Origin of the sequence: Orenia metallireducens, from assembly GCF_003001995.1 — a bacterium.
In the GTDB taxonomy this organism is placed as follows: Bacteria; Bacillota; Halanaerobiia; order Halobacteroidales; family Halobacteroidaceae; genus Orenia; species Orenia metallireducens_B.
Map to the genome: position 1 here is coordinate 57,672 of NZ_PVNB01000007.1, position 57,671 is coordinate 115,342.

Annotated in this window: 50 protein-coding genes and 1 pseudogene (2 of these 51 cut by a window edge); all 51 read right to left on the minus strand. The window is 36.9% G+C overall.

The features are described 5' to 3' along the window. Positions 1 to 501 carry the 5' portion of a molybdate ABC transporter permease subunit gene (locus tag BX659_RS06760; protein ID WP_181186425.1) on the minus strand. Its footprint begins 402 nt before the window's first position, so 501 of the gene's 903 nt are visible here — the first part of the coding sequence; its start codon is at positions 499 to 501; the stop codon falls past the left edge of the window. A gap of 468 nt (positions 502 to 969) precedes the next feature. Continuing rightward, on the minus strand, positions 970 to 1,278 hold the full coding sequence (locus BX659_RS06765) for a 2Fe-2S ferredoxin (protein WP_097017245.1): 309 nt from the start codon (positions 1,276 to 1,278) through the stop codon (positions 970 to 972). Between the two features lie 131 nt (positions 1,279 to 1,409). After that, positions 1,410 to 2,696: a nitrogenase cofactor biosynthesis protein NifB gene (nifB, locus tag BX659_RS06770; protein ID WP_097017246.1), complete on the minus strand. Its 1,287-nt coding sequence runs from the start codon at positions 2,694 to 2,696 to the stop codon at positions 1,410 to 1,412. Between the two features lie 121 nt (positions 2,697 to 2,817). After that, positions 2,818 to 3,105, minus strand: coding sequence for a NifB/NifX family molybdenum-iron cluster-binding protein (locus BX659_RS06775; protein ID WP_097017247.1), 288 nt, complete (start codon positions 3,103 to 3,105; stop codon positions 2,818 to 2,820). A gap of 77 nt (positions 3,106 to 3,182) precedes the next feature. Further along, on the minus strand, positions 3,183 to 4,541 hold the full coding sequence (locus BX659_RS06780; RefSeq protein ID WP_097017248.1) for a nitrogenase component 1: 1,359 nt from the start codon (positions 4,539 to 4,541) through the stop codon (positions 3,183 to 3,185). Between the two features lie 2 nt (positions 4,542 to 4,543). Beyond that, positions 4,544 to 5,905 carry a nitrogenase iron-molybdenum cofactor biosynthesis protein NifE gene (gene nifE, locus BX659_RS06785; RefSeq protein ID WP_097017249.1) on the minus strand — a complete coding sequence of 454 codons (1,362 nt, stop codon included), beginning with the start codon at positions 5,903 to 5,905 and terminating at the stop codon, positions 4,544 to 4,546. Between the two features lie 141 nt (positions 5,906 to 6,046). Beyond that, the gene (nifK, locus tag BX659_RS06790) at positions 6,047 to 7,411 is read right to left on the minus strand and encodes a nitrogenase molybdenum-iron protein subunit beta (RefSeq protein WP_097017250.1); all 1,365 of its coding nucleotides are present in this window, start codon (positions 7,409 to 7,411) and stop codon (positions 6,047 to 6,049) included. Beyond that, complete coding sequence (gene nifD / locus BX659_RS06795; protein WP_097017251.1) at positions 7,411 to 9,015, minus strand: nitrogenase molybdenum-iron protein alpha chain; 1,605 nt, start codon at positions 9,013 to 9,015, stop codon at positions 7,411 to 7,413. Before nifD ends, nifK begins: the two co-directional genes overlap by 1 nt. Positions 9,016 to 9,048: 33 nt before the next feature. Further along, a complete protein-coding gene (locus BX659_RS06800; RefSeq protein WP_097017252.1) occupies positions 9,049 to 9,432 on the minus strand; it encodes a P-II family nitrogen regulator in 384 nt (127 codons plus the stop codon). A gap of 14 nt (positions 9,433 to 9,446) precedes the next feature. Further along, positions 9,447 to 9,770, minus strand: a complete 324-nt coding sequence (locus BX659_RS06805; RefSeq protein ID WP_068716927.1) for a P-II family nitrogen regulator — start codon at positions 9,768 to 9,770, stop codon at positions 9,447 to 9,449. 150 nt (positions 9,771 to 9,920) lie between these two features. Then, complete coding sequence (gene nifH / locus BX659_RS06810) at positions 9,921 to 10,748, minus strand: nitrogenase iron protein (RefSeq protein WP_097017253.1); 828 nt, start codon at positions 10,746 to 10,748, stop codon at positions 9,921 to 9,923. A gap of 697 nt (positions 10,749 to 11,445) precedes the next feature. Next, entirely contained in the window at positions 11,446 to 12,351 is a 906-nt protein-coding gene (locus BX659_RS19655) for a methyl-accepting chemotaxis protein (protein ID WP_367302826.1), read from the minus strand. 51 nt (positions 12,352 to 12,402) lie between these two features. Beyond that, positions 12,403 to 13,695, minus strand: a pseudogene (locus BX659_RS19660) (ammonium transporter); the annotation flags it as partial. A gap of 1,272 nt (positions 13,696 to 14,967) precedes the next feature. Next, a complete protein-coding gene (locus BX659_RS06820; RefSeq protein WP_097017255.1) occupies positions 14,968 to 15,234 on the minus strand; it encodes a DUF3343 domain-containing protein in 267 nt (88 codons plus the stop codon). 18 nt (positions 15,235 to 15,252) lie between these two features. Next, on the minus strand, positions 15,253 to 16,296 hold the full coding sequence (gene selD / locus BX659_RS06825; RefSeq protein ID WP_097017256.1) for a selenide, water dikinase SelD: 1,044 nt from the start codon (positions 16,294 to 16,296) through the stop codon (positions 15,253 to 15,255). A gap of 190 nt (positions 16,297 to 16,486) precedes the next feature. Then, the gene (yedF, locus tag BX659_RS06830; RefSeq protein WP_097017257.1) at positions 16,487 to 17,053 is read right to left on the minus strand and encodes a sulfurtransferase-like selenium metabolism protein YedF; all 567 of its coding nucleotides are present in this window, start codon (positions 17,051 to 17,053) and stop codon (positions 16,487 to 16,489) included. Beyond that, positions 17,050 to 18,210: an aminotransferase class V-fold PLP-dependent enzyme gene (locus BX659_RS06835; RefSeq protein ID WP_097017258.1), complete on the minus strand. Its 1,161-nt coding sequence runs from the start codon at positions 18,208 to 18,210 to the stop codon at positions 17,050 to 17,052. The genes yedF and BX659_RS06835 overlap by 4 nt, the downstream gene beginning before the upstream one ends. A 99-nt stretch (positions 18,211 to 18,309) precedes the next feature. After that, the gene (locus tag BX659_RS06840; protein ID WP_097017259.1) at positions 18,310 to 19,254 is read right to left on the minus strand and encodes a TDT family transporter; all 945 of its coding nucleotides are present in this window, start codon (positions 19,252 to 19,254) and stop codon (positions 18,310 to 18,312) included. Between the two features lie 50 nt (positions 19,255 to 19,304). Continuing rightward, a complete protein-coding gene (locus tag BX659_RS06845) occupies positions 19,305 to 19,766 on the minus strand; it encodes a C-GCAxxG-C-C family protein (protein WP_097017260.1) in 462 nt (153 codons plus the stop codon). A gap of 88 nt (positions 19,767 to 19,854) precedes the next feature. Further along, the gene (locus tag BX659_RS06850; RefSeq protein ID WP_097017261.1) at positions 19,855 to 20,400 is read right to left on the minus strand and encodes a CD3072 family TudS-related putative desulfidase; all 546 of its coding nucleotides are present in this window, start codon (positions 20,398 to 20,400) and stop codon (positions 19,855 to 19,857) included. A 27-nt stretch (positions 20,401 to 20,427) separates the two neighbouring features. Then, on the minus strand, positions 20,428 to 20,979 hold the full coding sequence (locus tag BX659_RS06855) for a CD3073 family putative ECF transporter S component (RefSeq protein ID WP_097017262.1): 552 nt from the start codon (positions 20,977 to 20,979) through the stop codon (positions 20,428 to 20,430). A gap of 119 nt (positions 20,980 to 21,098) precedes the next feature. Further along, the gene (locus BX659_RS06860) at positions 21,099 to 22,406 is read right to left on the minus strand and encodes an NCS2 family permease (RefSeq protein ID WP_097017263.1); all 1,308 of its coding nucleotides are present in this window, start codon (positions 22,404 to 22,406) and stop codon (positions 21,099 to 21,101) included. A 117-nt stretch (positions 22,407 to 22,523) separates the two neighbouring features. Beyond that, positions 22,524 to 23,744: a diaminopropionate ammonia-lyase gene (dpaL, locus tag BX659_RS06865; RefSeq protein WP_097017264.1), complete on the minus strand. Its 1,221-nt coding sequence runs from the start codon at positions 23,742 to 23,744 to the stop codon at positions 22,524 to 22,526. Between the two features lie 26 nt (positions 23,745 to 23,770). After that, on the minus strand, positions 23,771 to 25,357 hold the full coding sequence (locus BX659_RS06870; protein WP_097017265.1) for an N-acyl-D-amino-acid deacylase family protein: 1,587 nt from the start codon (positions 25,355 to 25,357) through the stop codon (positions 23,771 to 23,773). Then, on the minus strand, positions 25,341 to 26,546 hold the full coding sequence (locus BX659_RS06875) for a YgeY family selenium metabolism-linked hydrolase (protein WP_106231774.1): 1,206 nt from the start codon (positions 26,544 to 26,546) through the stop codon (positions 25,341 to 25,343). Before BX659_RS06875 ends, BX659_RS06870 begins: the two co-directional genes overlap by 17 nt. Before the next feature lie 235 nt (positions 26,547 to 26,781). Then, entirely contained in the window at positions 26,782 to 27,873 is a 1,092-nt protein-coding gene (locus BX659_RS06880; protein WP_106231775.1) for an XdhC family protein, read from the minus strand. A gap of 1 nt (position 27,874) precedes the next feature. Continuing rightward, entirely contained in the window at positions 27,875 to 28,897 is a 1,023-nt protein-coding gene (locus tag BX659_RS06885) for a molybdopterin-binding protein (protein ID WP_097017268.1), read from the minus strand. Positions 28,898 to 28,912: 15 nt separating this feature from the next. Beyond that, a complete protein-coding gene (gene yqeB / locus BX659_RS06890) occupies positions 28,913 to 29,704 on the minus strand; it encodes a selenium-dependent molybdenum cofactor biosynthesis protein YqeB (RefSeq protein WP_097017269.1) in 792 nt (263 codons plus the stop codon). Beyond that, a complete protein-coding gene (locus BX659_RS06895) occupies positions 29,697 to 30,311 on the minus strand; it encodes a nucleotidyltransferase family protein (protein ID WP_097017270.1) in 615 nt (204 codons plus the stop codon). The genes yqeB and BX659_RS06895 overlap by 8 nt, the downstream gene beginning before the upstream one ends. Next, on the minus strand, positions 30,308 to 31,069 hold the full coding sequence (gene yqeC / locus BX659_RS06900) for a selenium cofactor biosynthesis protein YqeC (RefSeq protein ID WP_097017271.1): 762 nt from the start codon (positions 31,067 to 31,069) through the stop codon (positions 30,308 to 30,310). Before yqeC ends, BX659_RS06895 begins: the two co-directional genes overlap by 4 nt. Positions 31,070 to 31,080: 11 nt before the next feature. After that, positions 31,081 to 32,778, minus strand: coding sequence for an adenine deaminase (ade, locus tag BX659_RS06905; protein WP_097017272.1), 1,698 nt, complete (start codon positions 32,776 to 32,778; stop codon positions 31,081 to 31,083). 439 nt (positions 32,779 to 33,217) lie between these two features. After that, positions 33,218 to 35,476 (minus strand): xanthine dehydrogenase family protein molybdopterin-binding subunit, encoded by a 2,259-nt coding sequence (locus BX659_RS06910; RefSeq protein WP_216358761.1) that lies wholly within the window; start codon positions 35,474 to 35,476, stop codon positions 33,218 to 33,220. After that, on the minus strand, positions 35,466 to 35,948 hold the full coding sequence (locus BX659_RS06915) for a (2Fe-2S)-binding protein (protein WP_097017273.1): 483 nt from the start codon (positions 35,946 to 35,948) through the stop codon (positions 35,466 to 35,468). The genes BX659_RS06910 and BX659_RS06915 overlap by 11 nt, the downstream gene beginning before the upstream one ends. After that, the gene (locus BX659_RS06920) at positions 35,935 to 36,810 is read right to left on the minus strand and encodes an FAD binding domain-containing protein (protein ID WP_172431853.1); all 876 of its coding nucleotides are present in this window, start codon (positions 36,808 to 36,810) and stop codon (positions 35,935 to 35,937) included. Before BX659_RS06920 ends, BX659_RS06915 begins: the two co-directional genes overlap by 14 nt. Positions 36,811 to 36,831: 21 nt before the next feature. Next, positions 36,832 to 38,163, minus strand: coding sequence for a putative aminohydrolase SsnA (gene ssnA, locus BX659_RS06925; protein WP_097017275.1), 1,332 nt, complete (start codon positions 38,161 to 38,163; stop codon positions 36,832 to 36,834). A 453-nt stretch (positions 38,164 to 38,616) separates the two neighbouring features. Beyond that, positions 38,617 to 39,984 carry an 8-oxoguanine deaminase gene (locus BX659_RS06930; protein WP_097017276.1) on the minus strand — a complete coding sequence of 456 codons (1,368 nt, stop codon included), beginning with the start codon at positions 39,982 to 39,984 and terminating at the stop codon, positions 38,617 to 38,619. 4 nt (positions 39,985 to 39,988) lie between these two features. Beyond that, positions 39,989 to 41,071, minus strand: a complete 1,083-nt coding sequence (locus tag BX659_RS06935; protein ID WP_097017277.1) for a 4Fe-4S binding protein — start codon at positions 41,069 to 41,071, stop codon at positions 39,989 to 39,991. Positions 41,072 to 41,127: 56 nt separating this feature from the next. After that, positions 41,128 to 43,878, minus strand: a complete 2,751-nt coding sequence (locus BX659_RS06940; protein ID WP_097017278.1) for a molybdopterin-dependent oxidoreductase — start codon at positions 43,876 to 43,878, stop codon at positions 41,128 to 41,130. 114 nt (positions 43,879 to 43,992) lie between these two features. Then, positions 43,993 to 45,348 (minus strand): uracil-xanthine permease family protein, encoded by a 1,356-nt coding sequence (locus BX659_RS06945; protein WP_253250694.1) that lies wholly within the window; start codon positions 45,346 to 45,348, stop codon positions 43,993 to 43,995. A 332-nt stretch (positions 45,349 to 45,680) separates the two neighbouring features. Further along, complete coding sequence (gene hydA, locus BX659_RS06950) at positions 45,681 to 47,060, minus strand: dihydropyrimidinase (RefSeq protein ID WP_253250695.1); 1,380 nt, start codon at positions 47,058 to 47,060, stop codon at positions 45,681 to 45,683. Between the two features lie 27 nt (positions 47,061 to 47,087). Next, complete coding sequence (locus BX659_RS06955; protein ID WP_097017280.1) at positions 47,088 to 47,639, minus strand: helix-turn-helix domain-containing protein; 552 nt, start codon at positions 47,637 to 47,639, stop codon at positions 47,088 to 47,090. A gap of 512 nt (positions 47,640 to 48,151) precedes the next feature. Then, positions 48,152 to 48,652 carry a MogA/MoaB family molybdenum cofactor biosynthesis protein gene (locus tag BX659_RS06960; RefSeq protein ID WP_097017281.1) on the minus strand — a complete coding sequence of 167 codons (501 nt, stop codon included), beginning with the start codon at positions 48,650 to 48,652 and terminating at the stop codon, positions 48,152 to 48,154. Continuing rightward, on the minus strand, positions 48,642 to 49,082 hold the full coding sequence (locus BX659_RS06965) for an MOSC domain-containing protein (RefSeq protein ID WP_097017282.1): 441 nt from the start codon (positions 49,080 to 49,082) through the stop codon (positions 48,642 to 48,644). The genes BX659_RS06960 and BX659_RS06965 overlap by 11 nt, the downstream gene beginning before the upstream one ends. After that, positions 49,066 to 49,554 carry a cyclic pyranopterin monophosphate synthase MoaC gene (moaC, locus tag BX659_RS06970; RefSeq protein WP_097017283.1) on the minus strand — a complete coding sequence of 163 codons (489 nt, stop codon included), beginning with the start codon at positions 49,552 to 49,554 and terminating at the stop codon, positions 49,066 to 49,068. The genes BX659_RS06965 and moaC overlap by 17 nt, the downstream gene beginning before the upstream one ends. A gap of 6 nt (positions 49,555 to 49,560) precedes the next feature. Then, positions 49,561 to 50,517 (minus strand): GTP 3',8-cyclase MoaA, encoded by a 957-nt coding sequence (moaA, locus tag BX659_RS06975; protein WP_097017284.1) that lies wholly within the window; start codon positions 50,515 to 50,517, stop codon positions 49,561 to 49,563. 339 nt (positions 50,518 to 50,856) lie between these two features. Continuing rightward, complete coding sequence (allB, locus tag BX659_RS06980; RefSeq protein WP_097017285.1) at positions 50,857 to 52,245, minus strand: allantoinase AllB; 1,389 nt, start codon at positions 52,243 to 52,245, stop codon at positions 50,857 to 50,859. Between the two features lie 385 nt (positions 52,246 to 52,630). After that, on the minus strand, positions 52,631 to 53,878 hold the full coding sequence (locus BX659_RS06985) for a M20 family metallo-hydrolase (protein ID WP_097017286.1): 1,248 nt from the start codon (positions 53,876 to 53,878) through the stop codon (positions 52,631 to 52,633). Positions 53,879 to 53,896: 18 nt separating this feature from the next. After that, positions 53,897 to 54,850 (minus strand): 2-hydroxyacid dehydrogenase, encoded by a 954-nt coding sequence (locus BX659_RS06990; protein WP_097017287.1) that lies wholly within the window; start codon positions 54,848 to 54,850, stop codon positions 53,897 to 53,899. 14 nt (positions 54,851 to 54,864) lie between these two features. Beyond that, positions 54,865 to 56,220: a dihydropyrimidinase gene (gene hydA / locus BX659_RS06995; RefSeq protein WP_097017288.1), complete on the minus strand. Its 1,356-nt coding sequence runs from the start codon at positions 56,218 to 56,220 to the stop codon at positions 54,865 to 54,867. 70 nt (positions 56,221 to 56,290) lie between these two features. After that, on the minus strand, positions 56,291 to 57,334 hold the full coding sequence (locus BX659_RS07000; RefSeq protein ID WP_097017289.1) for an ABC transporter substrate-binding protein: 1,044 nt from the start codon (positions 57,332 to 57,334) through the stop codon (positions 56,291 to 56,293). 28 nt (positions 57,335 to 57,362) lie between these two features. Beyond that, on the minus strand, positions 57,363 to 57,671 hold the final stretch of the coding sequence (locus BX659_RS07005; protein ID WP_097017290.1) for an ABC transporter permease. The gene runs 552 nt beyond the window's last position; only the last 309 of its 861 coding nucleotides appear in the window; its start codon lies beyond the right edge, outside the window; it ends in the stop codon at positions 57,363 to 57,365.

The following is a 57,671-nucleotide window of genomic DNA, read 5'->3' on the forward strand; positions in this document are numbered from 1 at the left end:
ATCAAAACCAAAAACCCTAATTACATTTGCAAAGGCACCCCTTCTTCCAAAGGCCATTAACAGAGCTAACCCTGCGACAGTAGGGGGCATCACCAAAGGTAGATTTAAGATCATATTAATTATTCTATAAACCTTCCCTTGTTTTTGGGCCATGACATAAGCAAAGGGAACCCCAATAATAATAGTCATAATAGCAGAACAGAAGATAGAGCTAATGGTTATCTTGATTGCTTTTAAAGTATTTAAATCTTTTACAACAGAAATTACATCTCCTATTGAAGACTTTAAGAATAAAGATAAGATAATCAAGGTAATAAAAACGACATTGAATATCATTATCCCCCAAATTAAAATTTTAGTTAAATCTACCTTCTTACTTCCTGGTAATTTAAATATATCTGCCCTTTCATTACACCCTTGTACTTCTTGATAAATCAAATCATTGGCCATATTACCCCTACTTTCTTTTACTCGACAGCTAGTCAACACTAAAACCTTCACTATTATAAGTAAAAGTTAGAAGGTATTAAGTAAGCTGCCAGGTTTGCTCAATTAACTTCTAAATAAAGCTATCTTTAAAGCTTAGCTTTCACTTTGTAAGCCCTTGATTTTTAGCATCTCTCTTCTCAGCTCCCACTTCATAGTTCTTACCCCCCTTGATATCTTGCAATTATAACGACAACTAATATCAAAAGAATAATTAAGATCTTCTTCATTGTGACATTCCCTTATCCTAAACTCTTATAACCGGCTTAACAGGTATTACTATTCACAATTAAATTTTAAATATAAACCAACTTAAGATAACTATCTAAAATAACAAAATTATCTTATTAAAAATAAATAACTATTTATTTTTAATAAGATAATACTATTATATCTCCTTTAACAATAGCAAGAGAATCTATAGCCATCTATGATTTTGAAAATTCCTCTCCCCTTTAGAGAAGGGAAGATATAATCGATTGATTATATCTCTAACCTCTCTACTACCTTACCATTTTCTAAATGGCTTTCTACTATCTCCTCTACATCATCAGGAGTAACACTACCATACCAGACTCCTTCTGGATAAACGATTACTATTGGGCCTTTATCACAGATCCCCAAACAGCCTGTGTTAGTTACCATTACATCACCTGTTAAGCCATAATCTTCAATCTCCATCATAAAGTTTTGGATAATCTCTATAGAATCCTTATTGACACAGTAACCTCTCTGTTGACCATTAATTCTTGAGCTAGAACAGACAAAAACATGATACTTAGGTTTATTCATATTAATCTCCACCTTTTATATATTTTTATCACCAGTAATCAGTTTAGGTAAAAAACTTTAAAATAGTTCAATCTATTTATTATCAATTACTCCTCAACTATTAACCCTTACCAGTTACTGGTCATGACTACTTAACTAATTTGCTTTAAATTCAACTTTTCTACTGCATGTTCAATCCCATCTTCAATAGCATCATATAACTCTAAGGACTTAATACCTCTTTCTAATAACTTCTTCTTTGGTTCATAACCTATTCTCATCGATAAGACAGCTTCACAATCAGCTAACAAATCAATTATACTACTCATCTTATCATCTTTATCATCACATTCTTTACCAGTACAGTATTTATCTATACTCCTCTTATCGACAAGCACTATCCCTTGCTCTGTATACTTATATACCAAAAAGTCCTCTACATGTCCAAAATGTTGATCGATCAACCTACCAGTCTTTGAAGCCACTGCAAACAATAATTCAGAACCTCCAATGTTATCTGACTTTTTCTCTTCTTGTGGTTCAGAGACTGAACCTCTAAACTCAATCGATATATCCTGGGACAGCTGACCAATAGCATCAGCTCTACACTGCTTACAGTGATACATCTGTTTTAAATTAAGAGAACATTTATCCCTTAACTCATTTAATTCCTTATTACTAACCAAAGGCATATCTTCAAATTCACTACCTTCTGCTGGAATAAGAGGCATTATATTGGTCATAAAGGCACCACATTCCTTTACTTTATCAACAACCTCTGGAATATGCTCATCATTTAACCCTTTAACCATTACTATATTTACTTTACATAAAACCCCTTTACTAGCCAGATAGGTCAACCCTTTTAATTGATTATTTAAAAGCACTTGTGCCCCTTCTTCTCCAACTAATATCTTCCCCTTATAATAGACCCATTTATAAATTGAAGCTCCTATCTTAGGATCGATCGTATTGATAGTAATGGTAACATGTCTAACTCCCAATTGCACTAACTCTTCAGCATATTCAGGTAGCATTAAGCCATTTGTAGAGATACAGATAGTCATCTCAGGATCATTTTCTCTAATCAATTCAATAGCCTTTTTAGTCTCCTCAAAATTGGCCAAAGCATCACCAGGACCTGCAATACCAATTACCTTTAAATTAGGAAGCTTCTCTTTAACCAATAAGTATTTCTTATAAGCTCCCTGCGGAGTTAACACCTCACTGGTTACACCTGGTCTACTCTCATGTAAACAGTCATACTTTCTATTGCAATAATTACAGCTGATATTACATTTTGGCGCAACAGGAATATGCATCCTCGCATATTCATGAGCACATTCGCTATAACAGGGATGTTTCGAAGTCTTTAACATAGTATCTAATGATGTTTCTTCTGGGAAATTCATATCTAAATCAACTGAACAACCACCCATCTTATACCCCCCTTTTTTTACTCCCTACTCTCTTCTCTTATCTATAGGAGTTCTTTTAACCATTATATTTTGTCAGCCATTAAAATTTTTCATCTCTATCAAAATAAATTATGATAGCCACCTATATCTTAGCTATTGCTTTTACAGGGTTTAAAGTACTCTTCTCAGTTATTGCTTTAATACCTAATTTTTTTAAACTCTCTACCATCCCTGTACCAATCTTTCCAGAGATAACAGTATTACAATCTTTGATATCTTCTATAATATGATTTTCATGATTCCCTTCAGTGACTCTACTTTCGATAAAAGAAATCTCTTCTTTATCTTTAGAAAAGATATAGAATATCTTTGCTTTGCCTAAATGAGAAACTATCTCTTCATTATTATTGACACTTACAGCTATTTTCAAGACAATCCCCCCTTTTTATCCCAAAATAGTTTTAAGCATAAATTCTTAAAGATTCAAAATATTTAGTCAGCCCTAATCTATCCAGTAAAGTGCTTATCATACATATCTTCACGATAAGAACTATATTTTCTATCTAATAACGTATTGGTAATCTCATCTAAAAAGTTAACAGAACCATCATATCCTATAGTGACCTTTCTTTGACCTCCCACTCTATCATGGATTGGAAAGCCTACTCTTACTAAAGGTATTCCATCCCTTTCAGTAATAAACTTACCATCAGAATGTCCAATTAGGATATTGACATCCAATTTATTGACATAATCTCTGATAGTATCAAAATCTGTATCATCTATAATCACAGTGTCTTCAACAGCCAAGCCAAAGTCTTTTTTCAACAACTCTTCTAATTTAGACGTCTTAGCTCCTGTAGCCAACAAAGCAGGTACAAGCCCATTCTCTAAGCATAAGGTAGCAATAGAATATACCAGTTCTGGTTGACCAAAGATAGCAGCCCTTCCTTGGGCATTATATTTATGAGAATCAACCATAGCATCTAGCATTCTTCCTCTAGCCTCTGTCAATTTAGGATCTGGCTTAGCTCCAGTAACTTTAGATAAAGCATTAATAAATTTATCGACATTAGCTAAGCCAATAGGTAGAGCAACCCGATATAAAGGTATTCTAAATTCATCTTCTAAAAACTGACCTGCAGAGATCTTTTCATCAAGCAAAGCCCCTAATTCAATCGTCGCCTTAGCTCCGCCCATGCTTTTAATCTCTTCGATCGTAGTCCCACCATCAGGCAGTTTTTGATAATCTTTAGAATAAGGTGCATCTAAAGTCTTAGAAATATCAGGTAATAAATTATAGCTAATTGAAAAAGACTCTAAGATTTCCTTAATCCTTCTAATTTCAGCAGGAGTTAAATTTCCAGCAATGATATTAACTTTATCATTTGACCCTTCTTCAGCAAGTCTTTCTACCATCTTTCTTAAAGATAAATAATATCCTTCATACTCTGTTCCACCATAGCCTGGGGTTGCAACTGGAATAAAGGTTATATCCTTTGCAATCTCCTCTTCTGCTACAAACTCGTTAATCAATCTATCAATATCTTCACCAATTGTCTCTGCCAAGCAAGTGGTTACAACGCCAATAACTTTAGGTTGATACAATTGAATTGTATTTCTTAAACCTTTTTTCAAATTATTCTCTCCACCATAAACAGTCCCCTGTTCAGTTAAAGAAGAAGAAGCAATATCTACTGGCTCATTATAATGGGTAGCCATATGTCGCCTCATATAAGTACTACAACCTTGGGAACCATGCATCATCAAAATTGATTTTTCAATCCCTTTAAAAGCAATCGCCGCTCCCATAGGCATACACATTTTACAGGGATTTACATCTAAATTTATAAAATTACGAGCCATATCTATTCACCTCCACTTTCTTTAGCAATAATCTTCCATACTGGACTATTTAAGGTAGAATCCAGCTCTTTAGCAAAATTTACAGCTCCTACAAAACCAGTTAAAGGATGCTTTCTACCATGATTATGATCACAAAAAGCTACTCCTAGCTTATAAGCTAAAGGTCTCTCTTTTACTCCACCAACCAAGATATCTGCTCCTCTTTCCTTCATAAACTTCTCAAGTTCAGTAGGATTGGCATCATCAAGGATGATAGTCCCTTCATCAGTCAAATCTCTAATCCGAGCATACTCTTCCTTTTTTCCATTTTGAGTTCCTACCATTACAGGATTTATTCCTAAACTATTGAACTGTTTAATCAATGAAATAGCTTTAAATCCACCACCGACATAGATAGCAGCACTATAGCCTTCTAGTCTCTGTCTATAAAACTCCAATTCTTCCTTTACCTTAGCTTGCTCTTCTTTAATCAACTCTTCTACATTATCAATTATCTTCTGTTCACCTAATAGTTGAGCTATCTTTCTTAAAGAAGCAATAGTATCATCTATCCCCACAAAGCTGATCTTAACAAAAGGTATCCCATATCTTTTTTCCATCTTTTTAGCTAACAAAGTCATAGATCCAGCACACTGGACTATATTCAACTCTGCTTGTGGAGCTCTCATTATCTCTTCACAGCTAGAATCTCCAGTAAATTTAGCATTGACCTCAATCCCAACTCTATTTAGATAACCCTGAAGAATCCACAGCTCTCCAGCTAAATTATAGTCACCTAAAATATTAATACCCTTCTTTTTAAGGGGTGTAACATTAGTATCCATCAATTCCAAAATGGCATTACCAGCTGCTTTATAACCAGTAGATTTATTACCAGCAAAACCTGGAGCCTGTACTGGAATCACTCTAATATTATACTTCTGTTCAGCAGCTTTACAGACTGCAGCTAAATCATCACCAATTACACCTACTACACAGGTTGAATAAACAAAGACAACCTTTGGATCATAGGCTTCTACTATTTCATCAATAGCAGCAGTTAACTTCTTCTCTCCTCCAAAGACAATATCTTTCTCTCTTAAATCAGTAGAAAAACTATTTCTAAACACCTCAGCACCACTGGTCAAGCTACCTCTAAGATCCCAAGTATAACTAGCACAGCCAATTGGTCCATGGACCAAATGATAAGCATCAGTAATTGGGTTTAAGACAACTCTAGCTCCAGAGTACACACAAGCTCTTTGACTTACTGCTCCTGCTACACTATTTTGATCACATTTTAGATCTTTTTTCTCCTGTTTTGAATTACGAAGAATAGAATCTTTTCTTTCTTCTAACGTCCCTAATTCCGCACTTCTACTCACTTGACTCACCACCTTATAGTATTGTATAATAATGATGGCATATTTATAGAGAGCAGGTAGTAACTAAACTTAGTGATTTGATTGGTATTATTTATAAGCAGTATAGTGAATGTACCAGATTCACCATACCGCTTATAATAATTACATTACTAATTCCAAATCCTCTTCAGTTGCATCTCTATCTGCTCTATCTAATAAAGCACCACTTATCTTCTCAATTAATCTCATAGCACCTTTGTATCCCACAATCGGTAGATAACTTTGAACACTTCTATCTAAGATTGGGAAACCAAATCTTACTAAAGGAATATCCTCTTCTTTAGCAATATACTTCCCATAAGAATTTCCGATAATTAAATCTACTGACTCATTTTTAATCCATTGATGTAACTCTAATAAGTCACCTGGATTCTTCACTTTAACACCCTCTACTCCAGCATCTTCTAAGATAGCATCAACTTGTTGCTTAAACTCTTTACCTGGAGTACCAGTTACAACATACTTAGGTGTCATACCAAGACTAACTACAAACTCAGTCATAGCAATTACTACATCAGGATCACCGAAGATAGCAACTGTTTTACCATGGAAGTGGAAATGAGTATCTGTCATAATATCAACCAACTGACCTCTCTCCTCTTCTAAAGCATAAGGAACCTCTTGTCCAGTAATCTTAACTAATTGCATAATGAACTCATCAGTTGCTTTAACTCCAATTGGAGTCTTTAAAACGTAAGGTTTAACATCACATTTACGTTCTAATTCAAAAGCACCAGCCTCAGAAGCAAAGCTTCCTAGAGCTATTGTAGCTTTAGAATTTCCAGAATCTTTTATCTCTTCAATAGTAGTTCCACCTTTAGGATACATCTCATACTTTCCTGTCATTGGAGAATCTACTACTCCACTAGTATCTGGTAACATAGTAAATGGAATTCCCATTAATTTTGTAATTCTTTTGATCTCTCTCATATCACCAGGATCTACAAATCCAGGGATAAGATTGATCTTCTCATTACTAGCCTCTTCATCCTTTTGAGCAAGTTGCTTAATCATTGCTTGCACCATATTAGAATAACCAGTGATATGAGAACCAACATAACTTGGAGTACTAGCATGGATAACAGTCTTACCTTCTGGTAAATCCATGGATGCAATCATAGACCCTACATCATCACCAATTGTTTCTGATAAACAAGTTGTATTAATCGCTACCACATCAGGATTATATAATTTCCAAATATTTTTCATTGAAGTATTTAAGTTTGATCTTCCCCCAAATACTGAAGCTCCTTCAGTAAATGAACTGGTAGTTGCTACTACTGGATCTCTAAAATGTCTAGTCAAATGCATTCTATGAAAAGAACAACATCCTTGAGAACCATGACTATGAGGTAAGCATTTATTTATTCCTAAAGCAGCATACATTGCTCCTATCGGTTGACAAGTCTTTACTGGATTAACTACTAATCCACTTCTTTCTGTAATTTTCTTTGGTGTTAACGACATTAGCTTGCACCTCCTAATTCAGCTTCTATTTCTGGATCATTCTTCCATGGAGCTGTGATATAATTCCAAGTTGGAGTATTTATACCAGCAGATATATCTCTAGCAAAGTTGACAGCACCTTTAAATCCTGCATATGGTCCACTGTAATCATAACTGTGTAACTGCTTTGAGAAGATACCCATCTTCTGAGCTACATATTTATCTTTAATACCAGAACCAAAGACAGCTGGTTTTAAAGCATCAAGCAGAACTTCAGTCTCATAATGGTTTAAGTCATCTATCAAAATTTGACCATCTTCCATTGCTGTCACTAAACCTTTATACTCACCTAAAGGCATCTCTTTCTTTAATTGTTCATATCTTTCTTCAGACAAACGTAACTTATAACGCTTTTCATCCTTAGTTACTTTCAATTCAGGAATATTTCTATCATCAGCAGTCATCTCAATATCTGGAATAATCTCTCTTCCTTCATAATCATCACGATGACCAAACTCATATCCTGCTACTACAGTCTCAATACCAATCTCTTTAAATAAGTTTTGGTAATGGTGAGCTCTAGATCCACCTACGAATAAGCATGCAGTATTTCCTTCACACATCTTCTTATACTGAGCTATTACATCTTTAATTTCTCCTAATTCCTCTTCAATTACCTCTTCAGTTCTTTGAATTAACTCTTCATCATCAAAGTACTTAGCCATATTTCTAAGAGTTTCTATTGTTCCTTGTACTCCAATGAAGTTTATCTTCAACCACGGAATACCATACTTTTCTTCCATCATCTCAGCAATATAGTTGATTGAACGGTGACATTGTACTAAGTTCAAATCCGCTGTATGAGCTTCTTTAATCTCCTCTAAAGTACCATCACCAGTCATTATAGAAACAACATCATAGCCAATCTTATCTAAGATTCTAGAGATTTCAAATCCATCTCCACCAATGTTATACTCACCTAATAAGTTAATTGGATATTTAGTCTTAGGTTCTCTATCTTTAGTTCCTACTACATTCTCCATAAAATTATTATTGGCAATATGGTGACCTGCAGACTGACTTACACCTTTATAACCTTCACAACTAAAAGCCAATACGGGAATACCATACTCTGCTTGAGCCTCTTTAGCTACTGCATTAATATCATCACCAATTAATCCCACTGGGCAAGTAGCACTGATACTAATTGCTTCAGGTTCAAAGATCTCTACAGCCTCTTTAATTGCTTGCTTCAACTTCCTCTCTCCACCAAATACGATATCTGGATCTTGCATATCAGTAGAGAATGAATAACTGATAAAGTTCTTTTCACCATCTTTTGCTCTACCTTTATGACGTCTTGTTCCCCAAGTATAATAAGAACATCCTATCGGACCATGGGTAATATGAACTACATCCTTCAACGGTCCCAAAACTACCCCTTTACAACCTGCATAAGCACAACCTCTATTTGTCATAATACCAGGTACAGTTCTGGTATTAGCCATAATATGCTGTTTTTCTTCTCCTGAATCCTTAATCATCATATGCTCTTTCCTGTTCTTCATAGATTTACCAGGATAAGCACTTAATAAATTCTCTAATAAATTTTTATTATCTATCATATTGGTTCACCCCCAAAGTTTAAACTTATAACCTTATATAGCTTCTTCTCCCACTTCTCCTGTTCTTACTCTTGCAGCTCCAGTTACAGGAATAACAAATATCTTTCCATCACCTGCATTACCACTTTTATTAACACTAATAATAGTATTAGCGACCTTTTCTACATCATCATCATTAACTATTAAGGTAATTAACCTTTTTGGAACCAAACGATGCCCTTCAGATACTGCTTCAGCTACCTCTGGAGATTCTATCTCCGCTCCAGATAATAGTGAATTAATCAACTCATAATCAACTTTCTTCTTACCTCTACCATAAACCTTACGGCAGGTCATTGAGTCAAAACCTTCTGCAGAAAGAGCCTTTTTGGTCTTATTAATCATATTCATGCGGACAATAGCCATAACTTCCTTCATCACAAGACCTCCTTTTATAAGCCTTTTTTACCAGTACTAATTGTGTAAGCCTCTTCAACTTCACTTACAAATATCTTTCCATCTCCAAAGTTACCTTCACCAGTTTTAGCAGTTCTAATTATAATCTTAACTAAATCATCTACATCCTCATCATTTACTACCATTAATAACATCTCTTTAGGTAATTCATCATAGTGGATATCTCCTACCTTAACACCTCTTTGCTTACCTCTACCTGCCACATCAATCTTAGTAACAGCTGGAAATCCTGCATCACTTACTTCTGCTAATATCTCATTAACCTTCTCAGGTCTTACAATTGATCTCACCATTTTCATAATCTGTATACCCCCCTTAGTTTAAATACAGTCAGTTAATATCGCCTAATATTTTATCTATATATTCTTTATCTCTAATATTTTATCACTCAACAATCAATATTAACTGACTTTCACTAGTAATCGATTCATATGTTTAAAAGCACTAAATTACAATTCTAAAATACCATGCTCCATCATCAATGACTCTAATTCTTCTTGCTCCATTGGATCAGGAATTACAAATAATTCATTATCATCAATTGCTTTAGCCAAAGATCTATACTCATCTGCTTGCTCACACTCTGGTTCATAAGCAATAACTACTTTTCGATTGATCTCTGCTCTTTGAACAACGTTATCTCTTGGAACAAAATGAATTAATTGACTTCCTAATCTTTTAGCAAAAGCCTCTAATAATTCAAGCTCTCCATCTACCTTACGACTATTACAAATGATTCCTCCAAGTCTTACTCCACCTGATTCAGCATACTTCTTAATACCTTTACAGATATTGTTAGCCGCATACATCGCCATTAACTCTCCACTTGCTACGATATAAATCTCTTGAGCCTTTCCTTCACGAATCGGCATCGCAAATCCACCACAAACAACGTCTCCTAATACGTCATAGAATACATAATCTAAATCATCTGTGTAAGCTCCTAAACCTTCTAACATATTGATCGAAGTAATAATTCCACGCCCTGCACATCCAACTCCAGGCTCTGGTCCACCAGATTCTACACAGCGGATATTACTGAAATCAGTACCTCTTTTCATAATATCATCTAATTCAATATCTTGACCTTCTTCTCTTAAAGTATCAAGTACAGTCTTTTGATCCATTCCTCCTAATAACATTCTTGTCGAGTCAGCTTTTGGGTCACATCCAACAACCATAATTTCTTTACCCATCTCTGCCAATGATGATGTTAAATTCTGAGTAGTTGTTGACTTACCAATACCACCTTTTCCATAAATAGCTACCTGTCTCACAAAAATTCCTCCTCTTCTTATTTTCTTATATTTATTTAAAGACAAGTTAATCTGTCTTCAAATCAAAAGTAAACTAACATAAGTTCCATAAACAATATTACATGTTAAGTATTTTGCTATAATTAACATCAAAGAGCGTTGTTTTTGCGAAATAATGTTAAGTATGTGTTAATTATAGCTTCGTTTATCTCCTGTGTCAAGAATAAAATAGATTTTTTAGAAATATTTACTTATATATGACAAAAACATAACAAATAAATAACACAGATATATTAATCATATGTAAGGTTTGCTATATATATGACACAAATAGATCACCCAAAGCATTAAATTTCTAATATAATAGCAAAAACTCACTTACAGATGTTAAACATACCCCACACCCAACACCAAAACTATTATTTCTTACACCTTTGTGTTAAGTATGTGTTAATTATAGCCTTGTTTTTATCCTATGTCAAGAAAAAAATAGATTTTTTTGGTAAACTTAACACAAATATAACAACTACATAACAAATACATGACACCTATATGTTAGTTGTTCCGATAAAGTTTACATAACGATTTCGCTTAAAACTCTTCGAGAACTCTCCTAGCTCTGAAGTTAACATGATTATAATAATAAAAATAAGGGTCTCTGTTTTTGCAGAGACCCTTATCAAGTGTATAAGCTTATTTATTTTTTATTAAAAACTGTCTAAATAGCAAAGCCATCTACAGAGCTTTTTAAACCTTCCGCTAAAGAAAGTAATTCTTGGGAGGATAATTTAAGTTCTTCAGACATAGTAGCAATATCACTAGCACCACTTTCAACATCCTCACCTACCACGACCAACCCTTGAGCATCATCAGAAGAAGCTTGAATATTAGCAGCAGCATCCACAATACAATTCTCTATATCTCTAAAGACACTTCCTGCATTTTTAATAACACTTTTTCCTACCAAAGCCTTCTCTTCAACATCAGTCACAGCCTCTAAACTCTTTCTAGAAGTAGCTTGAGTTTCATTTATCAAATCTCTAATCTTATCAGTTGCCTGACTAGTATTACGGGATAAGACTCTAATCTCTTCTGCTACAACGGCAAATCCACGCCCCTTTTCACCAGCACGAGCAGCCTCTATAGCCGCGTTTAAAGCCAAGAGATTGGTCTGGGAGGCAATATCATTGATTAGCTTCACAATATCCTCTATTTCATTAGAGTTACCTACTAGCTGATTAATAGCAGCAACCCCCTCCTTTACAGAATCATTTATCTCTTCCATCTTCAAGATAGCATCTCCTAGACTACTGCTGCCGATTTCAGTTTTAGAAGCTGCTTCTTGAGAAAGAGCACTGGCTTGCTGACTACCAGCAGAGATTTGATCGATCCCAACTTTCATACTATCAATATTAGCCACAGTATTCTCTGCTATCAGATTACTCTTCTCAACAGCTGAGGACAACTCCCCACTATAAGAAGTTAATGTATTAATCATTTTAGCCAAGTCACCAATTAATCCCTTAACCTTCCTATTTGTCCGATTAAAGACATTCAAGAGCTTGTCTTCACTATCGTTCAAACCATCCAAGGATAATTGGGTACTGAAATCTCCTTTAGCCATCTTATTTAAACCTAACAGTACCTGCTCAATAACCTTACCACTTAAAGAACCAAAATCAGGATAAGAGCTAGAACCATGCTCTGAGATATCAAGACCTTTTATCTCTTCATCATTAGAAACTCTCAAGCCAATGACTAAATCAATTACTTTAAAGAGAAGATAAGATAAAGAAAAGGTCCATAGAGCTACAGCCACTACACCCCTTAATTGGACAAGAAATAATTCAATCCCCCCTCCATAGAGCAATCCACCTTCTGTTGCAAAGATCCCCACCATCAACGTCCCAAAGATACCACAGACCCCATGTACCGAAACAGCACCAACTGGATCATCTACATGTAAACCTTCTATAATATCCATAGCAAAAACTACAACAACTCCCGCCATAGCCCCTATAGCCACAGCTCCAAAATCATTAACATTAGCTGTCCCTGCTGTAATACCTACCAAACCTGCCAAAGCACCATTTAGGGTCATACCGACATCAGCTTTACCAGATTTAAACCAACTAGTAATTAAAGCTAAACTAGCTCCAGCAGCCGCCGCCAAATTAGTAGTCATCGCTATACTAGCAATATTCAAATCAGTACCAGCAAGAGTACTTCCTGCATTAAAACCAAACCAGCCAAACCATAAGATAAATACCCCCAAAGCAGCCATTAACAAATTATGTCCTGGAATCTTATTAGCAGAACCATCCTCATTATATTTTCCAATCCTTGGACCCAAGACCATCGCCCCTGCCAAAGCAGCCCAACCTCCTACAGAATGGACAACAGTAGATCCAGCAAAATCAATCATATCACCTAACCAGCCACCACCCCAGATCCAATAACCAACCACAGGATAAATAAAACCACTGATTACCAAACTACATATTAAGTATGCATTAAATTTCGTTCTACCTGCTATAGCTCCAGAGACGATAGTCGCTGCAGTTCCAGCAAAAACAACTTGAAATAACCAAAAAGCAGCCAATGGAATATCTAATCCCAAATGACTAAAATCACCATTTAAAAAGAAACCATTAAAAGATACGAATTTATTCCCTACTCCAAACATGATACTAAAACCTAAAACCCAATAAATTAAAGAGCCTACAGAAAAGTCCATTAGATTCTTCATGATAATATTCCCTGCATTCTTAGCCTGAGTAAAGCCAGCTTCCACCATCGCAAAGCCCGCCTGCATAAAGAAGACTAAAAATGCCGACAATAGGGTCCACATCGTATCAATGGCAATCTCTTCTTCACCCCTCACCAGACTCTCTGCCCAAACTGTATTTGATGTTATAAGTAAGATTAACAATAATAAGACAAAAGGAAAAATCACCCTTTTCACCATCACCAACTCCTTCTTGTGTAAAGTTTATGTTATATATGTGTTAATTATAAGGCATAAAAGCTATTATATCAATAGGATTTTTATATTTTTACAAAATTCTTACATTCACTTGAGGAAAATAACTAAAAATACACTTGTACAACTACTAGTCTAAACTGTAATAATTTTTACAACAAAAGGCATACGACCAATTTCAGATATTTTTATTAACATTTTTTACCATAATGAATATGATATACTAACCAAGTCAAGTAAAATAAATCTTGGTTCATCATACCCATTATCTTATCCTAATATCACCTCTAGCGGATATTCAGCTACTTTGATATTAGCTGGAGAAAAAAGAGCTCGAAACTCCGAGCTCTTTTTTCATTGAATAATAGATTACAATAATTAACTTATATATATCTTCTCTTTTAATGAAAATATTGCAACAGTTTAGATTTAAGTTTAAGTAAAAATCAGAACAATATTTTATGGTTTACTCAAGCTTAAACTTAATCTCAGACCAAGTCTCAAATCTTGTCTAATCACAAAAAATGGTTTAGTGAATATTATATACCAAATGAGGAAAAGGAGGTGTACTACAATGGGTAAATGTGGATACGGATATGAATTCATCATCTTCTTAGTTCTTATCTTATTAATATTAGGCGGGAGTTGTTAGAAATATGATACAAAACTAAATAAACCCAACGATATAAACAATTTCATTCAAAAATAGTAGATATTATCATCACAAAAAATGGATAACTGAATATTATATACCAAGAGAAGAGGGGGTGACATTATAATGGGTGACTACTGTGGAGGAAATGAAGCTTTTGTTATCTTCTTAATCCTTATCTTATTGCTCTTAGGTTCTTAATTTTATTAATAAATAAACTCAGGTAAAACCTTCAAGCTAGAAAGGAGGGATAAAAGATGGGTGACTATTGTGGAGATAATGAAGCTTTTGTTCTATTTTTAATCCTTATCCTATTGGTTTTATCCACTATGGGATACTGTTAATCTCAAATTGAAAATTATCTTTAATTAAGAAAGGTGGTGTGTATCATGGGATGCTATGGAGGCGTTGATGGCGGAGACAATGAAGCTTTTGTTCTATTCTTAATCCTTATCTTATTGGTTTTATCTACTATGGGATACTGCTAAAAATATCAAATTTACCCAAAAGAAGAATCCTAAAGTAGGATTCTTCTTTTATTAAAAATATATCTTTAAAATATCTAAATCTACATATTCTCAATACCATATAAGACAAGCTTCAATCTACTTCTTTAACCTTATTATCCTCTTCTCTAATTTATCTTTTATCACTTGATAGTAGCCTGCAATCTCTATCTTATTCTCTCTTAATATCTCTAAAGGATTATCCTTAGTATTAACTCTAATCGCCATTCCACAATCAGCAGTAATTTCAGCTAAGACAGGTACCATCATAATTTTATAGCCTTGCTTTTGTAGAATCCCTTCTGCCGCTAAAGCATGATGGGTAGAATTAAAGACTAACAGATTATATTCATTATTTAAGCCCATTACTATAACCTCTCTTCTTTAATAACTAACCTTTATCTTAGCACCATGACCTCTAACTCTCCCAATCACAGTGGCATCATCAATACCCAAAGCATATAATTCTATCAATAAATCAGCAACCTTATCCCCAGCAACTGAAATTAATAGTCCACCAGAGGTCTGAGGGTCAAATAGTATATCAACTATATTCTGCTTAATCTCCCCTATAAATGTAACTTTGTCCTCTAAATGCTTCTTATTAGAGTAAGCCCCCTCAGGAATCATTCCCATCTCTGCATACTCTAAAGCATCAGCAAAGATAGGCAGTTCACTAGAAAAGATCTCTATTTCAACATCACTACCTTTAGCCATCTCCCATAGATGACCTAACAGACCAAAACCAGTTACATCAGTACAGGCATTAACTCCAATTTTTTGCATTGGAGCCACAGCTTTATTATTTAAAGTCCTCATCGCTTTAACGGCTGGGTGATCTTTAATATTAGTAATTAGACCACCTTTAATCGCAGTAGCTACAACCCCCATACCTAAAGGCTTGGTCAAAATCAAAAAGTCACCTGCTTGAGCCTCTGAATTGGTAAGTAGCTTGCCCTCTTCTATCACACCTGTCACAGATAGGCCATACTTAGGCTCATCATCTTGAATAGTATGCCCACCTGCTATAATTGCTCCTGCTTCTGCCACTTTATCAGCTCCTCCTTGTAAAATCTCAGCTAAAACTTTCTCACCTAAGCAGGTCCGAAAACCAACTACATTCATTGCTAATAATGGTCTTCCTCCCATAGCATAGATATCACTTAAAGCATTGGTCGCAGCAATCTGCCCAAATAAATAAGGGTCATCAACTATTGGTGTAAAGAAATCAACAGATTGAATCAATATCTTATCATCACTAAATTGATAGGCAATAGCATCATCAGATTTGTCCAAACCTACTAATAATCTCTCATCTCCTGATTTAAAATCAACCTGATGCAAAACCCTAGATAGAGCCTGAGGGCTCATTTTGGCTGCACAGCCTGAAGTCTTACTATACTCTGTTAATTTGATTTTGTCTTTCATCTAATTTAATCCTCCTTTATAATCACCTATCGCTAAAATCACATTTAATTATGATACTTTATGGAGATATTGCGACACTTTTTTCATTAGCCAATAGCTACTAGCCTCTAGCTTCTAGCTAGTAAACCTATAAGTTCTTAGCTAACAGCTAGAAGCCAGTAGCTGGTAGCTAAAGTATCGCACTATCTATCTATAATGATACTACCTCACCTGTATTTAAGCTCTCAACTATCTCATACATATTAGTAATACTACCTACCTCTAACTTTTCAGTTAGTCCATAATAGTTCAAACAAGCTCCACAGGATACAACCTCTACCCCTTGCTCTACTAGCTGTTGTAAATGCTCTTGAGCCTGCTGATTTAATGTAGGAATTTTAACCCCTGAGTTGATAAAAATAATCTTAGCTGGCAATGGGTTTATTTCTAATAAGGTACTAACAAAACCCTTCATCAAGGCATAACCAAGTTCTTCTTCACCCTTACCCAAAGTATCAGTACTGATAAAATAGACCTTCCCTCCACTTTCATCCTGCTTCTCAACAACCATATCAGTTTTTTTAATGGTTAACTGATATTCATTGCCATCTTCTAATAAAGTAACTTGGCAATTTAACTTCTTAGCCAACTTCATTACATTATCCTTAGCCACCTGATCATCTAACAACACCAATAATTTATCACTTTTCTCTAAAGCCTTTTTAGTCTCAATAACTGGCTTTGGACAGATCATTCCTCGTACATCAAGCTCTTTCATAAACCAAACTCCTCCTTATTATTAGCTATTTTAGATAAAGCCTCTAAGATAATATCTACCTCTTCTTCTGTATTGAAATAGGAAAAACTGACTCTAACCATCCCTATCTTTTTAGTATGCAAGGCTTGGTGGAGTAAAGGAGCACAGTGCAAGCCTGCTCTAACTGAGATATTGAAGTGACTTTCTAAGATATATCCCAAATCAGCTGCTGCTATTTCTTTTAAGTTAAATCCTACAACGGCTACTCTAGCTTCCATCTCTAAATCACCATAGATTATAATATCATTTATCTTCTTTAAGCCTGCTATCAACCTCTTAGTCAACCTTAGCTCTTCTGCTCTAATCTGAGCAATTCCAGTCTCTAGAACAAAATCAATCCCTGCACCTAAACCAATAATCCCCATAGTATTGAGAGTTCCTGCTTCATAGCGATCTGGTAAGATTGTCGGCTGATAAGTCGATAAGGAGTCACTTCCTGTTCCGCCCTCTATTAGGGTATCTAGTTCAATTCCTTCATTAATATATAAAACTCCTATTCCTGGAGGACCATATAGTGATTTGTGCCCTGCTAAAACCAGTAAATCTATCTTCATCTTCTCAACATCAATCTCAACTACACCTGCTGTCTGAGCTGCATCAACTAGATAAGTAATCCCTCTATTATGAGCTAACCCTCCAATTCTTTTGATATCGACTATACTTCCAATCACATTAGAAGCATGGGTAGTTACTATCAAAGTAGTATTCTCTTGAATTTCTTCTTCTAACTGCTTTAAATTCAATCTACCTTTTTGATCAATTTGAATAATACTTAACTCAATTAACTTACTTTTTTCTAATTTCCTTAAGGGACGCAATACAGAATTATGTTCAAGCTCAGTAGTGATGACATGATCACCTTTCCGTAAAACCCCTTTTATCGCTAAATTCAATGCCTCTGTAGCACCAGAGGTAAAGATAACTCTAGAAGAATTAGCAGCATTAATTAACTTGGCTACCTTAGTTCTAACATTAAATATATCTCTTTCAATTCTAGATATTCCAACACCACCAGACCTACCAGGGTTATAGCCAAAATCCCTCATACAAGAATTGATCTGCTGATAAACCCCTTCTGGCTTAGGCCAAGTTGTGGCAGCATTATTGACATAAATCATATTAATTTACTCCTTTTATTAATTCATTAATAGGCAATTAGTAACAACTGTCCACACCAATCTTATTTTTTAATACTAAAGTAGTTATCTAACATTAATTTAACTCTTTTGAGTAGATAATTCTCTTAGCTTTTTAACAGAAACTATATGTACTAAGTATTTGAATAGAACAAAAGACACTAGAGCAATTGATAATAGTTCTACTCCCCTTGCTGGATAATAGAGCAAAAGACTATTGAAATTCTTCTGTAAAAAAGATGAAGCCATCTTCAAACCAATGGCTGTGATTACAAAAGGAAAAGTAAAAGCAGAAAAACTGGGATAAAAATCTCTTGAAATCATTTTTGGCAGATAGCTTGTAACCAGAGTTATCATAACTAGGGTCAATAGACTAAGTAATCCTACCATCATCAGACTTTTATTAGTAAAAGCACTCATATAACCTGCCAAACAAAGACCTGCTGGAGCTGTAAAGATAGAGATAGTAGGTAAGGCTGCCTTCTTAATCTCCTTAATAACTAAGACTCGATAAGTGATTATTGGGAGCAAAAGCAGATAAGTAGCAAAACCAAACCAGAAGATTATCTGACCAAGTTGCAGCTGATTAAAAGCTGGAGCAGTTACACTAGCTACTACTATCCCTACATAAACAATAAAACAACTAGGAAAGACCTTCTTGATATTAAAATTAAAGATAAAGCTAATAGAGAATAAGATCATCAATAAAATATGTAGAACAATCCCTCCATACCAAAAATATAAGGCCAATTGGTAAGAGAAAGGAAGCAGATAAGTAGCTAAAATTATAATTGCCATAGAGAAGGTTGGGAAAACACTAGCTACAACTGGATTCTCTAATTGAGCTAAGAAGCCTTTCTTATTAGCAAAGAAACTACCAATTAATAACAAAGCCACCAACATAGCTAATATTCCAGCTAAATAACGATACTGATTACCATAACCTTGAATTAAATTACCTAAACCCGCTAAACCAAGCATCAGACCTGCTATCGGTACTGGCACCCTTTTAAAAATTTCTGTCATTTATTTTACCCCCTATTTATTTTAATTCAAATTGAAGGTTTAATCAATTCTTAATCTAAAACTCCATCTTCAATGAACTTACTCATTACCCAAGCAGCTACTTCTCCTGTGATCCCAATACAATGCTCAGCCCGTTTAGGACTAGCAAAATCTTCAAATTTGGCAGTAATCACCCTACAGCAGGTAGAACCATACTCCTCTTTGATATAGTCATGGAGCTCTGCACTTCTAGGAAAAGAGTTAGCTGGCATCTTGGCTCCTGGCTCTGTCCTTCCATACTTTAAACCCAAAGCCATCACTCCACCACTAATCGCCCCACATAGACATTTGGACTTACCGATTCCGACTGGAAATCCTGAAGCCAACTTAACAATCTCTGCTGGCAACTCTTCTCCCAATAATTGATTGATAGTGGTCAATACTGCCTCAGAGCAATAATACTCTCCCCTTCTAAAATATCCTTCCGCTTGTTGACGGGCACTTTCAATTAAATTAGTTTGCTCTTGTTTCATAGTTTAAATTCTCCTCTCATAATTAACATAGTTTTTAAGAAATTTAAGATTATTCTTTAATTGCTCAATTTTAATAATTTAATATAATTTATGAAAGTCCTTTAATTATTTTAAATGTTTGCTTTAAATCTTTCTCATCAACCCCGATAATAGGAATACCTATTTCCTCTTCTTTAAAAATCTCTCTTATCTCTTCGATAAATATCCCTGCTCCATCTATACTCTTTACATTATTAAGGTTAAACTCTAGTTTGGGTGAACTAAATGTTCCTCCCCAATCTCCAGAACAGCTTCTATTTACACCACAACTAGGGCTACCTTCTATACCAAGCAAGCCCACAATTTGATAATCAGCAGCCTGATAATCCTTAATCTGTTCTAAGTAAGGTTTAAATACCTCTCGACAATGCTTTCGAAAATAAGGAGTGTTAAACTGCTCTTTAACATGCCCCCATCTTTTCACACCATAAACTGTTAACTCTGGACAAGGAAGCTGAATAATCCCTAAACCTTGCTCCATTAATAGACTAACAACCTCTGATAAAGCTCCTCTATATTGAGATAGTCCTTCTACCTTAGAATTACAATTTAGTATACAATGGGCTATTAAAACTATCTTTTTATCTCTCTTCATTATTAACTAGCCTCTCCTTTTACTATATTAGAATCTCTTTCGAATCTGATAATCGAATCTCTGCACTAAAAAAGCTACTACAAGGCAGCTAGCAATCTTATCAACTAAATTACTAGTAATCCTAGCAATGAAGGCAGCTTGAAAGATACTCTCTCCTGAATGAAGTAACCAAGCATAAAGTAGGTCAACTCCACCACCAGTTAAACCACTAAAGAGAAAAACTGCAATTGGAGTCCCAACCAAAGGGGCAACTACTGATAAGATTAGTCCAGTTATTAGAGCAGTTAGATAATTAAAGCTATATCTTTTAGCAATTAATCCTACAATTAAAGCAATCACAATATTGACGATAGCAAAGGGAATATTTTTAGGATTGAATAAAACCCCTTGAATTACATTAGTTAAACCTCCTGTCATAACCCCATAAACAGGACCTAAAACCACTGACACAAAAATAGTACCAATAGTATCCAAAAATAAAAGAGGAATCTTAAAACTAGAAACCGCTGTACCAAAAACCATATTAATCACAATTCCTAAAGCTGCTAAAATCAACTTTAATGTTTTTTTATCATCCATATCCTTCACCTTCTAAATTAATTATTTTTAATTTTTGATGAAATTATCAATTCAATCATATCAATAAGGTGGCTAAATAGCCACCTTATTGATTGTTTAAGTACAAAAACCATATGTTTTTATAAGTAGATATACTTAACTATAAATAAGAAACCTAATAAGTAGACAATCCAATGAACATCTTCACCTTCACCATAGAAGAACTTGATAATCGGATAGATAATAAATCCTAAAGAAATACCAGTAGCAATTGAATAGGTAAAGGGCATTGCTACAATAGTTACAAAAGCAGCTAAACTCTCAGCAATATTATCCCATTGAATATAAACAACATTCTTCAACATCAAAGCACCTACAATAATCAAAGCTGGTGCCGTAGCTGCCGCTGGTACAATAGCAATCACCGGAGTAAAGAAGATTGATAATATAAAGCAAAGTGCCACTACTACTCCTGTTAGACCAGTTCTACCACCTTGAGCTACCCCAGAAGCCGATTCGACATAGGTAGTAACCGTTGGAGTTCCCATCATAGAACCAGCAATTGTTCCCACAGAGTCTGCCAATAATGCTTTTTCTACCTTAGGTAAGTTACCATCTTCATCTAAAAAGCCTGCCTGCTGACTTACCCCTACCAGAGTCCCTGCTGTGTCGAATAGATCTACAAATAAGAAGGCAAATACAATCGTCAAAATTCCTTTACCCAAGGCTCCACTAATATCGGCCTTAAATAAGACTGGAGACCAAGTAGCTAAAGTTGGCAACTCAATTATCTTCTCTGGCATCTGAGCTACACCTAAAGGAATTGCCAAGATTGTGGTAATAATAATCCCCCATAAGATACTACCTTTTACTCCTTTAGCCATCAATAGCCCTGTAATAATCAGCCCTACTATAGCTAAAAAAGCACTAGGATTGGTTAGATCCCCTAAAGTAACTAAGGTTGCATCACTATTAACCACAATCCCTGCTCCCTGCATTCCAATAAAGGCAATAAAGAGTCCAATTCCAGCACTTACTGCTGATTTTAAAGTAGCTGGCATGGCATTAATAATTGTCTCTCTGATCTTAGTCAAGGTCAATAATAAGAAGACAACTCCCGAAATAAAGACTGCTCCTAAAGCCTCCTGCCAACTAAGACCCATTCCCAAAACAACAGTATAGGTAAAGTAAGCATTCAGCCCCATCCCTGGTGCTAAAGCAAAAGGATAATTAGCTAAAAAAGCCATACATAAAGTTGCAAAGGCTGCCGACATTGCAGTTGCAATCATTACTGCTTCAAAGGGCATCCCTGTAGCCTTAACAATACTAGGATTAACAAAGATAATATAAGCCATGGTCATAAAGGTTGTAATCCCTGCAAGAACCTCTGTTTTAATATTGGTCTTATGCTCCTTTAATGAAAATAATGATTCTAATAAACTTGACATAGTTATCCACTCCTTAAATTTATATATTTTAAGTTTAAGTAAAAGTCTAAAATTAAGGCAATTAATAAGAAGACTAATGCACACTTAAGCTCAAACTTAAACTTGGTCTAAACATCTTTAAGACAATTCTGGTAGAGGGTACTTTCCTTTCCAGACGATATCTCTATACCCTACTGGATCAGTATCTCCTTCAGTACTGATGATTAAGACTTTAGAGTCTTGATCTAACTTTAAAGCTTCTACTATATCCCCACAAGCTTCATCCTCTAATAAGATCTGCAACAGACCAATACCTACTGCTGCTGACTCTCCTGCGATTATTCTTGGGTCATCTTTTAGTGGATTGGCTACAATTCTCATCCCTAAGGCTGCTATATAATCTGGACAGGATAGATAGGCATCGGCATAATCCCTTAAAATCTCCCAAGCTATTGGATTTGGTTCACCACAGGCCAATCCAGCCATAATAGTATCAAGCTCACCTGTTACATTATGGGCCTGACCATCCTTGGCTAGTGCTGATTGGTAGATACAATCTGCCTTATCAGGTTCAACAATAATAGTATAAGGACACTCTTCACCATAAATAAATACTAAAGCTGCCAAAATAGCGCCTGCAAAGGCACCTACTCCAGCTTGTAGGATAATATGGGTTGGTTTTTCTGCCACTAACTGCTCTACGACCTCACTGATAACAGTAATATATCCTTGCATAATCCATAAAGGGATATCTTCATAGCCTTCCCAGGCTGTATCTTGAACGATTACCCCATTATTCTCCTTGGCATATTCTTGGGCTATTCTCACAGTATCATCATAATTACAATCAGTTATCGTAGCTTCTGCCCCTTCTTTTCTGATATTCTCCAGCCTCATCTTAGCAGACCCTTTAGGCATAAAGATTACCGCCTTCTGATCTAGTTGATCGGCAGCCCAAGCTACACCTCGACCATGATTACCATCGGTTGCTGTCACAAAGGTAATCTCACCAAGCTTATCTTTAATCTCTTTAGATTTCAACTTTTCAAAGCTCAACTCACTAATATCCATCTCTAATTTTTGACTCAAATATTTAATGATGGCATAAGAGCCTCCTAAAACCTTAAAGGCATTTAAGCCAAAGCGATAAGACTCATCCTTAACCCAAATCTTATCTAGCTTAAACTCCTCTGCTAAATTACTCAAGGTATGTAAAGGAGTAACTTCATATTGAGAGAAGCTCTGGTGAAATTCTCTAACCTCCTTAATTACCTCCTTAGAAAAAGAGTCTACACTGACCTTCCTTTTATTATCCTTTGTATCTTGATTATAAGTTACCTTAATATTATTTTTTGACATTATCTATCCCTCATTTCTCCTTGACTTCATTTTAATCTAATTACCTCTCCTGGTCGATTATTGGTCTTCTGACCTTTTTGTAAAATTAGCTCTCCATTGACCATCACCAATTCAATCCCTACAGAGTACTGGATAGGATCGATAAATGTAGCTCTATCTGCAACTGTTGCTGGATTGAAGATAAGCAGATCAGCCTTTTTGCCTACTTCCAAAGTCCCGCGATCATTAAACCCAAAGGCTTCTGCTGCCTTAGCAGTCATCTTATAGATAGCCTCCTCTAAAGTCAATACTCCTTCTTCCCTGACATACTTATCTAAGACCTTAGGAAAAGAACCATAGACCCTAGGATGGGGTCTACCACCCAATAAACCATCGGTGCAGAAGTTCTGCTCAGGTCTTTTCATAAATCTAATAATATCCTCTTCCCGACCATAATAGTCATACATCCCTACTGCATTTTCTTCTTCATATAGCAGATCAAAGAGGGCATGATAAGGATCTTTTCCTTTTAGTTGAGCTATCTCAAGTAAGTTCTTACCGATACATTTTCTGTTCTCTTCTGTCTTGACACTGGTAACGTAGATATTCTCAAAGCCAGCAAAATCAATGAAGTTATCCCAGCCAGGGATCCCTGACTCAACATCTGCAATCATCTGCTCTCTTAATTCTTCATCCTCTAACCTCTCCAATAACTTATCTGTTCCACCATCATGGACCCAAGGTGGTAAGGTTACTCCTAACATAGTGCTGCCTGCTGCATAGGGATATTGGTCAAAGGATACTTTTACTCCTTTAGCTTGGGCTTCTTCCAAGAACTTTTCTACTCGGGGAATCTTATCCCAATTCTTCTTACCACAGACCTTAAAATGAGAGAAATGTATCTTAACTCCACTCTCTTCACCTATCTTAATTACTTCTTGCATGGAATTTAAGATATCATCAGCTTCACTTCGTTGATGAATAACTAATGGTCTATCATACTCTGCTACCACTTTACATAGCTCAATCAGTTCTTTTTGTTCTCCATAGGCACAAGGCATATAGATTAATCCCGTTGATAACCCCGCTGCCCCTGCTTCTAAAGCCCTGTGAGTAATCTCTTTCATTCTCTCCATTTGCTCAGCATCAGGCTGACAATTCTCTAAGCCTATAACCTCCATCCGAATATTCCCATGAGGGACTAAATAGGCTAAATTTGTAGCTATTTCTGTCTCCTCTAATAACTTCAAATAACCATCGGTCGTCTGCCAATCCCAGCTAAGATGATCACTATCGCCATCAAGTCCAGCTAGATTCTTACGCCAAGGACCAACATACTCTAAAGGAAGAGGAGCCATCGAAATACCATCTTGCCCCAAGACCTCAGTAGTGATTCCTTGCCTAATCTTAGGCTCTATATAGGGATTGATTAAGACCTCTAAATCAGAATGGCTATGGGTATCGATAAAGCCTGGTGAAACTACCTTACCCTCTGCATCTATTATCTGATCAAATTCATCCTCATCAAATTGACCAATCCCAACTATTAAATCTCCCTCAATTACTAAATCTCCTTTAAACTTCTTAGTTTTTATTCCATCAATGATAATTCCATTCTTAATCAAGGTCTTCATAATTACTATCCTCTGCTAAAAACTTTTTCAAAATAGCAACATAACCTCTATAAGCCCCTTCTAGCTCTGTTAGTTCCACATACTCATCGACCACATGGGCTAACTTCTCCACTGATGGACCAAAACCTATAGTAGGAATCTGGCGTATCCCTGCACTCTGACTTCCATCAGTACAGAAGGAGTAATGAGAGATCTGACTCTTTAAACCTGAGTCCTGTAAAGCCTGATAAGCCTCTTTAACAAAAGAGTCCTCTTGACTATACTTCCAAGCAGGGAAGAATCTCTTGCTAGCTAATGTATTACCAGTGTAGCAATCAACCTCTGCCTCTACCAACTTGACTTCAGCCTTAAAGGTCTTATCTCTTTTACTTAGATTATCGCTAATCTCTTCTAAAGGAGCCAAGACACTCTCTTCACTCTCACCAACCAATAACCTCCGATCAAAGGTAGCTAGACACTCTTCAGGAACTACCGATCTACCAGGATAGGGTCTAGAATGAATATCAGTCAGCTCCAAGATAGCCTCACCAAGAAAATCATCAACAGGTAGCTCTAGCTGCTCGACCTCTGCTAAGAACTTCATCATTTGCTTAACAGCATTGACCCCTTCTTGAGGGTTAGCAGAATGGGCACTCTTACCATAAGTAGTTACTTGAATCTCAGCCCGCCCCCGCTGACCAATAGCTAAATTCAAATTAGTCGCCTCTCCAATAATCACCAAATCAGGATCGACTTGATCAACTACCTTTCCTTGAGCTACCCCTTCAAAGATCTCCTCATGGACAGTGCCTGCTACAATTATATCTCCTTGTAAATCTTCTTTACAAGGAATAAAGCTAGCTGCAGCAAAAGCCATTGTCATGATTGCTGTTCTCATATCAGAAGTTCCTCGCCCATATAACTTACCATCTTTGATAACACCACCATAAGGATTAATACTCCACAGTTCTTGATTCTCTACACCCACTGTATCCATATGACCTTGTAATAGTATCTTCTCTGTCCCTTGACCCTCAATCACTCCAATAGTATTGCCCCAATCATCTATCCAGACCCGATCAAAGCCCAAATCCTCCATTACCTCCTTTAAGTAAGTAGCAGCCTCCTTTTCTTGACCAGACTCCCCTGGGAAGGAGATAAATCGCTGACACTTTTTAATTAAATTATCTATACTAAGTTTTTGACCCATAATACTTCTCCCCTTTTAGAATAAAATTATTTACAAAGATTACTTCTTGCAAACTAATGTTAATCACATGTAAAACATATGTTAACTTTATATAAATTATAAATAAAAGCAGACTTAAAATCAAGTGAATATTAATTATTTTGATATAAATTAAATATTATTTAATATTATAAGTTAAAAAATAATTTATCGCGTGAACTTTACGTCAGATTATCTAACATCAACTTCTGTTCTCTTAATTTATAATTTCAATAACCACATCCATCACACCACCACAGACCATTCCTTCATCAGCAGCAAGCTCTGCAGTCATATCAACCCTATAAAGCAACACTCTTTCTGCTTGGTTTTTGATTAAATCTACTGCTTTTTGCTTTACCTCTGCTTCACTACAACCACCACCGATAGTTCCAAAAGACCTTCCATCAGCCAAGATTAACATCTTAGCACCTGCCTTTCTAGGAGTAGAACCCTTTGTCTGAGCTATAGTTACTAAAGCCATTCCATAAGAGTTATCTTCTTTACCCAACTCTTCTACAATCCTTTCTATAAGTTCCTGACTAGCAACTTGATCTACTGCTACTTCTACTGCTGTTCGATAAACTTGAATGATTTCAGCAAGAATACTGATCGCTATCTCCCAAGGGGTCTGGGCTCCTATATCTAAGCCAATAGGGGTATAGACCTGCTCAAGGCTCTCTTGAGCAAAACCTCCCTCTACTAAATTGCTAAATATTTTCTTGATTCTACGCTTACTACCAATCATCCCTACATAAGCAGTCTCCTTGGCTAATACAAACTTTAAACATTCCAAATCATGCCTATGTCCTCTAGTAGCAATCACCACAAAGTCCTCTGAATGTAAATTTAAAGCTTCTAAAGCACTTATAAAGTCATTACAGATTACCTCTTTAGCTTGGGGAAAGCGTTCTTGATTAGCAAAATAAGGTCTATCATCGATGACTATCAACTCTAAATTTAAACCTTCGCTGATTTTAGCTAGAGCATGGGCTATATGACCACCACCTAAGATAATCAGCCTTGTCGAAGGTAGATAGGCCTCTAATAAGACCTCGACCTTCTCCTCCCCAACTACAAATTCAACTAATTCAATACTATCTTCAAGCCGATATTTCTTCCCCTGCTCTAGAAGAGCTTTAGTCAAACTCTGCTGATCTATACTGCTATAATAGTCATTCTCTCCAATCAATATCTTTCCACCTTTAATATCAGATAATTTTTGAAAACTACTCTCAACTATAGTCATTAGCAACAGCTTCTTTCTAGCTCTAGGCAGTTCATTTAATTTAGTGAATAATTCTTTCATCTTAGACCCCCTTTCCCACAGGGCAGATAGGATAATTACACTCCTGACAAGAACGGCATAGACCTCCGTGACCTAGAGCAATAATATCCTCTCTACTGACCTCTTCACCAGCCAACACCCTAGGCAAGATTAAATCAAGAATTGTTCTTTTGTTAAACATAGCACAGGCTGGAGTCCCTAAAATAGCTACCTCTCCTAAATAAGCTACCATAAACATCGAGCCCGGTAAGACTGGAGCTCCATAACTTTCTATTCTAGCTCCACTTGCTTTAATACCAGTTGGGGTGACATCATCAGGATCAACCGACATCCCACCACCAGTCAAAATTAGCTCTATACCAGTCTCTACTAATTTTTGAATAGCTTCTGCAATCCTTTGAGGGTCATCAGGAGCATAGATCACCTCTTCAATTGGCAGATTATACTCTGCTGCCTTTGACTTAAAGACCGAAGCGAACTTATCCTCAATCCTTCCATAATAGACCTCATTACCAGTGATAATAACCCCTATTCTCCTCCTGATAAAAGGCTTTATTCTTAACAACTCTTTTTCTCTACTCAACTCTTCAACCTCTTCAATATTTCCCTTAGCCGTCTTAAGAGGAATTATTCGAGTACCTGCTAACTTGCTTTTAGCCTCTACTACTGTATTATTGTGTAAGGTGGCAATAGTCACATCTTCAATATTATTTAATCGATATAATAAATCCACATCTACCTTCAATAATCCACCATACTCAGCCTTTAAGGTAACCTTGCCTTCACTAGCTTGGGTATAGCTTACCCCTTGACCTGCTATCGCTTGAGCAATTCTATTAGCCGCCTCCTCTTCATGGCATTCATCATCACCTAATTCCATAAGATAAATATGATCCTTGCCCATACTTTTAAGCACAGGAATATCTTCCTTTTGAACCAAATGTCCTTTCTTGAATCTAACCCCCTTAAACTCTCCAGGAATAACTTGAGTCATATCATGACCCAAAATCATTCCAACTGCATCCTCTACTTTAACCTTTTCCATATTATATCCCCCTTCTTAACTAAAAGAGAGGATTGCTTCTAAAACTCCCCCTCCTATTGCCAAAGCCTTGTCTGAAATAGTGGTACTATGCTTGATTTCACCTCTAGGATCTATATCTCCCAACTTCGTTCCAATTTTAACCATTATATCACTTCTTAAAACCCCTCTAATCACCCCTGAGATTTCTGCCTTAATTGGCTGTTGATCTATATAGCCAAAGACCCCACCGGCTTCAATCATATCACCTATACTATACCGTGAAGTGAATCTTCCTATTATAGGAGCCTTCAAGACTCGCTCTCTAGAGTAACCAGCAATCATCCCAGGCAGACCAGTATTCTCTTGAGCTCTTCCTGCTCTAATCACTCGACCTAGAAAGTGACCTCGATTGGTCTCAATTACAGCATCTACATCTACCCCCGCCTCAAAGCCTGGTCCTAAAGCAATCACAACCTCTGCATCATCGATAGCAGTTCCTAAATTACGTTTAGCAATAATAGCATCTATTAATACACTAAAGTCCATCTTATCTTTAACCTTAGCTTGAGGATCGATAATTACTGGGATATTTCCTTCTGCTAAAATATCTTTAACCTCTTGCAGCCCCTCTGCTCTATAAGCCTTAATCCCTTCCACCTCACAGTAACCTTGATAAATCGCTTCTGAGAAAGCAACGGTTCTGCGAACAGTTAGAGGTTTCTCAACTTCAGTCATAACTATCTTAAATCCTGACTTATATAACCTATAAGCTACACCAGTAGCTAAATCACCTGCTCCTCTAATTAAAATCAATTTATCTTTAATCATAGTTCATCCCTTCTTTCAATAACCTCTGATAATCCTCTGCTCTATCTATATCAAAATGGATTGCAGGGGAAGCTACTTTTACTATTTCAACTTGACTATCATACTTAGCAATCAATTCTCTACCCCCTTTATCTCCACTAACTCTACTTAATTCATCTAACAAGTCAACATTAAAGATAGTCGGGTTTCCTCTGAACCCTTTATATTCTGGTACCAAGATTAGAGGTTTTTCTTCCAGAAAGACTTTTAATAATTTATTTATAATTACAGTATTAATATAAGGTAAATCTCCTGGTAAGAATAAAATCCCCTCTAAAGTTTCTTCCTCTTTAATAGCTTCAACCCCAGCCTTGACAGAGCTACTCAATCCTGCTCGATAATCACTATTAAAGATTAGATTCAGTTCCTTATCTTGTAGCAATTCTCTTATCTGCTGAGCCTGATGACCTAATACAACTAAAACTTGCTCAACCTCAGAAGCTAAAACCTGATCTACTACCACTTCTATTAGCCTTTTATTAGCAAATTGCTCCCCTAAGTTTAATAGCTGTTTGGGATAGCCCAATCTACTTGATAATCCTGCTGCTAAGACAATTGCAGCTATCATTCAAAGACCTCTACCAAAGGGTTAAATAATTCCAATGAAGTTAACAGCACCTTTTCAAAGCTCTCTTCTCGCAGGATTTTGGCTAAAGAGCAGGCTTGATTATAGACTATCTTATCATCAACTTGATTAATGATAGGAATAACTTGATAGGAATTATTCTTCAACTTCCCATAGCATTCTTCTCTACAGATTATCTCTGCAATAATTTCAGGGGTAACCTGACCAATAGCATCTTGCTCAAAAACTCCCTTGGCAAGCTCAGCCCGATAGACATACTCATCATTGAACTCTTTGCCAATTACCGAAGCACCAACTACCAACAGCACCTTGGTAGTATTAATTGGAATCACCGGTTCATCTTCCCTTGGCAATTTGAAAGGACGCCTTCTAGCACCATCAGCCTCTACTAAAATATGTTTGATCCCCTCAAACTCATCAGCAAGTACCTCTACCCACTCTGAGGGAACCCCAATCAACTTGCCATCATCTACATCATTACCGATCACAATTACTTGATCTTCTTCTCGTTTTAAAGCAGTTCTAAGCTCCTCTAGTAACTGCTCTAACGTAGTAGCCATAATCAAAGCATCGATCTTATCTAATTCTGGTAAATATATTTTGGTAGTTGTAGTAACCAAGATATTCCCCTGCTTATTTAGCTGCTCAGCCAGATAATACATAATACTACTCTTACCACCACCACCTACTAAAGAGATTATCCTGTCAGACTCTAATTCCAGCACTCCCTCTAACCTCATCTTTACCCCTCCTAATCTACCACTAAAGATACCTGTTTAAACTCCTTAACATTTATCAATCCTTGATCGGTCAGCTTCAATTCAGGAATTACAGCCAAGGCCATAAAGGACAATGACATAAAGGGATCAGTTGCTTTTACCCCTAAGTGCCTAGCTTTCTCTTTCATCTCTTGTAACCTATATGCTACCTCCACTAAAGGCTGGTCTGACATCAAGCCAGCAATTGGCAAAGCCAACTCCATTAAAACCTTATTATCCTTAACAATCACAATCCCACCTTGTAGCTCTTCTAAACGCTTGACTGCCAATAGCATCTCTTCACTCTCTAATCCTGCTACTATAATATTATGGGAATCATGGGCAATAGAAGTGGCAATTGCACCTTCTTTTAGACCGAAATTATTCAAAAGACCTAAACCAAGATTACCTGTACCACGATGGCGTTCTACCACTGCTAACTTGACCAAATCATGATTGATTAACTCTTGACTATCACCACTTTTTAAAGCCACCACAGCTTCTTTGGTAATAATCTGCTCTTGCTCTAGCTTCATCACTCTAAACCTTCTGCCTTTGGGTAACATAAAATCTCTCTCACTCAACTCTCCTAGATTGACAGACTTAAAGATTTGATCTTGATAGCTAATAGAATCTATCTCAAACAGAGCTTCCCCTCCTTTAGCTACCAGCTTTCCATCTTTAAAGACCATCTCAATCTCCCAACTATCAAAGTTATCAATAACTACTAGATCACCTTGATAACCTGGTGCAATTGCCCCTAGTTTAGCCATGCCTAAGGCTTCTGCAGAATTAATCGTCCCTAAACGAAGGGCTTCAATCGGATCTAATCCTGCCTGAGTAGCCTTTTTCATCAAGAAGTTAATATGCCCCTCTGTTATCAAGTCATCGGGATGTCGATCATCGGTAGCAAATAAGAATCTTCTAGAATTTCTAGCATTGACTCCAGCGATTAAGCTCAATAAGTCTTTAGTCATAGAGCCTTCTCGAATCATCACATACATTCCAGCTCTTATCTTCTCTAAAGCCTCTTTAGCTGTGGTACATTCATGATCTGCTTTAATCCCTGCTAAAAGATAAGCGTTTAGCTCTTTACCACTGAGATTTGGAGCATGACCATCCTTAAATCTATCCTCCATCAGCTCAACCTTATTCCAAATATCCTCTTCACCCTTGATGACTCCTGAATAATTCATCACTTCCCCAAGACCAAAGACCTCTTGATACTTTAATAGGGGAGCTAATTTATCTACACCTAGTTTAGCACCTGAGCTTTCAAAACTGGTAGCAGGTACTGCCGAAGGTAACATTAAATTAAAGTTCCAAGGAAGATTTTGAGCCTCCTTTAAAATGTACTCTATCCCAGCCCTTCCTGAGACATTGGCAATCTCATGGGGATCAGCAAAGACAGTAGTAGTTCCCAAAGCAATTACCTGTTTGGCAAACTCTTGCACCCCAACCATACTGCTTTCAAGATGAAAATGTCCATCTACAAAACCAGGAGCCAAGATCCTTCCTGCTAAATCTATCTCCTCTTGAGCTTGATAATCACCATAACCGATAATTACTCCATCACTAACAGCTAAACTCTCTTCCACCAATTCACCATTGAAGACATCTACTATCTTGCCATTCTTAAAGAGTAAATCGACTGGTTTATCTCCTCTAGCTTGCTTTAATAGATGTTTCATAATTCTTCTTCCTCCTTTCTTTTTTCTTCATTAAATTCAATAAATATATTATCATAATTTTCACTTTATAAAAGTAAATAAAATTTCTTAGGTTCTGCCTAAGGGCGGGTTACCTTTTTTCTTGATAAAAAAGTAACCAAACCTACGAGTTTTAAAGAATAAAAACTCTTCGTGATAAATCCAATCAAGAAAAAAATTTAACTCACTACGCAATTAATATCTATTGAGATTCAGAAATACAATACTTCTAATTCAAAGAATAGACTTAACTTATTATTCTTTTAAAATACTTGCTTCGTTCAAACAAGAATTTTTTTCGGCTTAAAAATCTTTAAAACCTTTTAACTTGGACCTATATTAACTGTACATTGTACACTGTGAGTTTTAAAAAATATAACATTATCATTCTATAAACTCAAATCCAACAACTCATCACTCATCACTCTTTACTCTTCACTGCTTTTAAGATTTTCTCTGGTGTTGCTGGCAGCTCTTTTATTCTGACTCCAATGGCATCTTCTATGGCGTTGATAATTGCTGGTGCAGTAGGAATCATGGCTGGTTCTCCAATCCCTTTGGCTCCATAAGGTCCTACAGCATCTTTGCTCTCTACGATAATCGTCTCAATCTCAGGCATATCTAAAGAAGTCGGGACTAAATAGTTGCTTAGATTAGGATTTTTGGTAATACCCTTTTCTATAATCTGATCTTCCATCAGAGCCATCCCTAGACCCATAGCTGTTCCCCCTTCACTCTGACCCTCTATATTCTGAGGATGAATTGCTTTACCGATATCAACAGCAGCAACAATTCTCTCTACCTCTACCTGACCAGTCTCAGTATCGACTACTACCTCAGCAATCTGGGTATTGAAGGTGTAGGCTAGATAGTTTTTTGCAGAAAAACCTGTCTCTTTATCAGGGACATCAGTTTTTGGAAAATAGCTTCCTTCAGCTATTAGAGGTTGCCCCTTAGCTTTAGCCAGCCTAGCTAACTTCCCAAAAGTTAAACCTCTATCTTCACCTTTAACTATAATCTTCCCATCCTTGATCTCTAATGAAGGATAATGGGCTCCTAACTCTAAGAAGGCATGGTGATGGATTTGAGCTAGCATATTCTCAGCAGCATTCTTGGTAGCATTACCTGTAAATAAAGTCTGGCGAGTAGCTGAGGTAGAACCAGCATTCTTCATCGTAGCAGTATTTCCTTGCAGGAAGTTCATTCCTTCAATCGGATAGTTCAACACCTCTGAAATAATCTGTGCTACTAGAGTTAAGACACCTTGCCCTACATCAGCAGCAGCAGTCTTAATCGTCAAAGTCCCATCATCTTCTACCTTAATTTGACAGGTTGAGTGATCTGGATAACCCTCTCCATAACCATTACCAAACATAATAGATGCTATTCCTACCCCCCGCTTTTTATTACCTCGCTCTACCTTAATCTGCTGATAATTTGAAGCCTCTACAGCCTGTTCTATCGTCTCCTTTAAGCCTACACTAGAGGTCAACTCTTGACCATTAGGGGTAATTGACCCCCTCTGATAGCCATTTTTCAACCTAAACTCTACTGGGTCCATTCCAATCTCTTTGGCTAAAATATCAATTTGAGATTCATAGGCAAAGGCTGCTTGAGTTGCTCCAAAACCTCTCATTGCCCCTGAGTAAGTATTATTGGTGTAAACTGTATAGCTCTTTCCTGCTATATTGTCGATATTATAGGGACCTGTAGAATGATATAATGCCTGATGGACAACTGCTGGACCACTGGAAGCATAAGCCCCTGTATCACCAATCACCTCTACTTCCCACGCAGTAATCTTTCCAGCATAGGTTACTCCACTTTTGATCCTAATAATCATGGGATGGCGTTTGGATTGAGCTATCATCGATTCTGCTCTAGTATAGACCTGCTTTACCTTCTTCCCAGTCAGCTTAGCCATCAAGGCTAGATGAATCTGAACAGAGACATCCTCCCTCTTACCAAAGGCACCACCAATTATAGGCTGCACTATATTAATCTTACTTGGCGATACACCTAAGGCGTGGGCTACATCAATTTGGGTATCATGGAGCCATTGGGTTGCTGCCCAGATAGTATATACTTCTGTTTCTGGGTCATACTCAGCCACTCCTGCCTCAGTCTGTAATGGCAGCTGCTCAATCCTTTGGGTTCTAAATTCATTAGTGAGAATCAAATCAGCCTCAGCAAATCCTTGTTTAATATCACCTTTTTTTAGATTATGGGAGCAGAGAATATTTCCACCTTGATGAATTAATGGAGCATCGTCTTCCATTGCCCTTAAAGGCTCCTCAATTACTTCTAATTCTTCATAAGCAACCTCAATCAACCGTTCTGCCCGTCTAGCTACCTCTTCACTTGTAGCTGCAATCAAGGCTATCGCATCTCCCATACTTCTGGTCTTCTCTCTAGCTAAAATCTCTTGATCCTTGATTATCAAGCCAAAATTATTCAATTCAGCTAACTCTTTAGCTGTTACTATCAGCTCTACTCCTGCTAACTCTTCTGCTTTAGAGATATCAACCTCTTTAATTAGTGCATGGGGATGGGGAGCTCTAAAGGCTTTGATATATAACATATCATCCAAATAATAATCAGGGGCAAAGATAGCCTTGCCAAGAACCTTATCAATCACATCGACTTTGGCTACCTTCTTACCAACTGCTCTAGTTCCCATGATTATCACCTCTTTGAGCAACATCCTGTACAGCCTTGATTATCTTGGTATATCCTGTGCAACGGCAGATATTCCCTGAAAGCCCCCGTTTAATCTCTTCTTCACTGGGCTGTGGATTATGATCCAATAGATTCTTAGCCGATAAGATCATTCCAGGGGTACAGAAACCACATTGCACCGCTCCATTATCAATAAAAGACTGCTGTAAGGGATGAAGCTTATCTTCATTTCCCAAGGCTTCGATAGTAGTAATCTCACTACCATCTACTTGAGCAGCAAGTACCAAACAGGAGTTAGCTGTCTCTCCATCGATAATCACAGTACAAGCACCACACTCACCTTCACCACAGCCTTCTTTGGTTCCAATCAGCCCTAACTTATCTCTTAGTAAATCAACCAATCTTAAGTTGGCTGCCACTTGTAATTTATACTCTTCTCCATTTACCTTTACCTTGATATCAACTAAGCCCATCTAGATCCACCTCCAGCCTATTTAAAGCAGCTTTGATCCCTCTAACAATCAACTCTTGAGCCACCTCGTAGCGGTACTCTCCAGTAGAACGAATATCATCAATGGGACTGATATCATTCTCTACTTTCTTAGCACTTTCTATTATCAGCTCTAAGTTAACCTTCTCTCCTCTTAAAAAATTCTCAACACTTCTTGCTCTAAGTACCTTAGGTCCTACTGACCCTAAATAAATCTTTATATCAACAATCTCAGAGTCCTCTTGATTAACCTTTAATAATAAAGCCAAATTAACCACTGAGATCGATAATGCTCTTCTTTTACCAAGCTTCTGGAAGACAACTACCTCATCATCTTGAGGAACAGAGAAGAAGATATCTGTAAGTACTTCCTGCTCCTTTAATAGTGTCTGACCTGGTCCTAACAGAAAATCATCTAATCCTACTACCCTCTTACCATCAACTCCACTCAACTCAACTTTAGCATCTACAACCGTTAAAACCGGTACCAAATCGGCTGCTGGTGAAGCATTGGCAATATTTCCACCGATAGTTCCTCGGTGTCGAATCTGGGGTGAACCAACCTCTTTTGCCGCCTCTTGTAAAGCAGGAAGAACCTTCTCTAAAATCGGTGAATCTTCTATCTCTTGATGAGTCGTCAAAGCACCAATATGAATCTGATCTCCTTCTTGCTTAATTCCAACAAACTCTTTAACCTTAGAAAGGTCAACTACCTTTTCCAACAAATCTAACTTATTATAATACCTAACCAATAGATCGGTACCACCAGCCAAAAAAGTTGGCTGATCCATTTCTGCTAATAATTTAAAAAGTTCGGTACTACTTTTAGGACTATAATATTCCATCCTTATCATCTCCTTCTCAACTCAAAGCCTTGACCATAACCTTTGAGCTCTACTCCTACCTTCTTCATAAACCTTCTGCAAATCAACACCTACTATCTCTCTATCCTGCATCACTACTTGACCATTGACCATTGTCAACTCTACCATTCCACCAGAGATGCCAAACAACAGATGATAATAATAATTTTCTTCTGTTATCGGGGTAGTTGGCTGATAATCGACTATAATCAAATCAGCATAACTTCCTTCTTCCAAGCTCCCCACTGGATGCTTAAGATATTTAGCTGCAATCTGACGATTATTTTCAAAAACCATCTGAGGCACCTCTACTCCTGCGATTGATGGATTCTGCAATTGATGCTTATGGAGTAAGTTAGCAACCTTAATCGATTCAAAATTATCGGTAGTATAGCCATCAGTTCCTAAACCTACCGTTAATCCTTTCGTTAACATCTCAACTATCGGTGTATAACCCACAGCATTTGACATGTTAGACTCTGGATTATGGATTAGGTTAACATTACTTTTAGCCAAGATTTCAACTTCCTTTGGACTTAAATGAACTCCATGAGCAGCCAGCATCTTCTCATTACAGAGACCATACTCTGCTAAGCGCTCAACTACTCTTAGACCATACTTTTCTATCGAATCCTCTTGGTCTGCCAATCCCTCGGCGAGATGAATATGAACCCCTGTATCCAACTCTTTAGTCAGTCGACTGACCTTTTCCAATGTTTCATTGCCCAAGGTAAAGGAAGCATGTAAGCCAAAGGATGCTGTCAACAGCTCATTATCCTGCTGTTGGCAGAATCTGATAAAGCGTTCATTCTCTAAAATTCCTGCTTCTCTAACCTCTCTACCATCACGATCTGAAACCTCATAAGCCAAATTAGCTCTAATCCCAACTTCATTAACAGCCTTAGCAATCATATCTAATGAGCCTGCAATAGCATTGGGACTGGCATGATGGTCAAAGATTGTAGTGGTCCCATTTTTAATAGCTTCAATGCTAGCCAATAAAGCACTATAATAGACATCCTCCAAATCCAAAGCCTTATCTAGCTTCCACCATAGCTTCTCCAAGATTTCAATAAAGTTCTGCGGAGGATCCCCTTCCAAAGCCATCCCTCGAGCAAAGGAACTGTATAGATGCATATGAGTATTGATCATTCCTGGTAAGACAATCTTGCCCTGAGCATCAATAACTTCTATAATCTCTAAGCCATACTTTTCTTTAAGTTCTTGAGATTTGCCAATATCTTTAATTAGATTCCCGGCTATAACTACTCCACCATCAATAATTATCTGATCTTGGTTTAAGGTAATGATTAGACCGTTCTCAATTAGTTTCAAAAGACCACCTCCCGTTTTTTAATGTGCGGTATACAGTTGAAAGTGTATATAATTAAAGGTCAAAATCTTTTTTGACGCAGACTAAAATCTGACTAAGGTCTGACTTAAAGCCTTATTAATTAACGAATTAAAGATTAAATGATGAAATTAAAGGTTTAAAATTTCTTGATTTAAATTCGTGTCCATTCGAGAGATTCGTTGCAAAAAATATCTCTATAAGTTTTGATTTAAAACTCAAGATTAATGATAAAAATAAAAAATGATTTAGCAACGAATTAACGCGAATCCCACGAATTAGAGATTAAAAGACTAAATTAAAGATTTAAAAGCTCTTGACCTAAATTTGTGTTAATTCACCCAAGAGTACTTCCTCATTCGACAAAAAAGTCTCCCTCAGAGCGCGTGACTAAAAATATTTATAAGCTCCTTTAATAATTTTATAACTATCAACTGTCAACTCTCTACTCCTACTAGCTTCTTGGCTACTTGATTTGCTTTATCCACTAACTTATTCTCATCTATATTCAACAGTTTACCATCTTTAACTACTATCTGACCATTGACCATAGTCAGATCAACTCGGTGGTCATTGCCACAGGTCACTAAAGCTGTCACTGGATCGAAGCAACCTGCAAATTCTAATCTATTCTTATTAACCATAAACAGATCAGCCGATTTACCTACTGCCAAGGAGCCAATATCATCTCTTCCTAAGACTTTAGCACTACCTCGGGTGGATAGTTCCAAGACCTGTCGGCAGGAGATAGCGTCAATCCCACTTGTTATCCGATGCAATAAGAAGGCAGCCTTCAACTCACCAATCATATCAGAAGAGTCATTACTAGCACTCCCATCGACAGCCAAACCTACTTTGATTCCTTGCTCCATCATCTCTGGTATCCTTGCTACTCCTGAGGCTAATTTCTGGTTAGAGACTGGACAATGGGCTACCCCTGTACCAGTACTCTTTAATACCTCCAGCTCCTGATCAGAGAAGTGAACCCCATGGGCAAACCAGATATCCTCACCAAGCCAGCCGACACTCTCCATCAGCCCTAGTGGACGCATCCCAAATTTACTTAGACAGAACTCATTCTCATCTTCAGTCTCTGCTAGATGGGTATGGCATTGTACTCCGTATTCTCTAGCCAATTTAGCAGTCTCTTTCATTAAATTTGGTGTTACTGAGAAGGGTGAGCAAGGTGCTAATACAATTTGGCACATCGATTGAGGTTTAGGATCATGATACTCTTCAATCAATCTCTGGCTATCCTTTAAAATCTCTTCATCATTCTGCACTACTGAATCTGGTGGTAACCCACCATCCTTCTCACTTAAGGACATACTACCTCGGCAAGGATGAAATCTAGCTCCAATCTTGTGAGCAGCTCTGATTTGTTCATCTATTAGCTTCCCACTTGCATTCTTAGGAAAGACATAATGGTGATCAACACTAGTAGTACAACCTGTCTTTAATAGCTCTCCTAAAGCAATTAAAGTACCAGTATAAACAGCATCAGCAGTTAAATTTCTCCATAAAGGGTAGAGATTCTTCAACCATGAAAACAGCTCTACATTCTGTACCTTCAAGATAGCACGGGTTAAGGTCTGATAAAAATGATGATGGGTATTGATCAATCCGGGAAAGACCCACATTCCTGCTCCATCTATCACTTCATCTATATCTTCACTTACATCTAGATTACTCCCAATGGCTTTAATCACTTTGTCCTCAATTAGGATGGAGCAATTCTTCAACTCCCTTCTCTGCTCATCCATTGTAATTACTGTCTCAGCATTCTTAATTAACTTTTTAGCCATTCCTTCACCTCCTAGACCACTTCAAAACCTCTGTTGGACAACTGGTCACACAGAAACCACAACCAAAACATTTATCTGAATCTATCTCTAACTTATCATCAAAAGCCAACGCATCATAAGGGCAGACCTTAACACAGATATTACACTGACAACAATCATCACTAACATAAGGTACTTCTTTTTTCAAATTCTTCTCTTCCTTTATCTCTGTTAGAGCTAAGCCTTTAATCTCAGCCAAAGAACCATATCCTTTTTCTTCAAGAAAGTCTGCCATCTCTTGGGCAACCCTCCCATAGATATCTGCTCCTTTGACCATAGCAGCTGTACAGATTTGGACTGCTGAAGCACCTGCCATCATCATCTTAATAGCATCTTCTCCTGTAGAAACTCCGCCTACTCCAATAATTGGGATATCTACTGCTTGAGCAGCTTCAAAGACACATCGTAAGGCTAAAGGAAAGATAGCTCGACCAGATAACCAGCCATAACCATAGTTATTACCTAATAAGGCTTTACCGCTATTAATATCTATATCTAAACATGGTCCAAAGGAATTAATCAGAACGATCCCATCTGCACCAGCCTCTTCAGCAGCTTGTGCAAATTTGGGTATATCAACCTGTGGGCTTAACTTGACCAATACTGGTAAATCTGCAGAGCTTTTAGCTGCTTTGATCGCCTCAACTACTGGTGTAGTATCACCACCCAAATAATGAGTAGATAGCTCTAAACAATCGGCAAATTCTGCTACTTGGGGAGCTAACGTCTTGATCTCCTCAGCAGAATAGCCTAAGCCTATAATTACAGGTAAGCCCAACTCTTTAATCTGAGGATACTCCTCTGTTAACCAAATCTCTGGTTCCAGCTCTGACCAGAGTTCAGAGTTCAACATCCCTCCTTCTATCTTAGCAATGCAGGGACGAGAGACCTCTGCACCTTTAACAGAAATTGTCTTAGTTACAATTGCTCCTGCCCCTCCCTTTACAGCTAAGCTAGCTGCTTTGGCATCTTTAACTGGTGGTCCTGCTGCAGGCATCACTGGGTTCTTCAAATCCATATTTAATAGCTCAATTCCTATATCAGCCATAATTCTTCCTCCTTCTTAACTAAGCTTAAGCTCAAGTCTAAACTATACTCTTCAATTTACTTAGACTCGGACTCAGACTTTAATAATTCAATGTCAATTGGTATTTTAGTCAATCTCTTCCCTGTTAAGCGATACAATGCATTGACAACCGCTGGTGCCACTGGAGCAACGGGCAATTCAGACATTCCTTTAGCACCATAGGGCCCATCAGGATGATTCTCCTCTATTAAGATACTCTTTACCTCTGACATATCTGTTGTTTTAGGTAACTTTAGCTTGAGGAGATTATCTTGGACTAATCTGCCATCTTGAAGATAGAAATCTTCGCTAAGAGCATAACCTAAGCCCATAGCTACTCCTCCTTCTATCTGCCCCTCGACACTCTTGAGATTGATTGTCTTTCCTAAATCATGGGCTGCAATTACCTTCAAGACCTTGACATCATTATTAGCTTGGTCCCATTCTACCAAAGCACCATGGGCAGCATAGCAATAAGCAAAGTGTAGCTTATCCCAGCCTGCAGTTGGTGTAGCCGGGATAGCATCCTTAGCAAGTGGTGCAGTTCTAGGAGGGATATACTTATAAGAGTCAAATAATTGAATATCTTTATTAGCAATTTCAGCCAAAGTGATTACTAAGTCTCGAGTATCCTTATCCTTAACCTCTCCATCTTCTATGTATAAGCCATCTATAGAGACTCCACTAACTTCTGCTACCGCTTTTAAGATTTTATCTTTTAATCCTTCTGCAGCACCTTTGACAGCATTTCCTGATAGAAAGACCATCCTCGAACCAGTAGTTACACCAATATCAGGGGTCAGTTCTGTATCACCTGCCAAGACCTTGACCTCTCGATAATCAATCCCCAAAGCTGTAGCAGCTATCTGTGCCATTGCTGTATCAGAGCCCTGTCCAGAATCGATACACCCTACATATAAGGTAAAGCTTCCATCTGAATTCAACTCTATTCTAGCCTCAGTCTCTTCTTCTAGTCCAGTACCCAAACCTACATTCTTATAAGCTGCAGCTATTCCCCAAGCTCTTTTCTTATTATCAGTATTTACAATTTCTTCCTTAGCTATTGCTTCTTGTAACTTAATTAAGCAATCTTTAAAGCCGATCCCACCTGCTACAACCTCACCAGTTAAGGTATCTCTCCCATCTTCTAAAGCATTCTTCAACCTAAGCTCAATGGGATCCATTCCTAGTTTCTCAGCTAAACGATCCATCTGTATCTCAGCAGCAAAGCAGACCTGTGGAGCTCCAAAGCCTCTAAAAGCTCCCCCTGGCAGGTTATTGGTATAAACAGCTTTGACATCAACCTTGGCATTAGCAACTTGATATGGTCCTAAAGCAAAAGAGGTTGCCCTTCCTGCTACTGGCTGACCAGCCGAAGCATAAGCCCCAGTATCGGTATAAATCTCAACCTCAGCCCCTACCAATTTCCCATCCTTTGTTGCCCCCGTCTTATAATGGAGATAAGCAGCATGGCGTTTAGTTGAAATCCGAATCGATTCCTCTCTAGTCAAGACCATCTTCACTGGTCTCTTTAAAAGCAGAGCAGCTAGAGCTGTATGTACTTGAACAGTAGGCTCTTCTCGCCCACCAAAGGCACCTCCAGTACAAGTGGTAATTACCCTTACCTTATCTTCAGACAGATTCAAGCTGGCTGCAATTATATTCCGATACTCATAGGAACCCTGACTAGGAGTCCAGACTATTATCCTACCATCTATATACTCTGCCAAACATCCTTCAGGCTCCAAGTAAGCATGCTCTGTAAAAGGGGTCTGATAAGTATCTTCAATTATCACATCAGCTTCGGCAAAGGGATCTTCATAATTACCCTTACGTAGCTTAATATCAGTTAGAATATTACCATCTTCATGAATATCAACAGCATCATCTACTAAAGCTTCTGCTGGACTATAGTAAGTAGGCAGCTGCTTATATTTAACCTCTATTTCCTCTACCCCTTTAGCTGCAGCCTCTTGACTCTCTGCTATCACCAAAGCTATGGGATCACCGATATAACGGACCTTATCATAGGCCAATACTGGTTGGTGATTGATAATTAAACCAAAATCCTTTTCACCTGGAATATCCTCAGCCGTTAATACCTCTACAACTCCAGGGATTTTCTCTGCCTTACTAGTATCGATCTCTATTATCTCAGCATGGGGTTCACTACTCAAATGTAGTTTTCCATATAACATCCCTTCTCGAAAGAGATCATCTACATAAAGCGGTTTACCAGTTACCTTCTCTAAGGCATCGTTTCGAATCTCCTTAGCAGCTAATAACTCTTTACTCTTAGCTATAGTAAATTCTCTATTTTCCCTTAAATAACTAGCTGCCAATTGAATAGCTTCAATAATCTTTTGGTATCCTGTACAGCGACAGATATTGGCCTTTAAAGCCTTCTTGACCTCTTGAGTAGAAGGTTGCTTATTCTTATCTAATAAAGCTTTGGCTGACATAATCATTCCTGGAGTACAGAAACCACATTGGATAGCACCCGTCTCCATAAAAGCAAGCTGTAAAGGGTGTAAACTACCACCTTTACTTAAATTTTCAATGGTTTCTATCTTACTTTCATTTAATCTTGATAATTTCCAGACACATGATTTTTGGGCTCTACCATTAATGATTACAGTACAAGTACCGCAATGCCCCTGATTACAGCCATTTTTTGCTCCTAATAATCCTAATTTCTCTCTTAAAAAAGTTAGCAGAGTTAAAGAGCCTTCCTCATTTCTAACCTTTACCTTTTCTCCATTAATTACTAAACTTATACCTTCAGCCATAGCTCTTCCTCCTTATACATAGTTGACAGTCAAAAGAGTAAATCTTATATCTTAAAGAATTTAATGATCTTGAACTTAACTGTCAACTGTACACTGTCATTATACATTGATATATTATACTGCTACTTCCTCATCTATATTATCTACATTTTCTACCACTTCATCTTCTGGCAAGATTAAGTGTAAAGCAATTGAAATAATTGCACCTACAGTAATTCCTGAAGATAAGATAGCAGACAACCATTGTGGTAATTGAGCTACTATACTAGGCTTCATAGTTACCCCTAAACCAAAGGCCAAAGAAAGTGCTAAAATAAATAACTTTCTATCAGTTAATCCACCTTTAGTAACTATCTTGATTCCCGAAGTAGCTATCATTCCAAACATAGCTATCGTTGCTCCCCCCAAAACTGAATTAGGCATCACACTGACAATAGCAGCAAATTTAGGAACTAAACCTAAGACCAATAAGATTCCTGCCGCAGCATAACCAACTACTCTACTTCCTACTTTAGTCAATTGAATCACACCAGTATTCTGACTAAAGGTGGTATTTGGTAGAGAATTAAAGATAGCTGCAATTACACTTCCCACTCCATCAGCTAAGATACCTCCACTTAAGCGCTCTATATGAGTTTCTGTATCTACTCTCTCTCCAGAGACCTCAGCTACAGCCGTTAAATCTCCAATCGATTCAATAGTAGTGATTAGATACCCAATCAACCAAGGTAATAAATGCATAAAATCAAAAGAGAATCCATATTTAAAAGGCACTGGAAGGGTAAACCATCCCGCCTCTGCTACTGGAGTAAAATCGATCAACCCCATAAAGATAGCTACTATATAACCAACAATCAATCCAATGGCAATAGAACCAACCTTCATCATCCCTTTTCCATAACGATTAGCAATGATAATCATAACTAAAACCAACGATCCCAAAAATAGATTCTGCAAACCACCAAAGTTCTTAGCTCCAACCCCACCACCAAAATCTGTAATACCTACTTGAACCAAACTTAAGCCAATTAGCATAACCACAGTTCCTGTTACTATCGGTGGAAAGAACCTTTTGGTCTGCTTGATAAAGTAACTTAAGATGATTTCTACAGGTGCAGCTATTAAGGACATCCCTAAAACCAAAGGCATTCCCCCGGTTTTTGCTGCCCCAATCGCCATCGGTACAAAGGTAAAGCTCGTTCCTTGTACTCCCAGAAGACCAGACCCTACTGGACCAACCTTCCTACATTGAATATAAGTTGTAATTCCAGAAGCTACTAACGCCATACTGACAAAAAATCCAGTCTCTGCTACATTCAACCCTAATACCCCTGCAATTATTAAAGGTGGAGTAATTACCCCTACAAACATTGCTAGCATATGCTGGAATCCTAATAAAAATGTCTCCCAAGTTGACGGTCTATCTTCTAATCCATATAACGGTTGACTTAAAGCTTGATTATTTTCCAATTTAATCCCTCCTAGAGTTTATACTATTTTCTTAGCTTGTTTTAATATGGATTTCAACGTCTAAAGTGAAATAAAAGACTAAAGGTCAAAAGATAAAGATTAGCAGCGAATTAACACGAATTTCACGCGCCCTGAAAGAAGCGGTTTTTGCTTTTTGAGGAAGTACTCTTGGGGTGAATTAAATAGTAAAAAATTAATTAATGTTTTAAATCTTTTGGTTTTATTCGTATAAATTCGGGAGATTCGTTGCAGAAAGTTATCTTTTAAGGTTTTTGGTTAAGAAATTAAAGGTATTGAATTAGTAAAATATTTAAGTCTTATCCTAGAGTTGTTTATCTATATACTACTGACTTATCAGCCTTAATAAACTTCCCATAACCTCTTTTTCCTAAAAACTTACCCTCAGCAACTATCTTGGTACCTCTTAAAATCGTCATTACAGGCATCCCCTTGACTTTTATCCCTTCAAAACTGGTATAGCCAGCCTTAGAATGTAGCCTATCACCATGTAATTTAACCTCTAAATCTGGATCAAAGACCACCAAATCAGCATCCTTGCCAACTTCTATACTTCCCTTTTGAGAGTAAAGACCAAAGATTTTAGCTGGATTTGTTGAGAGCAACTCAACCATTTTGTTTACAGAGATCCTACCTACTTTAACACCATAAGTATAAATCAAAGGTAGCATCGTCTCTACTCCAGGAATTCCTGGTAGGATATCAAGGGAATTGCTCCCTGCTTTCTTCTGCTCGACACTAAAGGCACAATGGTCTGTTGCTATTACATCTATTTTCCCATTCATAATCCCATCCCATAATACCCGATTGTCTTCCTTCTCCCTTAAAGGAGGACTCATCAAGTTCAACCTTCCCCCTTCACCTTCTAACAATTGGCGAGTTAACAGTAGATAATGCGGAGCAGTTTCAGCATAAATATCTACCCCCTGCTCTCTTGCCTTTAGTATCTGCTGATAACCTTTTTGTGAAGAGAGATGAACTATGTACAAGGGCATTTCTAATAGCTTAAGCAACTCACATAATTCACTAATAGCCTCTGCCTCAACACTACTAGAACGAATATCAGAATGATACTCTACCCCCAATTGCTTTCTAGCCCGATATTTAAGAGTATTAGCTTGAATAAGCTGGTCTTTTTCAGCATGAACCGTTAGCAATAATTCTGCTTGTTTAGCCGCTTTAAGTAAAGAAATCCATTTCTTATTATTAAGCATATAAATATCTGAATAAGTAGTAAAGGCTTTCAAACTGGAAATACCATTCTCCCTTAAACGATAAAAATCTTTAAGATATCTTTCTGAACTCAACTTATTATCTACACATAAATGGAGATTGTAATCTATTACACTATCTCTAGCCTCCAATTTCCTCTTTACTAAACCTTTAATTAAAGAGTTATCAACTTGATCTGCATAATCTATTATGGTAGTTACACCACCAAAAGCAGCTGAACAACCTCCACTATAAAAATCATCTATAGTTACTGTTCCCCGAGAATGGAGGCTGAAATGAACATGACTATCAATCAGACCTGGTAGTAGAAACTTTCCATCAAGATCAATCACCTCTTCGTCTTGCTTAGAATTCAAAGCTTTAGCTATCTCCTTAATCTTCTCCCCTTCAACTCTAACATCACCCTCTTTGATCTTGTCAGCACTTACAACCTTGGCATTCTTTAATAACAAGCTACTCACCCTCCCTTATAAAAGTCATTACCAATACTAGAAGTCAGGTGGGGTAATCGCAGAAACAAAGATAAGATCCTCTTCTCCAGTACTGGTTATCTTATGAGGAATACTGGCAAAATAATAGATAGTATCTCCCTCTTCTAGATTATAGACCTCTTCTCCAATTTGAATCTCCATACTCCCCTGAATAACTAAGGTACACTCCTCTCCGTGATGGGTTAAAGGCTCCTCACAGGTAACTGCCCCAGGTTCTAATCTTGCCGAAATCATCTCTATATTCCTTTTTAAATCTGGAGAGAGTAGTTCAAAGGTTAGATTTGACCCTGGAAACCTCAATGACTTTCTATCCCCTCTTTTAACAACTGGATTATATTCAATCTTATCTAGCATAAAATAAAAAATAGGGACTTCAAAAGCCTCGGCAATCTTTCTTAAAGATGTAATCGATGGATCTGCAATTCCTCTCTCAACCTGACTTAAAAAACTTGATGTATATCCTATCTTTTTAGCAAGCTGACTCAAATTTAGACCTCTTTGCTTTCTCTTTTCTCTAATCTTCTTTCCTAAATCCTTATTACTAATCATTACAAAGATATCACCTCACTTATTTTACAATCACATGTGAAGTACATGTTAAATTTATGTTAATTATACAACCAAGATAGCATTGTGTCAAGTATTTTTAAATTTTTAACAGGTTTTTTCAGTGGTATTTAACCATGCGTTAACTTTATTTACAAATACATTACATAAATATAACGTAAAATTTACACAAAAATACCACTAAGATATACATCCAAATTTAAAACACTACCAAATGTAAACATTTAGAATTTTTCTTGTGTGGTTAAATTAAAAAAATTAATCCTAATTTAAAATTTAACTTCTATTCTTATATAATTCATGTTAGTTGCTTCTAATTTATTCTGTTCTTATTATATTTTCATTTTATATCTTTGTATTTCTTTAAAAGTTATTCATAATTTCTGCAATACATAGTTCCCTTAATAAAAAATAAGGAGAGTGCTAAGAAAAATCTTAGCACTCTCCTTATTTTACTATTTAACTTACATCTAACTATCACGCAGGCTTAAAAACTAGTCTCTAGCACAATCACCAGCATAACCCAATAATATCTCTAAGCCATGGTCAAGGGTATCAATAATATATTCTAAAGATTCCCTGACAGCTTTGGGACTTCCAGGTAAATTGATAATCAAGGTCTCATTTCTGATTCCAGCTATAGCTCTAGAGAGCATAGCTCTTGGGGTGATCTTGAGACTATAAGCCCTAATAGCCTCAGAAATCCCAGGAGCCAATCGCTCTACAACTCTTCTTGTCGCTTCAGGTGTCACATCCCTCTTACTAAAGCCAGTTCCTCCAGTAGTTAAAATTAGATTCAAATTCAATTCATCGGACATATAAACTAACTCCTGATAAATTTTCTTCTCATTATCAGGCAATAGAGTATATCTTGCCACCTGATAACTTCTACCTTCAAGTATCTCCCTGATCACTTGAACACTTTCATCTATTCTCTCTCCTTTAAATCCTTTATCACTAGCGGTTATGATTCCAACTGTATAATCACTCTCCATCTGCCAAAACCTCAATTTCATCGCCAACTTTAACCTTTCCACTTACCAACACCTTAGTAAAGATACCCTCTTTAGGCATAATACACTTACCAATCTCCTCTTTGATAGCACAACTATTATGGCATTCTTTACCTATCTGAGTGACCTCTTGTACACTATCTCCCACCTTCAATTTGGTACCTTCTGCTAATTCATGCAAACAAATCCCTTCAGTAGTTATATTTTCTGCAAACTTAGCAATATAACTTCTATCAGCTATCTTCTCTATACTCTCAACAGCCAATAAACTGACCTGCCTATGCCATTTACCCGCATGAGCATCTCCGACTAATCCATGATCTTCTTTAAAGAAGCCCTCTTCTACCTTTTCCTTGCTGATCCCTTTTTCTCGGCTACTATTTATAGATATTACCTTAGCTATCTTTTTCATCACCTTCACCCCTGATAAAATCTCCAGATTTACCACCAGTCTTCTTTAAAAGAGCAATCTCCTCAATCACCATCGCCTTGTCAACAGACTTACACATGTCATAGACCGTTAAAGCTGTTATCGAGACTGCTGTTAAAGCCTCCATCTCTACTCCTGTCTTACCTACAGTCTTGACTTCTGCCCTTATCTCTAATCCATCTTCTTTCAAGTTAAAGCTTATATCAACCCCTGTTAAGGGTATATTATGGCACATCGGGATTAAGTCACTAGTCTTTTTAGCCCCCATAATCCCAGCAATTTGAGATACAGAGAGCACATCCCCTTTTTTGACCATACCTTCTTTAATCATTTCAACAGTCTCAGCTCCCATCTCTATTCTCCCTTTAGCTACTGCTGTTCTTTTGCTATCATCCTTATCCCCAACTTCAACCATATAAGCCCGACCAGCATCATTAAAATGTGTGAACTCCATAGTTTATCAACCTCCTATCTGAAACATATCTCTTTTAGAAAACCCTCCACCTTCTAAATCATGCTCTAAAGGCTTCTCATAAATAGAAGTCAATATTTTTGAGCGCAAATCTCCCCCAGACCTTAAAGTCTTTCTTAAATCTATCATCTGATTTGAATGGAGGCACAACTTCATCTTAGCATCGGCTGTTAATCTTACTCGATTACAGTTTTGGCAGAACTTACAGGAAAGCGGGTTAATTAAACCAACCTTCCCTTTCCCCTGAGGTAGTTTATAATAAACTGCTGGCGACGACTTATCCTTGGAAGCCACCCTCTCTAACCCCTTTACTTTATCCAAAACCAAGCGATTAGAGACTAGTCTTGAATAGGACCAAGCAACCATCTCTCCAATAGGCATCAGCTCAATGAACCTGACATCAATCTCCTTCTCTTTAGTCAAATTAACAAAATATTGAATCTCATCTTCATTAAAATCTTTCATTAAGACTACATTTAATTTAACCGGGGTCAAGCCAACCCTATCAGCCTCTTCTAGTCCCGCCAAAACCAGATTCAAATCACCACCTCTAGTGATATATCTATATTTGACAGGATCTAGGGTATCAATACTGACATTAACCCTTCTTAACCCAGCTTCTTTTAGCTTAGCTCCATACTCCTTTAACAGTAAACCATTGGTAGTCAGAGCCAAATCCTCTAAGCCATCTATCTTAGCAATAGACTTTATCAAATCAACAATACCCGGTCTAAGCAAGGGCTCTCCTCCAGTTATTCTAACCTTCTTTATCCCCAAAGCAACAAACTCCCTCGCTAGCCTAACTATCTCTTCAGAGGTCAGCACCTTAGACCTTCCCATCCTCTTAACTCCTCCACTTGGCATACAATATCTACATCTTAAATTACATAAATCCGTTACCGATATCCTTAAATAATCTATAACTCTATTGTAAGAATCCCTCATGCTACACCTCCTATTTCTCCAACCCTTCTATATCAAACTCACAATTAAATGTTAACTGTATGTTAATTATTGAGTTAATTATAAAGTTATATTTAAATTTTGTCAAGTTTTTTCAGAGAAATATACATGAAGTTGACATCTGGATTCTGACCATAACCTAAACAATATAACCAACACATAAACGAAATTTCTCACTTGTTTTTTTATTTCACTTTAGATAAAGATAGACTATTGTCTACAAAGTAGTTAAGGGATGAGTTTTTAAATTATCATAACGCAAGCAACCCCTCTTGTTTTTAAGAGGGGAGTAAGAATAAATTATATTTTATGTTCACACATCTAATACCCATTGGCAAGCTCCCCTGTAAAAGAAGTTACTTTTATTAAACGTCCGAATCCTGATTGAACCGTAATTTGACTATCAGTAAAAACTGTTTCTCCTCTAACAATAGTTCTCTCTACTAACCCCTTTCCAGTCAAACCTACAAAAGCAGAAATTTTATTCTTATAAAGCAATGATTCTGGAGTAATATTCCAAGAAGCTTCAGGATCTACAATAACAATATCAGCATCAGCACCCAAAGCCAAAGTCCCTTTCTGTGGATATAGATTAAAAGCCCGAGCAGGTCCATAAGCCAAAATTCTAGCTAATAACTGGGGGCTAAGTTTACGCTGATGTACAATCTCATCAAACATAACTTGAAATGTTGACTGGACACCACTAATACCACCCCAGGCTTTCCAGATATTATCAGCTCCTGCTTCTTTTTCTTCAATAGTACAAGGGGAATGATCCGAGGCTACACAAGAAATCGTACCATTAATAGTATATTCCCAGAGCTGTTCTTGGGCTTGCCTAGAACGTAAAGGGGGAGCACATTTAAACATGGGACCATTTTCTAAGAAATCATCCTCACTAAATATTAAGTAATGGGAACAGGTCTCTGCAGTTATCTTTACTCCATCACTTTGAGCTTCTTTGATTATCTCTGCTACCTCAGGATGACTCACATGACAAATATGTACCTTAGCCCCTGTCTCCTTAGCCAACCTAACTATATTCTCTACTGCCAATACTTCTGCACTGACTGGTCTAGCAGCTAAATAATCCACTATATTTAAACGAGCTTCCTTAATAGCCTTATCCTGCTCATATTTAACAATCGAGTAATCTTCAGCATGAAAACCAATTAAAATATCTAAAGGAGCAGTAACCTTCATGGCATCTCTAACAATTCCAGAATTAATTGTAGAATAATCTGGAGAAACAGGACCTAAAAAGGATTTCAAACCTACAGCACCAACATCATACATTCCTTCTAAATCATCTACATTATTATCTACCAATCCACCCCATAAAGCATAATCTACAACTGCCGATTCTTGTACTATATTTACTTTACGCTCAAAAATTTCAGCAGAGATAGTAGCTGGATCATTTTGCAAAGGCATATCGATAATAGTAGTAACTCCACCTGCTGCAGCACTTTTAGTACCATGAAGAAAATCTTCTCGCCATTCAAAGCCAGGTTCATTGAAATGGGTATGGCAATCAATAGCACCTGGGAAGATCATTTTACCTGTTGCATCAATTACCTCTTTAGCTTCTAATCTATCACCCTCCTCATTAACAATCTCAGCTATTTTACCATTCTTTACAGCTAGAGAACCTTTAATCATTTTTTCAGGATCTACAATAGTTCCACCATAAATCAATAAATCAAACATTTATAAACACCTCACATCTTATTATTTTTAATTCAATCACAGCATCTATTTTAACACAATAAAATAGAACAAATTGGGCTAACGCCCACTTTTGTATAATCATTGACTATAAAACTATAGCTGATGCAATTACCAAATTCCTTAAAATAAATGAAACCTTTTAGACGTAGACTAAAATCTGAGCAAAACCTGACTTTAAATAATTCAAATCTTTTAATTTTTAGTCGGCTCTTAGTCAGAACTTAGTCTGTGTCAAATTGCTCTTGAGTTTTGATTAATAAAAGTTATCCAAAACCTCTAAAAAAGCATAGTTTCCTTAATAAGAACAAAAATCTATACCTATAGATTAATCTATAGGTATAGATTTTGAATTCAGCTTTTTTTATTATTCATTGGCAAGTTTTAATAATGTATCAGCTAAGATATCTGTACCTCTTGCAATATCAGAATAATCGCTCCATTCCTTAGGACTATGACTTATTCCATCTTTACTAGGTACAAAGATCATTGCTATAGGAGCAAACTTCCCAACCATCATCGAATCATGAAATGCTCCACTTATCATTTTATGAAAACGTATTTCCTTATTAGTACAGCTTTCTTCTAAGATCTTTATAATCTTTTGATCTGAAGGTGTAGGTTGGTCATCATTAATCTTTTCTACCTTTATAGTTAGACCTCTATCTTCTTCTACCTCTTCAATAAATTTCATTAAGTTATCTATACATTCACTTTTAACCTCATAATCACTATCTCGGATATCAATTGAAAAATAAACTTCACCTGAGATAACATTAGAAGCATTAGGTAATACTTCTACTCTTCCTACTGTAGCCACAGTATCTTTACTTGCTGATTCTTTGGCAAGCCTTTCAGCCTCCAGGGCAATCTCACAGCAAGCTAAAAAGGCATCATGCCTTAAGTTCATTGGTGTACCACCTGCATGAGACTGCTTTCCTGCTATTGACACTTCAAAACTTGATGGGCCTGCAATACTCTCTACTATTCCTATCGGCACTTCTAAAGATTCCAAAACAGCTCCCTGCTCAATATGAAGCTCCACAGCAGCAAAGACACCACCTTGCTTAACAGGAATTTGATCAAACTCGGCTAAATCATATCCCAAACTCTCTAAAACCTCTGTTAAAGAGTTTCCTTCTTCATCCTTCAACTCTTTTGCCTTATCAAGGGATAGTTCGCCAGCCATAGCCCTACTGCCAAGGCACCCCAAGCCAAATCTAGTCGGTTCTTCTGAAGTATAGACTAATACTTCTATATTTCGTTTATGCTTTTGACCAAATTCTTTAATAAGCCTTGCAGCTTCAATACCAGCTACTACTCCTGCCATACCATCAAATTTTCCTGCATTAATAACTGTATCAATATGAGAACCAGTCCATACAACAGGTAAACTAGGATCAGATCCTTCTAAGGTAGCAAAAATATTTCCTATAGCATCCTCTCTAACACTAAGTCCAACTTTAGCCATCTCTTCTTTAATATAATTTCGTGCCTTGAGTTCAGGTTCAGTAAATAATATTCTCGTTGTACCATCTTTAGGATCAGAATTAAATTTATCCAACCCTTCAATCATCTCTTGTATATTTGATTTTAATGCCCTTTTAAGTGCCATTTAAACTACCTCCCTACATTAGCTAATTAAGTTTTGAGGTTCCCCTTTAAGCCATTGATCAATATTGCCAAATACTATTTCTGCACGAGTATATAAAGCTTCCTCAGTGGCAAATGCTACATGGGGAGCTAATACTGTATTCTTAGCTTCTACAAGAGGGTGAGTAGTTGCTATAGGAGGTTCTATCTCAAATACATCGATTCCAGCCCCTGCAAGCTTTCCTTGATTTAATGCCTCTGCTAATGCTGTATTATCTACAATTGGACCTCTTGCTGTATTAATTAAGATCGCAGATGGTTTTAAAAGAGAAATCTTATCTTTATCAATTAAATTCTCAGTACTTCCATTAAGAGGTAGATGCAATGATACAATATCACTCTCTTTTAATAGAGTATCTAGCTCAACATATTCTACACCTAGCTCTTTGGCTTCATCTTTTTCAGTTCTACTATAGGCTAACAATTCACAACCAAAGGCTTTAGCTATTCCAGCAACCTTTAATCCAATCTCTCCAGTTCCAATGATTCCAAACTTCTTTCCATATAATTCTGAACCTAATAATCCAGCCCTTGTTCCTTCATTTCTTGTTACTTTATCACAAGTTACAATCTTACGAAGAACTGCTATCGCAAGTCCAAAAGCAAGCTCAGCTACTGCATTAGTTGAGTAACCCGCTGAGTTACAGACATCAACTCCTCTCTCTTTACAAATATCTAAATCAATATGGTCAACACCTGTAAAGGCAACAGATATCATCTTTAAATTAGGACAATGTTCAATGACCTCTTTTCTAAATGGTAAATTTGTTAAAATAACAATATCAGCATCTTTCGCTCTACTGATTAACTCCTCTGTATCCTCAGTTCTTGTATCATAATAAACAAAATCACATCCATGTTGATCTAAGGTTTTTGAAATCATCTCTACCTTTTCTTGACTAATTCCTAATGGTTCTATTACAACAATCTTCATAATTAATCCCCCTTTTATTTTCTATTGATATATATACCTTTTCCTTTTTGACCTACGAACTTTCCCTGATCATAAATAATTTTTCCTCTAAGTACTGTAGTTTCAACTTTACCCTTTAATTCCAAACCTGCAAAAGGTGAGTATCCACTCTTCATCTTCAAATAATCCTTATCTATTACTTGTTTTGTATCAGGATTGAATATCACAAAATCTGCATCATAACCAACCTTTACTTCCCCTTTATTATTTAGATTAAATATTTGAGCAGGATTATAACTTAATACTTCTACCATCTTATTAATTGATATTTTCCCACTGGCAACCCCTTTAGAGTAGATCAAAGGAAGTAAGGTCTGGATACCCGGAATACCAGGTGCAATTGTAGTAAAATTATTTTTACCTACAGCTTTTTGTTCTGGCGTGTAGGGGCAATGGTCTGTTGAAATAATCTTAATTGCCCCTGCTTTTATCGCCTTCCATAACGCATCTTGATCCTTCTTCTCCCTTAAAGGCGGACTCATAACTTTTAAATAAGCATCATCACTTTCAAACTCTTCTTTATCAAGCAGTAAATAATGAGGACAAGTCTCTGCTATAACATCTACTCCTCGTTGCTGTGCCTCTTCTATTTTGCTTAATGCTTTACTACTTGTTAAGTGGAAGATATAGACAGGACAATCTATATCCTCAGCAAAAGTAATGGCTCTGTTAGTTGCTTCAAGTTCAGCAATCTCTGGTCTGCTCTTATAATAGTGTTCTAATGTTGTAAACCCTTCTTCTTTTAAATTTTCAGTAGCATTAACACATATATCTTCATTCTCTGCATGAACACCGACCAGAGCACCATATTTTCTGCTTTCTTCCATTAACTTAATTAAATCATAATCACTTACCATTAGATTTGAATTTTCAAAAGCCATAAAAACTTTTATACTCTTTATCCCCATATTGACAAGCTCTGGAATCTCTGCAATCGTCCTCTCATTCACATCTGTAAAGGCAATGTGAAATCCATAATCAATATACATCTTCTCTTTGGCTGACACCATCTTTTCACTAACAGATTCCAGAGGTGATTTACCTTTTTGTTGAATCACAAAGGTTAAAATAGAAGTAGTCCCACCAACAGCAGCTGCATATGTAGCATCAGAAAAATCATCACAGGTTAAATTATCACCAGATAGTTGCTCGATATGGGTATGAACATCTATTACACCAGGTAATAGAAATTTACCACTAGCATCGATCTCTTTAGACGCCATCCCATCTATCTTTCCGATTTTAACAACCTTACCATTTCTTACTCCAACATCCAATACTTCAGTTACCTCCTTGCTAACAACCTTGGCATTTCTGATAACCAAATCCATCTTTATTCCTCCTAGACTTCTAATCGCTTTGTTTGATTAGAAGATTTATATTAGAGAATAAATAAAACCACTATTTTAAATCAACTTTTACAAGGTCTTTATCAACCTCTTTTAAAAGACTAAAGTCTACAAAATCTAGAACCTGTGGAATTTTTGAGATATTATCCATCTCTTTCATAAAAGTAGCCATCTCTGTTATACCATCGACAAAATCACTATCAACTTGTAAAGAATAAATATTTCTACTCATAATACCTAGTAGTTCTTCTTTCTCTATATTCAATTCTTCTGATAAAATAGCTGCTGCTTCTTCTCTATTATTATTAATATAGTCTGTAGCTTTTACAAGAGCCCTTAAGAAGGCTTTAAGGGTTTCTGGATATTTTAACATATCATTAGTAACCTGTAATGTTGTATGGAAATTCAAGTAATTAACATCACCTTTATTTTCAGGCAAGTAAGAATTTAGACCACTGAACAAGATTTTTCCATCTAAAGCAATAGCTTTACTTACCCATGGTTCCCAACAAGCCATTAAATCAATATCCCCTTTTTCCAAAGCTATTATCTGATCTGCTGGTTGAAGTTTAACAAATCTAAAACTATTAATATCAACGCCTAGCTCATCAGCCATCTTTCTAATGGCTATCAATACTCCAGAGCCTGGTGCCATCCCAATTTTTAGTCCCTCTAAATCCTGTGCTGAATTAATATCAAGTCCCGAACTTGCAACTACTGCTTGAGTTCCACCTATATTGGCCATTGGTGCAATCAAAGTCATAGGAATATTATTCGAAGCAAGAGAGATATCTGTATATGTTGATTCAAAGCTGACTTGAGCACTCCCTCCTGCAACCATTGGGCCAATTTCAGTACCTGATTGTTGCAACTTATTTGTTACCTCTAAGCCCTCTTCTTTAAAGAAACCCATCTTTTTAGCAATAATCTGTTGTGCAGATATCTGGGGATCGATAACCCCCCAGGCTGTAATCTCTTTAACTTCTAATCCCCCCTGTTCAGTAGAATTAGATACTTCTTTCTGCCCACACCCAGCCAATAAAGCCACCATGGCCATGCAGAATATCAAAACCATTAAATTAAATTCCCTTCTCATTATTCTCTCCTCCTATTTCTTATAAACCTTATTCTACTGCATCCTTCAACCCATCACTCTTCCATTTAAATAATACTCTTTCAATTAGGGTAATTAACTTAAAGAAGACGGTATATTCAATCCCAATCAGTGCTGCTGCAAGCATCATATTAGACAACCTAAACCAATTTCTAGCATCGACTATAATATAACCCAAACCACTATCTGCTCCCATCATTTCAGCAATAACAAGGGCTGAAAAGCTCAATGCCAAACTTACTTTCATACCAATAAAAATATTTGGCAGTGCTCCTTTGAAAATTACTTTCGTAAAGACTTGAAACTGATTTGCACCAAG

Bases quoted from the DNA above. Each gene is read 5' to 3' on its own strand.
- BX659_RS06765 (WP_097017245.1), bottom strand. From the start codon at position 1,278: ATGAATAAACCTAAGTATCATGTTTTTGTCTGTTCTAGCTCAAGAATT.
- nifB (WP_097017246.1), bottom strand. From the start codon at position 2,696: ATGGGTGGTTGTTCAGTTGATTTAGATATGAATTTCCCAGAAGAAACA.
- BX659_RS06780 (WP_097017248.1), bottom strand. From the start codon at position 4,541: ATGGCTCGTAATTTTATAAATTTAGATGTAAATCCCTGTAAAATGTGT.
- nifK (WP_097017250.1), bottom strand. From the start codon at position 7,411: ATGTCGTTAACACCAAAGAAAATTACAGAAAGAAGTGGATTAGTAGTT.
- nifD (WP_097017251.1), bottom strand. From the start codon at position 9,015: ATGATAGATAATAAAAATTTATTAGAGAATTTATTAAGTGCTTATCCT.
- BX659_RS06800 (WP_097017252.1), bottom strand. From the start codon at position 9,432: ATGAAGGAAGTTATGGCTATTGTCCGCATGAATATGATTAATAAGACC.
- BX659_RS06805 (WP_068716927.1), bottom strand. From the start codon at position 9,770: ATGAAAATGGTGAGATCAATTGTAAGACCTGAGAAGGTTAATGAGATA.
- BX659_RS19655 (WP_367302826.1), bottom strand. From the start codon at position 12,351: ATGGCTAAAGGAGATTTCAGTACCCAATTATCCTTGGATGGTTTGAAC.
- BX659_RS06820 (WP_097017255.1), bottom strand. From the start codon at position 15,234: ATGGGCTTAAATAATGAATATAATCTGTTAGTCTTTAATTCTACCCAT.
- selD (WP_097017256.1), bottom strand. From the start codon at position 16,296: ATGAAAGACAAAATCAAATTAACAGAGTATAGTAAGACTTCAGGCTGT.
- yedF (WP_097017257.1), bottom strand. From the start codon at position 17,053: ATGAAAGAGCTTGATGTACGAGGAATGATCTGTCCAAAGCCAGTTATT.
- BX659_RS06835 (WP_097017258.1), bottom strand. From the start codon at position 18,210: ATGATTTATGTCAATAATGCTGCCACAACTTGGCCTAAGCCAGAAGGG.
- BX659_RS06840 (WP_097017259.1), bottom strand. From the start codon at position 19,254: ATGACAGAAATTTTTAAAAGGGTGCCAGTACCGATAGCAGGTCTGATG.
- BX659_RS06845 (WP_097017260.1), bottom strand. From the start codon at position 19,766: ATGAAACAAGAGCAAACTAATTTAATTGAAAGTGCCCGTCAACAAGCG.
- BX659_RS06850 (WP_097017261.1), bottom strand. From the start codon at position 20,400: ATGAAGAGAGATAAAAAGATAGTTTTAATAGCCCATTGTATACTAAAT.
- BX659_RS06855 (WP_097017262.1), bottom strand. From the start codon at position 20,979: ATGGATGATAAAAAAACATTAAAGTTGATTTTAGCAGCTTTAGGAATT.
- BX659_RS06860 (WP_097017263.1), bottom strand. From the start codon at position 22,406: ATGTCAAGTTTATTAGAATCATTATTTTCATTAAAGGAGCATAAGACC.
- dpaL (WP_097017264.1), bottom strand. From the start codon at position 23,744: ATGTCAAAAAATAATATTAAGGTAACTTATAATCAAGATACAAAGGAT.
- BX659_RS06870 (WP_097017265.1), bottom strand. From the start codon at position 25,357: ATGAAGACCTTGATTAAGAATGGAATTATCATTGATGGAATAAAAACT.
- BX659_RS06875 (WP_106231774.1), bottom strand. From the start codon at position 26,546: ATGGGTCAAAAACTTAGTATAGATAATTTAATTAAAAAGTGTCAGCGA.
- BX659_RS06880 (WP_106231775.1), bottom strand. From the start codon at position 27,873: ATGAAAGAATTATTCACTAAATTAAATGAACTGCCTAGAGCTAGAAAG.
- BX659_RS06885 (WP_097017268.1), bottom strand. From the start codon at position 28,897: ATGGAAAAGGTTAAAGTAGAGGATGCAGTTGGAATGATTTTGGGTCAT.
- yqeB (WP_097017269.1), bottom strand. From the start codon at position 29,704: ATGATTAAAGATAAATTGATTTTAATTAGAGGAGCAGGTGATTTAGCT.
- BX659_RS06895 (WP_097017270.1), bottom strand. From the start codon at position 30,311: ATGATAGCTGCAATTGTCTTAGCAGCAGGATTATCAAGTAGATTGGGC.
- yqeC (WP_097017271.1), bottom strand. From the start codon at position 31,069: ATGAGGTTAGAGGGAGTGCTGGAATTAGAGTCTGACAGGATAATCTCT.
- ade (WP_097017272.1), bottom strand. From the start codon at position 32,778: ATGAAACATCTATTAAAGCAAGCTAGAGGAGATAAACCAGTCGATTTA.
- BX659_RS06910 (WP_216358761.1), bottom strand. From the start codon at position 35,476: ATGGGAACTAGAGCAGTTGGTAAGAAGGTAGCCAAAGTCGATGTGATT.
- BX659_RS06915 (WP_097017273.1), bottom strand. From the start codon at position 35,948: ATGGGCTTAGTTGATATCAAGGTAAAGGTAAATGGAGAAGAGTATAAA.
- BX659_RS06920 (WP_172431853.1), bottom strand. From the start codon at position 36,810: ATGGAATATTATAGTCCTAAAAGTAGTACCGAACTTTTTAAATTATTA.
- BX659_RS06930 (WP_097017276.1), bottom strand. From the start codon at position 39,984: ATGGCTAAAAAGTTAATTAAGAATGCTGAGACAGTAATTACAATGGAT.
- BX659_RS06935 (WP_097017277.1), bottom strand. From the start codon at position 41,071: ATGGCTGATATAGGAATTGAGCTATTAAATATGGATTTGAAGAACCCA.
- BX659_RS06940 (WP_097017278.1), bottom strand. From the start codon at position 43,878: ATGGCTGAAGGTATAAGTTTAGTAATTAATGGAGAAAAGGTAAAGGTT.
- BX659_RS06955 (WP_097017280.1), bottom strand. From the start codon at position 47,639: ATGATTAGTAATAAGGATTTAGGAAAGAAGATTAGAGAAAAGAGAAAG.
- BX659_RS06960 (WP_097017281.1), bottom strand. From the start codon at position 48,652: ATGGAGAGTGATTATACAGTTGGAATCATAACCGCTAGTGATAAAGGA.
- BX659_RS06965 (WP_097017282.1), bottom strand. From the start codon at position 49,082: ATGAAAAAGATAGCTAAGGTAATATCTATAAATAGTAGCCGAGAAAAA.
- moaC (WP_097017283.1), bottom strand. From the start codon at position 49,554: ATGGAGTTCACACATTTTAATGATGCTGGTCGGGCTTATATGGTTGAA.
- moaA (WP_097017284.1), bottom strand. From the start codon at position 50,517: ATGAGGGATTCTTACAATAGAGTTATAGATTATTTAAGGATATCGGTA.
- allB (WP_097017285.1), bottom strand. From the start codon at position 52,245: ATGTTTGATTTATTGATTTATGGTGGAACTATTGTAGATCCTGAAAAA.
- BX659_RS06985 (WP_097017286.1), bottom strand. From the start codon at position 53,878: ATGGCACTTAAAAGGGCATTAAAATCAAATATACAAGAGATGATTGAA.
- BX659_RS06990 (WP_097017287.1), bottom strand. From the start codon at position 54,850: ATGAAGATTGTTGTAATAGAACCATTAGGAATTAGTCAAGAAAAGGTA.
- hydA (WP_097017288.1), bottom strand. From the start codon at position 56,220: ATGGATTTGGTTATCAGAAATGCCAAGGTTGTTAGCAAGGAGGTAACT.
- BX659_RS07000 (WP_097017289.1), bottom strand. From the start codon at position 57,334: ATGAGAAGGGAATTTAATTTAATGGTTTTGATATTCTGCATGGCCATG.